The sequence below is a fragment of the Herbaspirillum camelliae genome (assembly GCF_001929405.1).
Taxonomy (GTDB): domain Bacteria; phylum Pseudomonadota; class Gammaproteobacteria; order Burkholderiales; family Burkholderiaceae_D; genus Herbaspirillum; species Herbaspirillum seropedicae.
The window spans coordinates 2,040,298-2,096,253 of sequence record NZ_KV880769.1 but is presented as its reverse complement, the minus strand read 5'-3'; the positions used below and the strand labels follow the sequence as shown (position 1 = coordinate 2,096,253).

General features: G+C 63.8%; 55 protein-coding genes (1 of these 55 only partly in view). 32 read left to right on the top strand and 23 right to left on the bottom strand.

Annotated features, from left to right (window positions below; genetic code table 11):
- Window positions 1-167: 167 nt before the first annotated feature.
- From BGK68_RS09355 to BGK68_RS09335, 5 genes are all read left to right on the top strand, one after another.
- Window positions 168-824, top strand: a complete 657-nt coding sequence (locus tag BGK68_RS09355) for a glutathione S-transferase family protein (RefSeq protein ID WP_013232675.1) — start codon at window positions 168-170, stop codon at window positions 822-824.
- Between the two features lie 75 nt (window positions 825-899).
- Complete coding sequence (locus tag BGK68_RS09350) at window positions 900-1,343, top strand: cupin domain-containing protein (protein WP_013232674.1); 444 nt, start codon at window positions 900-902, stop codon at window positions 1,341-1,343.
- Between the two features lie 257 nt (window positions 1,344-1,600).
- Window positions 1,601-3,028, top strand: a complete 1,428-nt coding sequence (locus BGK68_RS09345) for a circularly permuted type 2 ATP-grasp protein (protein WP_075256872.1) — start codon at window positions 1,601-1,603, stop codon at window positions 3,026-3,028.
- A gap of 1 nt (window position 3,029) precedes the next feature.
- Entirely contained in the window at window positions 3,030-4,031 is a 1,002-nt protein-coding gene (locus BGK68_RS09340; protein ID WP_075256871.1) for an alpha-E domain-containing protein, read from the top strand.
- A 171-nt stretch (window positions 4,032-4,202) separates the two neighbouring features.
- Window positions 4,203-5,081, top strand: coding sequence for a peptidase (locus tag BGK68_RS09335; RefSeq protein ID WP_075256870.1), 879 nt, complete (start codon window positions 4,203-4,205; stop codon window positions 5,079-5,081).
- Between the two features lie 156 nt (window positions 5,082-5,237).
- Here the strand turns inward: BGK68_RS09335 and purM are convergent, their stop codons facing one another.
- Window positions 5,238-6,281, bottom strand: a complete 1,044-nt coding sequence (purM, locus tag BGK68_RS09330) for a phosphoribosylformylglycinamidine cyclo-ligase (protein WP_013232670.1) — start codon at window positions 6,279-6,281, stop codon at window positions 5,238-5,240.
- Between the two features lie 103 nt (window positions 6,282-6,384).
- On the opposite strand from purM, the gene BGK68_RS09325 reads away from it, so the two are divergent.
- The 5 genes from BGK68_RS09325 (at window position 6,385) to folK (ending at window position 11,094) form a co-directional block, all read left to right on the top strand.
- Window positions 6,385-7,467 (top strand): AI-2E family transporter, encoded by a 1,083-nt coding sequence (locus BGK68_RS09325; protein WP_075256869.1) that lies wholly within the window; start codon window positions 6,385-6,387, stop codon window positions 7,465-7,467.
- A gap of 123 nt (window positions 7,468-7,590) precedes the next feature.
- On the top strand, window positions 7,591-8,307 hold the full coding sequence (hda, locus tag BGK68_RS09320; RefSeq protein ID WP_075256868.1) for a DnaA regulatory inactivator Hda: 717 nt from the start codon (window positions 7,591-7,593) through the stop codon (window positions 8,305-8,307).
- Window positions 8,304-8,987 (top strand): histidinol-phosphatase, encoded by a 684-nt coding sequence (locus tag BGK68_RS09315; RefSeq protein ID WP_075256867.1) that lies wholly within the window; start codon window positions 8,304-8,306, stop codon window positions 8,985-8,987. The genes hda and BGK68_RS09315 overlap by 4 nt, the downstream gene beginning before the upstream one ends.
- Window positions 8,984-10,591 (top strand): polynucleotide adenylyltransferase PcnB, encoded by a 1,608-nt coding sequence (gene pcnB / locus BGK68_RS09310; RefSeq protein WP_075256866.1) that lies wholly within the window; start codon window positions 8,984-8,986, stop codon window positions 10,589-10,591. The genes BGK68_RS09315 and pcnB overlap by 4 nt, the downstream gene beginning before the upstream one ends.
- A gap of 17 nt (window positions 10,592-10,608) precedes the next feature.
- Window positions 10,609-11,094, top strand: coding sequence for a 2-amino-4-hydroxy-6-hydroxymethyldihydropteridine diphosphokinase (gene folK, locus BGK68_RS09305; RefSeq protein ID WP_075259757.1), 486 nt, complete (start codon window positions 10,609-10,611; stop codon window positions 11,092-11,094).
- A 46-nt stretch (window positions 11,095-11,140) separates the two neighbouring features.
- Here folK and BGK68_RS09300 read toward each other — a convergent pair whose 3' ends face one another.
- From BGK68_RS09300 to BGK68_RS09260, 9 genes are all read right to left on the bottom strand, one after another.
- Complete coding sequence (locus tag BGK68_RS09300; RefSeq protein WP_075256865.1) at window positions 11,141-12,403, bottom strand: EAL domain-containing response regulator; 1,263 nt, start codon at window positions 12,401-12,403, stop codon at window positions 11,141-11,143.
- Window positions 12,390-13,535, bottom strand: coding sequence for a protein-glutamate methylesterase/protein-glutamine glutaminase (locus BGK68_RS09295; protein ID WP_075256864.1), 1,146 nt, complete (start codon window positions 13,533-13,535; stop codon window positions 12,390-12,392). The genes BGK68_RS09300 and BGK68_RS09295 overlap by 14 nt, the downstream gene beginning before the upstream one ends.
- Window positions 13,532-14,365 carry a CheR family methyltransferase gene (locus BGK68_RS09290; protein ID WP_075256863.1) on the bottom strand — a complete coding sequence of 278 codons (834 nt, stop codon included), beginning with the start codon at window positions 14,363-14,365 and terminating at the stop codon, window positions 13,532-13,534. The genes BGK68_RS09295 and BGK68_RS09290 overlap by 4 nt, the downstream gene beginning before the upstream one ends.
- Window positions 14,366-14,370: 5 nt before the next feature.
- Complete coding sequence (locus BGK68_RS09285; protein WP_075256862.1) at window positions 14,371-14,955, bottom strand: chemotaxis protein CheW; 585 nt, start codon at window positions 14,953-14,955, stop codon at window positions 14,371-14,373.
- Between the two features lie 50 nt (window positions 14,956-15,005).
- Entirely contained in the window at window positions 15,006-16,793 is a 1,788-nt protein-coding gene (locus BGK68_RS09280; protein ID WP_075256861.1) for a methyl-accepting chemotaxis protein, read from the bottom strand.
- A gap of 31 nt (window positions 16,794-16,824) precedes the next feature.
- A complete protein-coding gene (locus BGK68_RS09275; RefSeq protein WP_075256860.1) occupies window positions 16,825-19,002 on the bottom strand; it encodes a chemotaxis protein CheA in 2,178 nt (725 codons plus the stop codon).
- Entirely contained in the window at window positions 18,999-19,307 is a 309-nt protein-coding gene (locus BGK68_RS09270; RefSeq protein ID WP_075256859.1) for an STAS domain-containing protein, read from the bottom strand. The genes BGK68_RS09275 and BGK68_RS09270 overlap by 4 nt, the downstream gene beginning before the upstream one ends.
- A gap of 146 nt (window positions 19,308-19,453) precedes the next feature.
- The gene (locus tag BGK68_RS09265; RefSeq protein WP_075256858.1) at window positions 19,454-19,822 is read right to left on the bottom strand and encodes a response regulator; all 369 of its coding nucleotides are present in this window, start codon (window positions 19,820-19,822) and stop codon (window positions 19,454-19,456) included.
- A gap of 9 nt (window positions 19,823-19,831) precedes the next feature.
- Window positions 19,832-20,914, bottom strand: coding sequence for a chemotaxis protein (locus BGK68_RS09260; protein ID WP_075256857.1), 1,083 nt, complete (start codon window positions 20,912-20,914; stop codon window positions 19,832-19,834).
- Between the two features lie 468 nt (window positions 20,915-21,382).
- Here BGK68_RS09260 and BGK68_RS09255 point away from each other — a divergent pair, with 468 nt between their 5' ends.
- Together BGK68_RS09255 and panB are read left to right on the top strand one after the other, a co-directional pair.
- Entirely contained in the window at window positions 21,383-22,024 is a 642-nt protein-coding gene (locus tag BGK68_RS09255) for a deoxynucleoside kinase (RefSeq protein ID WP_075256856.1), read from the top strand.
- Between the two features lie 7 nt (window positions 22,025-22,031).
- The gene (gene panB, locus BGK68_RS09250; protein ID WP_075256855.1) at window positions 22,032-22,859 is read left to right on the top strand and encodes a 3-methyl-2-oxobutanoate hydroxymethyltransferase; all 828 of its coding nucleotides are present in this window, start codon (window positions 22,032-22,034) and stop codon (window positions 22,857-22,859) included.
- A gap of 88 nt (window positions 22,860-22,947) precedes the next feature.
- Here panB and dnaJ read toward each other — a convergent pair whose 3' ends face one another.
- From dnaJ to BGK68_RS09220, 6 genes are all read right to left on the bottom strand, one after another.
- Complete coding sequence (dnaJ, locus tag BGK68_RS09245) at window positions 22,948-24,075, bottom strand: molecular chaperone DnaJ (protein ID WP_013232653.1); 1,128 nt, start codon at window positions 24,073-24,075, stop codon at window positions 22,948-22,950.
- A 263-nt stretch (window positions 24,076-24,338) separates the two neighbouring features.
- Window positions 24,339-26,282: a molecular chaperone DnaK gene (gene dnaK / locus BGK68_RS09240; protein WP_075256854.1), complete on the bottom strand. Its 1,944-nt coding sequence runs from the start codon at window positions 26,280-26,282 to the stop codon at window positions 24,339-24,341.
- Between the two features lie 155 nt (window positions 26,283-26,437).
- Window positions 26,438-27,007, bottom strand: coding sequence for a nucleotide exchange factor GrpE (grpE, locus tag BGK68_RS09235; RefSeq protein ID WP_075256853.1), 570 nt, complete (start codon window positions 27,005-27,007; stop codon window positions 26,438-26,440).
- 553 nt (window positions 27,008-27,560) lie between these two features.
- Window positions 27,561-28,670, bottom strand: coding sequence for a ferrochelatase (gene hemH / locus BGK68_RS09230; protein ID WP_075256852.1), 1,110 nt, complete (start codon window positions 28,668-28,670; stop codon window positions 27,561-27,563).
- A 44-nt stretch (window positions 28,671-28,714) separates the two neighbouring features.
- On the bottom strand, window positions 28,715-30,361 hold the full coding sequence (gene recN / locus BGK68_RS09225; RefSeq protein WP_075256851.1) for a DNA repair protein RecN: 1,647 nt from the start codon (window positions 30,359-30,361) through the stop codon (window positions 28,715-28,717).
- 82 nt (window positions 30,362-30,443) lie between these two features.
- A complete protein-coding gene (locus BGK68_RS09220; protein ID WP_075256850.1) occupies window positions 30,444-31,361 on the bottom strand; it encodes an NAD kinase in 918 nt (305 codons plus the stop codon).
- Window positions 31,362-31,397: 36 nt separating this feature from the next.
- On the opposite strand from BGK68_RS09220, the gene BGK68_RS09215 reads away from it, so the two are divergent.
- The gene (locus BGK68_RS09215; protein WP_075256849.1) at window positions 31,398-32,132 is read left to right on the top strand and encodes an HAD family hydrolase; all 735 of its coding nucleotides are present in this window, start codon (window positions 31,398-31,400) and stop codon (window positions 32,130-32,132) included.
- 71 nt (window positions 32,133-32,203) lie between these two features.
- On the top strand, window positions 32,204-33,232 hold the full coding sequence (hrcA, locus tag BGK68_RS09210; protein WP_075256848.1) for a heat-inducible transcriptional repressor HrcA: 1,029 nt from the start codon (window positions 32,204-32,206) through the stop codon (window positions 33,230-33,232).
- Between the two features lie 88 nt (window positions 33,233-33,320).
- On the opposite strand, the gene fur is transcribed toward hrcA, so the two are convergent.
- The gene (gene fur, locus BGK68_RS09205; RefSeq protein WP_013232645.1) at window positions 33,321-33,746 is read right to left on the bottom strand and encodes a ferric iron uptake transcriptional regulator; all 426 of its coding nucleotides are present in this window, start codon (window positions 33,744-33,746) and stop codon (window positions 33,321-33,323) included.
- A gap of 192 nt (window positions 33,747-33,938) precedes the next feature.
- Between fur and BGK68_RS09200 the strand changes: the two genes are divergently transcribed.
- The 5 genes from BGK68_RS09200 (at window position 33,939) to BGK68_RS09180 (ending at window position 36,969) form a co-directional block, all read left to right on the top strand.
- Entirely contained in the window at window positions 33,939-34,484 is a 546-nt protein-coding gene (locus BGK68_RS09200) for an outer membrane protein assembly factor BamE (RefSeq protein ID WP_075256847.1), read from the top strand.
- 13 nt (window positions 34,485-34,497) lie between these two features.
- Complete coding sequence (dapB, locus tag BGK68_RS09195; protein ID WP_075256846.1) at window positions 34,498-35,304, top strand: 4-hydroxy-tetrahydrodipicolinate reductase; 807 nt, start codon at window positions 34,498-34,500, stop codon at window positions 35,302-35,304.
- Between the two features lie 159 nt (window positions 35,305-35,463).
- A complete protein-coding gene (locus BGK68_RS09190; protein ID WP_075256845.1) occupies window positions 35,464-36,162 on the top strand; it encodes a MotA/TolQ/ExbB proton channel family protein in 699 nt (232 codons plus the stop codon).
- Between the two features lie 16 nt (window positions 36,163-36,178).
- Window positions 36,179-36,625, top strand: a complete 447-nt coding sequence (locus tag BGK68_RS09185; RefSeq protein WP_075256844.1) for an ExbD/TolR family protein — start codon at window positions 36,179-36,181, stop codon at window positions 36,623-36,625.
- 17 nt (window positions 36,626-36,642) lie between these two features.
- Window positions 36,643-36,969 (top strand): barstar family protein, encoded by a 327-nt coding sequence (locus BGK68_RS09180; protein ID WP_013232640.1) that lies wholly within the window; start codon window positions 36,643-36,645, stop codon window positions 36,967-36,969.
- A 250-nt stretch (window positions 36,970-37,219) separates the two neighbouring features.
- Here BGK68_RS09180 and BGK68_RS09175 read toward each other — a convergent pair whose 3' ends face one another.
- From BGK68_RS09175 to BGK68_RS09150, 6 genes are read right to left on the bottom strand one after another with little or no spacing between them, the layout of a single operon-like run.
- Window positions 37,220-38,041, bottom strand: a complete 822-nt coding sequence (locus BGK68_RS09175) for a phosphodiesterase (RefSeq protein WP_075256843.1) — start codon at window positions 38,039-38,041, stop codon at window positions 37,220-37,222.
- On the bottom strand, window positions 38,038-39,123 hold the full coding sequence (locus tag BGK68_RS09170) for an ABC transporter ATP-binding protein (protein WP_075256842.1): 1,086 nt from the start codon (window positions 39,121-39,123) through the stop codon (window positions 38,038-38,040). The genes BGK68_RS09175 and BGK68_RS09170 overlap by 4 nt, the downstream gene beginning before the upstream one ends.
- Entirely contained in the window at window positions 39,120-39,923 is an 804-nt protein-coding gene (locus BGK68_RS09165) for an ABC transporter permease (protein WP_075256841.1), read from the bottom strand. Before BGK68_RS09165 ends, BGK68_RS09170 begins: the two co-directional genes overlap by 4 nt.
- Window positions 39,924-39,933: 10 nt before the next feature.
- Complete coding sequence (locus BGK68_RS09160; protein WP_075256840.1) at window positions 39,934-40,809, bottom strand: ABC transporter permease; 876 nt, start codon at window positions 40,807-40,809, stop codon at window positions 39,934-39,936.
- 21 nt (window positions 40,810-40,830) lie between these two features.
- Window positions 40,831-41,838, bottom strand: a complete 1,008-nt coding sequence (locus BGK68_RS09155; RefSeq protein ID WP_069373006.1) for an ABC transporter substrate-binding protein — start codon at window positions 41,836-41,838, stop codon at window positions 40,831-40,833.
- A 47-nt stretch (window positions 41,839-41,885) separates the two neighbouring features.
- The gene (locus tag BGK68_RS09150; RefSeq protein ID WP_075256839.1) at window positions 41,886-42,962 is read right to left on the bottom strand and encodes a LacI family DNA-binding transcriptional regulator; all 1,077 of its coding nucleotides are present in this window, start codon (window positions 42,960-42,962) and stop codon (window positions 41,886-41,888) included.
- 478 nt (window positions 42,963-43,440) lie between these two features.
- On the opposite strand from BGK68_RS09150, the gene leuS reads away from it, so the two are divergent.
- From leuS to BGK68_RS09085, 13 genes are all read left to right on the top strand, one after another.
- Window positions 43,441-46,089: a leucine--tRNA ligase gene (gene leuS, locus BGK68_RS09145; RefSeq protein ID WP_075259756.1), complete on the top strand. Its 2,649-nt coding sequence runs from the start codon at window positions 43,441-43,443 to the stop codon at window positions 46,087-46,089.
- A gap of 28 nt (window positions 46,090-46,117) precedes the next feature.
- Window positions 46,118-46,663 (top strand): LPS-assembly lipoprotein LptE, encoded by a 546-nt coding sequence (locus BGK68_RS09140; RefSeq protein WP_075256838.1) that lies wholly within the window; start codon window positions 46,118-46,120, stop codon window positions 46,661-46,663.
- Between the two features lie 16 nt (window positions 46,664-46,679).
- Window positions 46,680-47,699 (top strand): DNA polymerase III subunit delta, encoded by a 1,020-nt coding sequence (holA, locus tag BGK68_RS09135; protein WP_075256837.1) that lies wholly within the window; start codon window positions 46,680-46,682, stop codon window positions 47,697-47,699.
- A gap of 49 nt (window positions 47,700-47,748) precedes the next feature.
- Window positions 47,749-49,017: a glutamate-5-semialdehyde dehydrogenase gene (locus BGK68_RS09130; protein WP_075256836.1), complete on the top strand. Its 1,269-nt coding sequence runs from the start codon at window positions 47,749-47,751 to the stop codon at window positions 49,015-49,017.
- Between the two features lie 45 nt (window positions 49,018-49,062).
- The gene (locus tag BGK68_RS09125) at window positions 49,063-49,488 is read left to right on the top strand and encodes a CopD family protein (protein WP_075256835.1); all 426 of its coding nucleotides are present in this window, start codon (window positions 49,063-49,065) and stop codon (window positions 49,486-49,488) included.
- A 64-nt stretch (window positions 49,489-49,552) separates the two neighbouring features.
- The gene (locus tag BGK68_RS09120; protein WP_075256834.1) at window positions 49,553-50,158 is read left to right on the top strand and encodes a 2-hydroxychromene-2-carboxylate isomerase; all 606 of its coding nucleotides are present in this window, start codon (window positions 49,553-49,555) and stop codon (window positions 50,156-50,158) included.
- Window positions 50,159-50,260: 102 nt separating this feature from the next.
- Window positions 50,261-51,517, top strand: a complete 1,257-nt coding sequence (locus BGK68_RS09115; RefSeq protein WP_075256833.1) for a THUMP domain-containing class I SAM-dependent RNA methyltransferase — start codon at window positions 50,261-50,263, stop codon at window positions 51,515-51,517.
- A 176-nt stretch (window positions 51,518-51,693) separates the two neighbouring features.
- Complete coding sequence (locus BGK68_RS09110; protein WP_075256832.1) at window positions 51,694-52,110, top strand: DoxX family protein; 417 nt, start codon at window positions 51,694-51,696, stop codon at window positions 52,108-52,110.
- Window positions 52,111-52,214: 104 nt separating this feature from the next.
- Window positions 52,215-53,060 (top strand): dioxygenase family protein, encoded by an 846-nt coding sequence (locus BGK68_RS09105; protein WP_075256831.1) that lies wholly within the window; start codon window positions 52,215-52,217, stop codon window positions 53,058-53,060.
- Window positions 53,061-53,109: 49 nt separating this feature from the next.
- Window positions 53,110-54,009 carry a LysR family transcriptional regulator gene (locus tag BGK68_RS09100; RefSeq protein ID WP_075256830.1) on the top strand — a complete coding sequence of 300 codons (900 nt, stop codon included), beginning with the start codon at window positions 53,110-53,112 and terminating at the stop codon, window positions 54,007-54,009.
- Window positions 54,010-54,325: 316 nt separating this feature from the next.
- Entirely contained in the window at window positions 54,326-54,853 is a 528-nt protein-coding gene (locus BGK68_RS09095; RefSeq protein ID WP_075256829.1) for a 2,4'-dihydroxyacetophenone dioxygenase family protein, read from the top strand.
- Window positions 54,854-54,864: 11 nt separating this feature from the next.
- Window positions 54,865-55,599 (top strand): SDR family NAD(P)-dependent oxidoreductase, encoded by a 735-nt coding sequence (locus BGK68_RS09090; RefSeq protein ID WP_075256828.1) that lies wholly within the window; start codon window positions 54,865-54,867, stop codon window positions 55,597-55,599.
- A 246-nt stretch (window positions 55,600-55,845) separates the two neighbouring features.
- Window positions 55,846-55,956: the 5' portion of an MFS transporter gene (locus tag BGK68_RS09085; RefSeq protein WP_013232620.1), read on the top strand. 1,176 nt of this gene lie beyond the right edge of the window; 111 of the gene's 1,287 nt are visible here — the first part of the coding sequence; it begins with the start codon at window positions 55,846-55,848; the stop codon falls past the right edge of the window.

Below are 55,956 nucleotides of genomic sequence, written 5' to 3'. Positions count from 1 at the left end.
AGACCCGCTCTTCCCGCGAGCTGGCACAAGCTTTGCAAGCAAGCAGACAGAGGCCCGCAACGTGGCCTGGCCCGCACCGATGCGCAGACGGGGCGGGCAACGTGACACCGCCGCGCAAGCGGTAGCGCGCCCAAAGTCAACCTGCACAAAACAGATAAAGGACTGACATGCCTAAGACGACTTTGCGCATCACCAGCAAGAACTACTCTTCATGGTCCCTGCGCGGCTGGCTCATGGCCAGGTTCGCCGGGCTCTCCTTCGAGGAAGACATCGTGCCGCCGGACGATCCGTCGGCGCGGGCAGAGATCCTGCTGCTGTCTTCTTCCATCCTGGTGCCCAGCCTCCACCATGGCGACGTACTGGTATGGGATACGCTGGCCATTGCCGAATATCTCAATGAAATCCGCCCCGCCGCCAAGCTGCTGCCGGCCGACCTGGCCGCCCGCGCGCACTGCCGCTCGGTGTGCGGCGAAATGCATTCGGGTTTCTCGGCCCTGCGCGCGGCGCTGCCGATGAATCTCAAGGGCCACTTCCCCAACTTCAAGGTGTGGTCGCGCGCCGAGGCCGACATCGTGCGCATCACCACGATCTGGAAGGAATGCCTGGCCAAGTACGGCGGCCCCTTCCTGTTCGGCGAACAGCGCACCGTGGCCGATGCCATGTATGCCCCGGTGGTGACCCGATTCATGACCTATGACGTCAAGCTCGACCCGATCTGCACCGCCTACGCCAAGCGCATCATGGCCATGCCGGAGATGCAGGAGTGGATCACGGCGGCCAAGAAGGAACCGGAGGACATCGACGAACTGGACGTGGAATTCTAGGGCGCAGCACCAGGAAGGATCGCGCCCGTTTTTGTCGCAGGCCCATGGCGGGAGACCGCAGAAAGGACGGATGTGATGAATACCGTAGCGGAAGCAAGCGTATTGGCGCAGAACACCTTCTCGCATGTGAGCGAGGGCGACACGCCCTATGAAACGGGCGGTCTGCGCGATTTCTTCCTGTATCGCGACCTGGGCATTGCGGCCGCCACCGGTGGCCAGGTGGTGGCGCAACTGGTCAAGGCCAACACCGCGCCGCAGGCCGGCACCGGCTGGCATCGGCATGAGGCCAACTTCCACATCGTCATCATGTTAAAGGGCTGGGCCCGCTTCATGTACGAGACCGAGGTCACGCTAGTCAAGGCAGGCGATTGCGTCCACCAGCGGCCCGGCATCGTGCACTTCCTGTTCGACTATTCGCCCGACATGGAGTATCTCGAAATCGTTAGTCCGGCCGACTTCAAGACCATCGCCATGCCGGCCCCCTGCGAGGTTCCAGCACCCACGCCTTGGAATAACTGAAGCCGCAGCGGGTCTGCCTTTCATGGGGGCAGGCCTGCGTCGGCGAGGACAAAAGCATGCAATTTTCCTCTGTCAAAAATTTCAAGCCTCTGTTAGGCTTTCTTCATGCACGCTGGCTCTGGCGTGCAGCGGCAGTCCCTTAGCGCCATCGCATCACGCTGCAGTCACGCTGTAGTTTTGCCGTACCCATCGCCTCTGTTTTCGTTACAACCTACTTAGAAAGATTCCCGCTCCCCACGGGAACGCGAAGCAAACCTATGGCACATTTTTTCGATGAGATGTATTCAGGAGAGAGCCGCGGCAATGAGGCCCAGGTGCGCCAGCACTACGCCGAATTCGCCAACTGGCTGTCCGCGCAATCGGCGGAGACCATCGCCCGCAAACGTGCCGAGTCCGACCTGATCTTCCGCCGCGTCGGCATTACCTTCGCGGTCTATGGCAACGATGCCGGCACCGAGCGCCTGATCCCCTTCGACATCATTCCGCGCATCATCCACAAGGCCGAATGGGCCAGGCTGGAAGCCGGACTGGTCCAGCGCGTGCGGGCGCTGAACATGTTCATCCACGACATCTACCACGAGCAGAAGATCGTCAAGGCCGGCATCATCCCGCCCGAGCAGATCTTCCAGAACGCGCAATACCGGCGCGAGATGCAGGATGTGAACGTGGTCAACGACATCTACGCCCACATCGCCGGGGTCGATATCGTGCGCGCCGGCGAGGGTGAGTTCTACGTGCTGGAAGACAACCTGCGCGTGCCCTCCGGCGTCTCCTACATGCTGGAGAACCGCAAGATGATGATGCGGCTCTTTCCCGATCTCTTCACGCGCCACAAGATCGCTCCCGTCGATCATTACCCCGACCTGCTGCTGGACAACCTGCGCTCGGTGGCGCCGGCCGGCGTGACCGATCCGACCGTGGTGGTGATGACGCCGGGCATGTACAACTCGGCCTATTTCGAACATGCCTTCCTGGCCCAGCAGATGGGCGTGGAGCTGGTCGAGGGGCAGGACCTGTTCGTCAAGGACAACGTGGTCTACATGCGCACCACGCGCGGCCCCAAGCGGGTCGACGTGATCTATCGCCGCATCGATGACGACTTCCTCGATCCGCTGGCCTTCCGTCCCGATTCCGCCCTGGGTGTGCCGGGCCTGTTGCAGGCCTACCGCGCCGGCAAGGTGACGCTGACCAATGCGATCGGCACCGGTGTGGCCGACGACAAGTCGATCTATCCCTATGTGCCGGACATGGTGCGCTTCTACCTGTCCGAAGATCCTATCCTCAACAACGTGCCGACCTACCAGTGCCGCAAGAAGGAGGATCTCTCCTACACCCTGGCCAACCTGGAAAAGCTGGTGGTCAAGGAAGTGCACGGCGCCGGCGGCTACGGCATGCTAGTCGGCCCGGCCTCGACCAAACAGGAGATCGAGGACTTCCGCGCGCGCATCATCGCCAAGCCTGATGGCTACATTGCCCAGCCCACGCTGGCCCTGTCGGTCTGCCCGACCTATGTCGAATCGGGCATCGCGCCGCGCCACCTCGATCTGCGTCCCTTCGTCTTGTCGGGCAAGCAGATCACCATGGTCAAGGGCGGACTCACGCGCGTGGCCCTGAAGGAAGGCTCGCTGGTGGTGAACTCGTCGCAGGGCGGCGGCACCAAGGACACCTGGATTCTGGAGAAATAAGATGCTCAGCCGTACCGCCGATCACCTCTTCTGGATGGCCCGCTACACCGAGCGCGCCGAAAACACCGCCCGCATGCTCGACGTGCATGTGCAGACCGCCTTGCTGCCGCAATCCACCGACGACGCCGAGCAGGGCTGGCGCGCCGTGCTGGGCATTTCGGAACTGCTCTATGGCTACAACCAGAAATACGACAAGCTCACGCAGAAGGATGTCATCGACTTCATGGTGCGCGATCCCAACAACCCGTCGTCGATCGCCTCCTGCCTGCGCCAGGCCCGCGAGAATGCGCGCGCCGTGCGCGGTGCGCTGACCACCGAAGCCTGGGAAATCCAGAACGCCACCTGGATCAAGATGCAGTCCTACCTGCAGACCAATGCGCTGGAGCAGAATCCGAGCGACTTCTTCGAATGGGTCAAGCATCGTTCGCATCTCTCGCGGGGCGTGACCATCGGCACCATGCTGGAGGACGAGGCCTTCCACTTCATCCGCCTGGGGACCTTCCTGGAGCGGGCCGACAACACGGCGCGCATCATCGACGTCAAGTTCCACGGCGCCAAGGAGACGCAGTCGCACAAGCAGGGCCAGTCACAGTCACAGTCGCAATCGCAGAGCCAGGGCACTGCGCAAGAAGCCAGCCAGCTCGACTTCTATTACTGGGCCGCGATCCTGCGTTCGGTGTCGGGCTTCGAGATCTACCGCAAGGTCTATCGCGACGTCATCACCCCCGAACGCGTGGCCGAGCTGCTGATCCTGCGCGCGGACATGCCGCGCTCGCTGTTGGCCTGCATGGGCAATGTGATCTCCAACCTGCACCATGTGCGCAACGATGTCTCGGCCGACACCGAGCGCTTTGCCGGCAAGCTGCATGCGGACCTGAAATTCGCCCGCATCGAGGAAATCCTGGAAGCCGGCCTGCACGATACGCTCACCGAATTCCTGGAGCGCATCTTCGAGCTGGGCAATCGAATCAGCCGTGATTTTCTTGTTCCTTTGGCAGCATAGGCAGTCCCGGCTGTGCTTCCATGGAAATAAAGGAGCACAGCCGCTGTCATCTTTTCTGGAAACAGGCCGTTACTGTAGGTACGTCACGACAGATGCCCCCGGCGCGCACGCTTGTGCACCGGGCCTTACGGTAAAATCCGGCTTTCCGTTTCCAAGTATCAAGATTCCATCATGACCTACTGCGTAGCCATGCGCCTCAACAGCGGCCTGGTGTTTCTGTCCGATTCGCGCACCAATGCGGGTGTTGACCATATCGGCACCTTCCGCAAGATGAGTGTTTACGAGAATCCGGGCGACCGCGTGATGGTCATGATGACCGCCGGCAACCTGTCGATTTCGCAATCGATCCGCCAGATGCTGACCGAGCGCACCAATGCCGAGGGACGCAGCATCTGGACAGTCACGTCCATGTACGAAGCCGCGCAGATCCTGGGCGACGCCATCCGCGCCGTGCATGACCGTGAAGCGGCCGAGCTGAGCAAGTTCGGCATCGACTTCAACGTCAGCATCATCTTCGGCGGGCAGATCCGGGGCGAGCGCTGCCGCCTGTTCCAGATGTATTCGGCGGGCAACTTCATCGAATCGCACGACGAAAATACCTACTTCCAGATTGGCGAATCCAAGTACGGCAAGCCCATCATCGACCGCGTTGTCGCCCCGCAGACCTCGCTGGACGAGGCCGCCAAGTGCGCCCTGATCTCGATGGATTCGACGCTGAAGTCCAATATCTCGGTGGGCCTGCCGCTGGACCTGCTGGTCTACCAGAGCGAAGACCTGGCCGTGACCCGCTTCGTCACCATCGACGAGCAGAACCAGTATTTCCAGATGATCCGCCGCAGCTGGGGATCGCAGTTGAAGCGCGTCTTCGAAGCCATCGACGACCCGGTCTGGGATGCGCCGCCGGAAGATACGCAGAACGTCCTCTCCAGCGTCGGCGACATCAGCGAGCCGGTACGCGTGCCGCCGCCCAATGGCGTGGCGCGTGGCCTGCAGGCCGCGCCGCGACAGATCTTGGCTGAACAGGATGGGGATGTCGGGCAGGCAAGCTGAACTGTTAGATTTTTCCTTTTGGAAACTTAGTCTTTGTTTTAACAAAACTAAGTTTTCATTTGACAGGAAATTCCCTCCCAGAAATAAAAAAGGCTGCATTCCAGGGAATGCAGCCTTTTTACTTTATAAATCGTTAAAACGATTTACAGGGATCGATCAGCGCACGATGGTCTGTGCTTCGCCCTCGGCACGCGCGCGGATGGCGCCGATGCGGTAGACGGTCTCGCCAGCCGCCTTCAGATGCGCTTCGGCAGCGTCGGCGTTTTCCTTGGAGACGATCACGGTCATGCCGATGCCGCAGTTGAAGACGCGGTGCATCTCGGCGTCAGCCACGCCGCCGTGCTGCTGCAGCCAGGTGAACAGCGGTGGCATGGTCCAGGACTTGGCGTCCAGCTCGGCGGTCAGGTGATCCTGCAGCACGCGCGGGATGTTCTCGACCAGGCCGCCACCGGTGATGTGGACCATGCCCTTGACTTCCAGCTTTTCCATCAGCGACAGCAGCGGCTTGACGTAGATGCGGGTCGGAGCCATGAGCACATCGGCCAGCTTGCGGCCGTGGAAGTCGGCTTCCAGGTCGGGCTTGGCCACGTCCAGGATCTTGCGCACCAGCGAATAACCGTTGGAGTGCGCGCCCGAGGAGGCCAGGCCCAGCACCACGTCACCCGGGGCGATCTTGGTGCCGTCGATGATCTTGGACTTTTCCACTGCGCCGACGGCAAAACCGGCCAGGTCGTATTCACCGTCCGGGTACATGCTGGGCATTTCAGCGGTTTCACCGCCGATCAGGGCGCAGCCGGCCTGTTCGCAACCGGCGGCGATGCCCTTGATGACGTCGGTGGCCGAGGGCACGTCGAGCTTGCCGCAGGCAAAGTAATCGAGGAAGAACAGCGGCTCGGCGCCCTGCACCAGAATGTCGTTGACGCTCATGGCCACCAGGTCGATACCGACCGTATCGTGACGGTTGAGGTGGAAGGCCAGCTTCAGCTTGGTGCCCACGCCGTCGGTGCCGGACACCAGCACCGGCTCCTTGTACTTCTTGCTGATCTCGAACAAGGCGCCGAAACCGCCAATGCCGCCCAGCACGCCTTCGCGGGTGGTGCGCTTGGCGAAAGGCTTGATCGCTTCGACCAAGGCGTCACCGGCATCGATATCGACGCCAGCGTCACGGTAGGAGAGGGAGACATTGGAAGGTGAAGTCATGATGAAATTGCCAGTGAAGACGGTAAAATAGGGGGATTGCAGGGTGCGATCGCCCTGCCAAGCCGTGATTTTAACAAAACCGACACTCCCGAACTCCGATTCCATGCCTTTTTCTTTGTCCGAAGAGCAAAAACAGAACCTGGCTTGGCTCATTGTCGGTTTTTTGCTATTGGCGCTGCTGATCGCCCTGGGGCCCATGCTCTCCCCCTTCGTCGCCGCCGGCATCATCGGCTACGCCTTGAATCCGGGCGTGGACTGGATCGCCAGCCGCCGCCTGGGGCCGGTTCGGGTGCCGCGTTTCGTGGCTGTGACCATCATGGTGCTGCTGCTGATCCTGGCGGGCCTGGCGCTGGTGCTCATCGTGGTGCCGCTGGTGCTGCGCCAGATCCCGCTGCTGCAGGCCCAGGTGCCGCCGCTGCTGGACAAGTTGAACGCCTTCGTCTCGCCGCGCCTGCACCAGTTGGGCATCGACGTGCGCCTGGACCTGGCCGGCATCAAGTCCCTGCTCACGCAGCAGATCAGCACCAGCAGCGATGAAGTCTGGACCTCGGTGCTGGCCTCGGCCAAGGTGGGCGGCACGGCGCTGTTGACCTGGCTGGCCAATCTGCTGTTCGTGCCGATGGTGCTGTTCTACCTGTTGCAGGATTGGCATCAGTTCATCAAGCGCATGCAGATCCTGATCCCGCGCCGTTGGGCTGGCCGCATCAATACCATGGCTGCCGAGGTCGATGGCCTGCTGGGACAGTACCTGCGCGGCCAATTGCTGGTGATGCTGGTGCTGGCGGTCTATTATTCGGTTGCGCTGACCGCTGCCGGCTTCGACAGCGCGCTGCCGGTGGGTGTGCTCACCGGCCTGCTGGTCTTCATCCCCTATGTCGGTTTCGGCCTGGGGCTGGTGCTGGCGATCCTGGCGGCGATCCTGCAGTTCGATGGCGCCATCGGACTGTTGTGGGTGGCCCTGATTTATGGCGTGGGACAGGTGCTGGAAAGCTTCATCCTCACGCCCAAGCTGGTGGGCGAGCGGATCGGCTTGCACCCGCTGGTGGTGATATTCGCCCTGCTGGCCTTTGGCCAGCTGTTCGGCTTTGTCGGCGTGCTGCTGGCGCTGCCGGCCTCGGCCATCGTCTCGGTGATCGCGCTGCATGTGCGACGCGAATACCTGGCCAGCAATTTTTACAACCGTTGAACCATGTATGATCCAACCCAGCCTCCCTGCCATTGCAGGAAGCTGCGCAGGCTCGGGCGCTTGGCGCCGTCCTGCATTAACTGGCCGCAAGCTGCTTGCGGCCTTCGTAGCTGATACACGCCGATGAAACAGATTCCGCTCGACCTGAGCGCGGACCAGCCGCAGAGCTTTGACAGCTTCGTGACCGGCCGCAATGCAGAACTGCTGGAGCGCTTGAAGCTGCTGGCCACGGCCGGCGTGGACCAGTCCACCCAGACCGGCAGCGCCAGCACCGACCGCTTCCTCTACCTCTGGGCCGAAGCCGGCGCAGGCAAGACCCACCTGCTGCAAGCCCTGGCCAGCAGCGTCGCACAGGAAGGCCACCAGGCCCGCCTGATCCGCGCCGATTCGCCAGACTCAGCCTTCGACTACAGCCCGCAGATCACCCATTACCTGCTCGATGATGTCGATCAGTTGTTCGAGGAGCAACAGATAGCCGCCTTCAACCTGTTCAACCAGATCCGCGAACAGGGCGGCTGGATGGTCTGCTCCGGCACCCTGCCGCCGACCCGGCTGGAGCTGCGCGAAGACCTGCGCACCCGGCTGGGCTGGGGCCTGATCTACCAGGTGCATGATCTCTCGGACGACGAGAAGATTGCCGCCCTCTTGCAGATCACGCTGGACCGCGGCCTGGAGATCCCCCCCGCCGTAATGATGTACATGCTCACCCACTACCGCCGCGACATGCCCTCGCTGTCGCGCATGCTCGACGCGCTGGACCGCTACTCGCTGGCCACCAAGCGCGCCATCACCCTGCCTTTGCTGCGCGAACTGTTACAACAGGAATCCGGAGAACAATGAACCTCGCCCTTTTCGATCTCGACCACACCCTGCTGCCGCTCGACTCCGACCACGAGTGGGGTGAATTCATGGCGCGCATCGGCGCCGTGGATGCCGACAGCTTCCGCAAGGCCAATGACCAATGGTTCGCCCATTACCAGAATGGCACGCTGGACCCGGTGGCCTACCTGGAATTCGCGCTGGGCAACCTGGCGCGCTTTTCGCGCGAGCAGCTCGATGAGATGCACCTGCAATTCATGGACGAAGTGGTCAAGCCCGCCATCCTGCCGCAAGCCGTGGCGCTGGTGAAGCAGCACCTGGACGCCGGCAACCTGGTGGCCATCGTCACCGCCACCAACCACTTCGTGACCAAGCCCATCGCCTCGCACTTCGGCGTGGAACACCTGATCGCCGCCATGCCGGCGCTGGACGCCCAAGGCAACCTCACCGGCAAGCTCGACGGCACGCCGACCTTCGGCCCCGGCAAGATCGTCCATACCGAAGCCTGGCTGGACCGCCTGGGCCACGCCCTCGACAAGTTCGAACGCAGCTACTTCTACAGCGATTCGCAGAACGACATTCCGCTGTTGGAACGCGTGACCGATCCCATTGCCACCAACCCCAACGACAAGCTGCTGGCGCATGCCCAGGCGCGCGGCTGGCCGGTGCTGAACCTCTTTGCCGACGGCCACGCGCAATGATCAAGAAACTGATTCGCTCCATCCTGGGCCGAGGCAAGACGGCCGCAGCAGCAGCCAGCGCCGAGACCCCCGCGCCCGCCAGGAAGACCCGCGCCAAGGCCGGCGCAGACGGCAAGATCGAGCCCGATGTGCTGGGCCCCAAGGAACATGGCATCGATCCCAGCCTGGTCTCGCCCAATGCCGTGCGGGTCACGCAAACCCTGCAGGAAGCCGGCTACAAGGCCTTCATCGTCGGCGGCGCGGTGCGCGACCTGCTGCTGGGGATCAAGCCCAAGGACTTCGACGTGGCCACCAACGCCACGCCGGAACAGGTCAAGCAACTGTTCCGCCGCGCCTTCATCATCGGCCGCCGCTTCCAGATCGTGCATGTGATGTTCGGCCAGGAACTCATCGAGGTCACCACCTTCCGCGGCGCCTCCGCCGAAGCCGCGCCCAAGGATGAACATGGCCGCGTGCTGCGCGACAACACCTTCGGCGAGCAGCACGAAGACGCCACCCGGCGCGACTTCACCATCAACGCGATGTACTACGATCCGGCCAGCCAGGCCGTGCTGGACTACCACGGCGGCATCGCCGACATCCGCGACAAGAAGCTGCGCATCATCGGCGAACCCGAGGCGCGCTACCGCGAAGATCCGGTGCGCATGCTGCGCGTGGTGCGCTTTGCGGCCAAGCTCAAGTTCACCATCGACCCGGCCAGCAGCGCGCCCATCCGCGTGATGGCCCCGCTGATCGACAACGTGCCGGCCGCGCGCGTGTTCGATGAGATGTTGAAGCTGCTCATGAGCGGCCACGCCCTGGCCTGCCTGCAGCAGCTGCGCAAGGAAGGTCTGCATCATGGCCTCTTGCCGCTGCTGGACGTGGTGCTGGAACAGCCGCTGGGCGAGAAGTTCGTCACCCTGGCGCTGGCCGATACCGATGCCCGCGTCAAGCAGGGCAAGGGTGTCTCGCCGGGCTTCCTGTTCGCTTCGCTGCTGTGGCACCAGGTGCTGGAGAAGTGGCGCGCCTACCAGGCGGCCGGCGAATATCCCATTCCCGCGCTGCACCTGGCGGCCGACGATGTGCTGGACGCCCAGACCGAAAAGCTGGCCCTGCAGCGCAAGATCGCCTCCGACATGCGCGACATCTGGGCCATGCAACCGCGCTTCGAACGCCGCGTGGGCAAGGCGCCCTACAAGCTGCTGGAACACCTGCGCCTGCGCGCCGGCTTCGATTTCCTGCTGCTGCGCTGCCAGTCCGGCGAACTCGATGCGGAGCTGGGCGAATGGTGGGAAGCCTTCATCGCCGGCACCAGCGCGGAACGCGAAGAACTGATCGCCCGCAAGCCCGCCGATCCAGCTAGCGCCCCTGGCGGCCCGAAGAAACGCAAGCGTCGCGGCGGACGCACCCGCAGCCGTAGCGGCGGCGAAGCTGGCTTCAATGACAGCGCACCAGCCGGCGATGTGGCCCCTGCCCCAGCAGAGGCCCCGGCCCGTGCAGAAACCGCAGCGGCCGACGCCGATAGCGGCGCGGCGCCCGCACCCAAGCGCCGTCGCCGTCGCCGCAGCACCGGCGGTGCCGAGGGCGCAGGCGGTGATACGGGCGCTGCCAACGGCAGCGACTGAGGCTGAGGCTTAGGATGATGGAACCCGCTTCCACGCTGGCCTGGATCGGTATCGGCGGCAACCTGGGTGACGCCCGCGCCACCGTCGAAGCGGCCATTGCGCGGCTGGCGGCGCTGCCGCAGACGCAGCTGCTGCGCAGCTCCTCGCTGTATCGCACCGCGCCCATCGATTCCAGTGGTGACGATTACGTCAATGCCGTAGCGCTGCTGAGCACCACCCTGCCGGCGCTGGACTTGCTGCATGCCTTGCAGGCCATCGAATTGCAGCACGGGCGTGAGCGCCCCTATCGCAATGCGCCGCGTACGCTGGATCTGGATGTGCTGATGTATGGCGAGGCCCGCATCGCGGACGAGGAATTGACGGTGCCGCATCCGCGCATGGCGCAACGCGCCTTCGTGCTGGCCCCCTTGCTGGAAATCGACGAGAACGCAGTGATACCGGGCGTGGGCGCAGCGCGGCCCTTGCTGGATGCGATCACGGACCAGCCCATCAGCAGGATCTGATCCGTAAAAAACAAGGGCGGCAACGCCGCCCTCCTCCACCCGTCAATCACAGCGCGCTGCCGCTGGCCGTCCCCCGCGCCACTGGGCGCAATTCATGCAGCCGGCGATGATGGCCCTTGAGCCACAGCGGCAATTCATGGGCCGGCATGGGCTTGCCGATCAGGTAACCCTGGCCCAGGCTGCAACCGAAGTCTTGCAGCAGCCGCCAGTCTTCCATCGTTTCCACCCCTTCGGCCACGGTCACCAGCTCCAAACGCTGCGCCATATCCAGCGCGGATTGCAGGATCACGCGCAGGTTCTTGCGGTCATGCGCGCCATGCACGAAGGAACGGTCGATCTTCAGCTCCGTGAAGGGGATGCGCGCCAGTTGCTGCATCGAGGAAAAGCCGGTGCCGTAATCGTCAATGGACAGCCCGAATCCCTTCAGGCGCAAGCGCGCCAGCATGCCCAGCGAATTGCCCTTATGCGCCACCACCGAACTCTCGGTGATTTCCAGCACCACGTGCTCGGCCGGCAGCGCATGCTTGTCCACCAGTTCCAGGATGCGATGCAGGAAGTCAGGCTTCTCCAGCAACAGGGGCGACAGGTTCACCGCCACCTTGATGGCCAGCCCCCGGCTATGCCAGATGGCGGCCTGCCCCATGGCCTGGTCCATCATGGCCAGGGTGAGCGGATGGATCAGCCCGCATTGCTCGGCCAGCGGAATGAAACGGTCCGGCGACACCATCCCGCGCTGCGGATGAATCCAACGCGCCAGCGCCTCCACCCCCTTGAGGATACCGGTCTGCACATCCACCTTGGGCTGGAAGTAGGGCAGCACCTGGCCGCCTTCGATGGCTGCGCCCAGGTCATGCTCGCACATCGAAGGCTGGGGATCGAGATCGGCCTGTTGTGCATCCCCATGCGGACGGAACGACTCCAAGGCCGCAAGCAACTGGTTCTGGTTGAGCGGCTTTTGCAGTACGCCAATGAGATTCATGCCCAGCGCATGGATCATGGTCTCCACCGACAGCAGCAACGAGGTCTCGCGACTGGAGGCGACGATGAGGGGAACATCGATGCCCTTCTGCTGCAACTGCTGGATCAGCTCAATGCCATCCATGCCGGGCATTTCCAGGTCCACCACCATCAGGCTGGGCGGCAGCATCAGCAGCCCCAGCAGGTCCAGCGCTTCGTTGCCGTTGCCGGCCTCGTAGATCAGGTCCGCACCCAGCTGCTGCAGCAGCTGCACGCTGTGCTGGCGCTGCACGGCGCTGTCATCGACCACCAGCGCGGATTTGATCAGCTCGTTGAGGTTATCGGCAGGCATATTGTTCTATCACGGCAGAGATGTGTTCCAGTGTGATGACGTCACCGACGCCACCCTGTTGTATCGCTTCCTTGGGCATCCCGAAGACCACGCTGCTGGCTTCGTCCTGGGCATAGGTGGCGCCGCCGCAATCGGCCATCTCGCGCATGCCGCGCGCGCCGTCATCGCCCATGCCCGTCATGATGATGCCCACTGCATTGCTGCCAGCGGCCTTGGCCAGCGAGCGGAACAGCACATCCACCGAGGGCTTGTGCCGACTCACCAGCGGGCCGTCGAGTGTTTCCACATAGTACTGCAGGCCCTCCCGCCTGACCACCAGATGCCGTCCGCCGGGGGCGATCAGCACGCGTCCCGGCAGGATCCGGTCGAGATGCTCGGCTTCCTTGACCTCGGCCCCCGAGATCCGGTGCAAGCGCTCGGCAAAGCTGCGGGTAAAGCGCTGCGGCATGTGCTGCACCACCACGATGCCGGGACAACGCTGGCTTAGCTTGCCCAGCACCCGCTCCAGTGCCTGCGGTCCGCCGGTGGACGCGCCAATGGCCACTATCCTTGCGGTGGCCGGCCTGAGCCCATCTTCCGGGCCGGGCGGCTGCAGCACCGCATCGGCCGTATAGCGCTGCAAGACCGCTCCCCAAGCTGCATCATGCAGCATTTCGCGCGCGCCTGCCTTGACCAGGCTCAGTCCCAGGCGAGCCGGCCCCTGGGGCGCACGCCGCCCCTCCCCCGCTTGCATGGCGGCGCGGATCGCGCCGGCCAGTTCCTCCACGGCCTGCTGCAGGAAATCACGCACGCCCAGTTGCGGACGGGCAATCACGCTCACCGCCCCGGCGGCCAGCGCCTCGGCGGCAAGCGCATTGTCCGGCCCCACGTGCGCACTGCACATGATCACCGGAGTGGGCCGGGTCGCCATGATCTGGCGCAGAAAGCTCACGCCATCCATGCGGGGCATCTTGATATCGAGCACGATCACATCCGGCCATTGCTGCTGCATCTTGCGCAGCGCGAAGACCGGATCAGGCGCCGTGCCGATGACGCGGATATCGGGCGTCTGCGCCAGCACCTGCTGCATCAGCTGGCGCACCACCGAGGAGTCATCGACCACCATGACGCGGATCATCGCCGGCGTGCTCATGCGGGTTTCCGGTAGATCGACGGCGAATGCATGTCCAACCCCAGGTCCATGCCGTGCAGGGACTCGGAGTGTCCGACTACCAGATAGCCGCCCGGCCGCAGCCGCGCGATCACGTCGCGCAGCACCTGCAGCTTGGTCTCGCAATCGAAATAGATGATGACGTTGCGCAGGAAGATCAGGTCGTACTGACCATCGTCATGCTCGTCCAGCCGGGTGAGATTGCGCTGCGCGAACTGGACCTTGGCGCGCAGGTCGGCCTGCACCAGGAAATGCCCTTCGTACTCGCCTATGCCCATGAGGCAATAACGGCGCAGATACGCGCGCGGGATATTCTGCCCACGCACCATGGGATAGAGCGCACGCCGGGCGAAACGCAGCACCCGCGTACTGATGTCGGAAGCGAACACCGACCAGCTTGCGCCAGGCCGGTGATGGTCCAGCAGCATGGCCAGAGTATAGGCTTCTTCACCGGTGGCGCTGGCCGCGCTCCAGATGCGCAGTTGCGGCTGCTGGGCCAACTGCGGCAGCCATTGCCCGACCAGGAAATCGAAGTGACCTGGTTCACGGAAAAAATAGGTTTCGTTGGTGGTGATCAGATCGATGGCGCGCTGGCGCTCCTGCGCCCCCGCTTCGCTGCTGATCAGCGCGTGGTACTGGCCCAGGTGGCGCAAGCCCAGTTCGTTCAGGCGGCCCGCCAGGCGACTCTGCAGCAAGGCCTTCTTGGACAAGGGCAGGTGCAACCCGATCTGCTGCTTGAACAAGCGCTGGAACAGCAGCATGTCATGGTCGCTGACCTCTTCTTCCAGTGCGATGCCGTAGGGGCCGGTCATTACGGCTACTCCTGCGCCGCACCGCTGATGCTGCCGATGGCTTCGGGCCCGCCGCCGAGTGCATCCTCGGCGCTCATGCCCAAGAGACTGGCCAGTTCATCCACCGACAACACCCGTGGCACATCCAGCACCACCAGGAAGCGCTCGTTGACATTGATCATGCCATCGACGAAGTCAGCGCGGATGCCCGCCCCGAAGGAGGGACGCGGCTCGATCTGGTCCACGCCGATGCAGAGCACCGCGCTGACTGCATCCACCATCACACCCAGCAGCAATTGCTGCTCGTCCTGCTGCAGTTCCATGATGATGACGCAGGTCCGCTTTGCTACCACGGTGGGAGCGCGCCCCAGGCGCACCGACAAATCGATCACCGGCACCACCGAACCGCGCAGGTTGATCACCCCGCGCAGGAAGGCGGGCATCAGCGGCACTTCGGTCAGGCCGGAAAACTCGATGATCTCGCGGATGCTGGCAATGGGCATGGCAAAGCTCTCGGTTCCCACCAGGAAGGTGAGGAACTGGCGGCTCTCGACCACCTCTTCCTGCGCGCGGCGGCGCTTGCTCTGGCCGTTCAGGGACACGCTAGGCATGGCCTGCTCTCCTTGCTGGTCCGGTTGGGCTCTTCACTGGACGGTTCTCCTCAGAAGCGCTTGAAGGACGATTCATCGACACCGGGCTCATCCTCGGGCGCATCGAGCATGGACAGGCGCCGCACGCTCTCGGACTTGCCGCCCGAGCGCGGCAGCGGCACCGCCTTGCTGGCGCGCGGGGGGCTCTTGCGCGGCTCGCCGACCTGGAAGAAGCGCATCAGGTCTTGCAGATGGATAGCCTGGGCGCTCATCTCTTCCGAGGTGGCCGACAGCTCTTCCGAGGCCGAGGCCGTCATCTGGGTAGTCTGCGCCATCTGGTGCACGGCATTGTTGATCTGCTCCAGGCCGGTCGATTGTTCGTGCGAGGCCGCAGCGATCTCCTGCACCAGGTCAGCGGTCTTGCGGATCGACGGGACCATCTGGTTCAACAGGCCGCCGGCCTTCTCGGCCAGGCCCACGCTGTTCTCGGCCACCGCAATGATTTCCTGGGCGGCGCTCTGGGAGCGTTCGGCCAGCTTGCGCACTTCGGCGGCGACCACCGCAAAGCCCTTGCCGTGCTCACCGGCGCGCGCCGCTTCGATGGCCGCGTTCAGCGCCAGCAGATTGGTCTGGTAGGCGATGTCATCGATGATGCCGATCTTGCTGGCGATCTGCTTCATCGCCGCCACTGTCTCGCGCACTGCTTCCCCGCCTTCGGTAGCGGCAGTGGCCGAAAGACTGGCGATGCCATCGGTGGTGCGGGCGTTGTCGGCGTTCTGGGCGATGGTGGCCGTGATCTCTTCCACCGAGGCGCTGGTTTCCTCGACGTTGGCGGCCTGCTGCGCGGAGTTGTGCGACAGCGCCTGCGAGGAGGATGAGATCTGTTCCGAGGCCGAGGCAAGTGAGGTGGCGGTGCCGCTGACATCGCCGATGACATCGGTCCACTTGTTGATCATCTGCTGGGTGCTGTAGAGCACGCTGATCTTGTCGCCCTTGGGCAGCGGCACCACCACGGTGAGATCGCCCTCGGCCACGCGACGCAGCACGCTCATGGCGTCACGCGGCTCGCCGCCGATCTGCGAGCGGATGATGCGATAGGACAGCCACAGGCAGGCAAACAGCACCACCACCGAGGCGGCCAGCAGCCAGAAGATCTTCTGCTCCAGCTCGGCGTAGTCCTTGCCGGCCTGCCGCACGTTGGCCTGGGTGCGCTCGTCCACCAGGCGCAGGAAATCGTTGACCGGGCTCATCAGCTTGCCGAACAGTGCGCGGTAGGTCTGGTCGAACACCAGTTCCTGCGCCATGGCCTGGTTGGGCGCGCCGATGACGGTGTACTTGCCTTCGCCGTCATCGAACTCGCCCTTGACCGCATGAAAGGCCGTGATCTCGATCTTGGCCAGCTGGTCGCCCAGCTTCAGGGCTTCCTGCATCTTGGCCAGTTCTTCGTCGGTGAAGCCGGCGCGCTTCATCAGCTCGCTCAGCGGCACCGCCGGCGCGCCGGGGTCCAGGGCCAGCTTGCGGGCGTTGACCAGGTCCCAGTTGAAGCGGTCATAGTTGGAAGGCCGCGCGCGCTTGCCGTTGCGGATATCCATGATCATGTAGTAACGATCCTCGTCATTCGGATCGCCCGTGGTCACGTAGGCGCGCGCGAACTTGGTCATGTCCTCGGTGGTGCGACGCAGTTCATTGGCCAGCGCCGTGGAGTCGTAGCGCGACTGGTGCGCACGTTCCAGCTCCATGTTGGCGTCCTTGAGTGCGCCGGTCAGGCTGACCACCACCGCTACCAGGATGGACAGCACCAGGGCCAGCCAGATGAAGAGCTGCTTGATGCTCATCCTGTGGGTCATTGTTTCTCGCATGCTCGCGTCCCCTTGTTCTGGCTCGTGCCTGTCATGGTGCGGAGGCCACGCCGCGTTCGGCATAGGCCTGCGCACTGCCTTGTTCCTGCTGCTGGGTGTGATGGACCAGATGGGCGATGTCCAGGATCAGCGCCACCCGTCCATCGCCCAGGATGGTCGAACCCGACAATCCCTTGACCTTGCCGAACAGCCGCCCTAGCGGCTTGATCACCGCCTGGCACTCGCCCAGCAGGCCATCGACCAGCAGGCCCGCGCGCAGCGGTCCGTACTGGACGATGACCAGGCTGTTGCGCCCGCGCTCGCGCGCCGGCAGGTCGAACAGTTCGCGCAGTGGCACGAAGGGCAAGGGCTCATCGCGCACGTTCACGATATGGCTGCCCGGCTGCTGCGGCGGCATGTCGATGCATTCCACCACCATGTCCAGCGGAATGACGAAGACCGCATTGCCCACCACCACCTGGAAACCGGAAATGATGGCCAGCGTCAGCGGCAGCCGCAGACGCACCACGGTGCCGCGCCCGCGTCCGGTATCGATGCTCACCTCCCCGTGCAGCGCCTCGATATTGCGCCTGACCACATCCATGCCCACGCCACGGCCCGACAGTTCGGTCACCTGCCGGGCGGTGGAAAAACCGGGCTCGAAGACGAAGCGATAGATCTCGGCATCGCTCAGTTCTGCATCGGGACTGGCCAGCCCCTGCGCCACCGCCTTGGCCAGGATGGCCTCGCGGTCCATGCCGCGGCCATCGTCCATGACTTCGATGACCACGCTGCCCGATTCATGGATGGCGTTGAGCTGCAGGCTGGCCTTGGCCGGCTTGCCGGCGGCGATGCGCTCGGTCGCCGGTTCGATGCCATGGTCGATGGCGTTGCGCACGATGTGCATGAGCGGGTCGGCCAGACGTTCCACCATGGACTTGTCCAGCTCGGTGTCGGAGCCGGTCATGACCAGGTCGATGTCCTTGCCGAGGTCGCGCGCGATGTCGCGCACGATGCGCGGGAAACGCTGGAACACTTCGTTGATCTGCACCATCCGCAAGGTCAGCGCGGCGTCGCGGATCTGCTCCATCAGGGTATCGATGGCCTGGGTGGCTTCCTCGAACTGGCTGTCCTTGCGACGACGCGCGATCAGCCGCGCACTGGCGCCGGCGATGACCAGTTCGCCGACCAGGTCGATGAGCTGGTCGAGCTTGGAGACTTCGATCTTGATGAATTTCTGTTCCTGGGCGCGACGCTCGTCCAGCGCACGCGGCCGTTGCAGCACTCCCTCTGCCGCCATGGGTTCCACGGCTGCGACCACGGCGTCCGAGGGCGTGGCGCTGGCCGCTTCCAGGCTCTGCCACTGCGCCTGGTCGAACAGCGCCAGACCGCGCCAAGCGACGGCCAAGCGGACGGCATCCTGCGGGGCCAGGCGCGCCAGGCACTGGGCGTAGGCCGACAGCGGCGCGCGCGGCGGCAGGATGTCGATGCGACTGTCATCGCGCACGAACTCGAATACATTTTCCAGCGTCTGCAGCGTGGAGTCGGCGGCCAGGCAGACTTCCATGCCCAGGTAGCAACTCTCGGCATCCATCGCCGCCGCCTCGGGAATGGCCGATTCGACCGTGACCAACGCCACGATGCGGCCCAGCGAACGCAGGTAGTGCAGGAAGGACAAGGGATCGAGCCCATCGCGCAGCACGTTCTCGTTCAATTGCAGCGAGAGATGCCAATACGGGACACGGGTGGCGGCCTGATCGGCTGTCGCGCTCTCGCTGCCCGCTGCGCCGCGCAAAGCCGCCAGCGGTAAAGGCGCGGACACGGGCACGCTGTCCACCGACAAGGCGGCGACCGCATCGAGCTCGGCCAGCAAGGCGGCGCGCCGCTCGGCATTGGGTTCTTCGGCTTCCTGGCCGCGCTCGATGGCGTCGACCAGCTCGCCGATGTAATCGCTACACTGCAGCAGCAGCGACATCAGATGGCTATCCAGCGCCAGCCTCTCCTCGCGCACCCGTTCCAGCACGTGTTCGAGATGATGGGTGAACTGGACGATGCTGTCGAAGGCGAACAGGCCGGCCGAACCCTTGATGGTATGCGCGGCGCGAAAGATGGCGTGGATGCCATCGCGGCTGGGGCCTTCCATTTCGGTCTGCAACAGGGCCGCCTCCATGGCCACCAGCAGTTCGCGGGCTTCCTGCACCATGGCGTCGCGGGCGGAGTCCTTGCTCATGCGGCCTCCATGCCGAAACGATCATGCAACTGCAACAGGTCGAATGCGACCAGCAAGGCCGGGCTCGCACCGACGATTTCCAGGCTGCGTCCCTGTTCGAGCAGCTCGCGCCGCAGCAGCAACAGCAGTTGTATGCCGGCGGTGTCGATCTCATCCACTCCGGCCAGGTCCAGTTGCACCTGCGGCTGCGCCAGCGTGAGCACGTGCAGCAGCTCGGGCTTGCGCTCGGCGGCCTGGAAAATGGTCAGGCCGCCACTCACCTGGAGCAGCAGCTTGTCCTCTTGCACGGTGAGGGTCACTGGCATGTTGTGCTTCTCGGCTTTCTCTCGTTCTGTATTGCTCTGTATTGCTCAACTGTATTGCTCAACTGTATTGCTCAACTGTATTGCTCAACTGTATTGCTCTGTATTGCTGCACTGTATCGGACCGGCCTTGCGCCGCGCTGACGCGTTCAGGGCAAGATCAGCTTGGCCACCGCGTCGAGCAGCACCGGCGGCTGGAAGGGCTTGTGCACCCAGGCGCGGATGCCAGCGGCCTTGCCTTCCTGCTTGCGGGCCTCGCTGCTTTCGGTGGTGAGCATGATGACCGGCGTGAATTTGTAGGCCGGCATCTGCTTCATCTCGCGCACGAAGGACAGGCCGTCCAGATGGGGCATGTTCAGATCCGAAATGACCAGGTTGAACTTGCGGCCATCCAGGTGGGCCAGGGCCTGCTTGCCGTCGGCGGCTTCCTCGACGTGATAGCCGGCGCTCCTCAAGGCCGCCGAGATGGTCTGGCGCAGGCTGAAGGAGTCATCGACGATCAGTATGTTTTTTTCCATCGCCCGTCCTCAGAAGAAATCCACTTGCGAAGCCGTCACTGCGCCGCCTTGCTGGCCGGCGTGGACCTGGCGCTGTTCCTGGGTGGTATAGGTCTTTTCGAGATCGGCCAGCCATTGCTGTGCACTGGGCAATGCCCCCGGCGCATCCTCTGCCGCGGCTGCCCGCAGACGTGCGATGTCGTGCTGCACGTGGTCAAGTATCTGGCTGATACGATCCTGGAATTGCAGATGGACCAGGATGTCGCAGACTTCGCGGTCCACTTCACGGCTTTCGTCTTCCAGTTGTTCTACGGTACTGGACAGTTTCATGGCCGACTGGCGGAAATCAGCGATGACCTGGTCGATCACGGCGCGCGATTGTTCCACGATCTCGCCCTCGCCGGCGGGAGCCTCGCCGGACGCGCCCAGCACCGCCTGGATCTGCTGGCGCGCGCTCTTGGCGCGGGCGGCGATCTGGCGACTGTTTTCGGCAGAACGCTCGGCCAGTTCCTGCCAGCTCTGCTCGTTGTTCAGGAGATCGGTCACGCCGGTCTGCCCGGCCAGTTGCTCGTTCTGCTGGGCCAGGCGACGGATCTCGTCGTTGGCGGCCAAGAGCGTATCCAGGCGGCTGGCCAGCGCCTGGCGCGAACTGAGCATGCCCTCCAGCGCCGTGGCGATGCCACCCAACTGGTCGGCCGCATGCTGGACGGTCTGCAGGATTTCGCCGCCCGCACCATGACGGGCCGGGTCGAGCGTGCCCTCCAGCCGTTCGTGGATGCCCACGAAACGCGCGGTCAGGCTGTCGATGGCCGATTGCGTCTGCGCCCGCGCCAGTTGCACATTGCCCTGCCAGACCGGCAGCACCTCGCGCAGCAGGCCGTCGAGTTGCTGGCCGGCATCTTCCTGCGCGGCGCCAGCCGCCGGCGGCGCGGGCAGTGCTGGCGCGACCGCGCTGGCCTGGGCAGGCGGCGGGGCCGGCAGGCAGGTCAGGTAGAACGCGCCGCCGATGAGCAAGCCCACCAACGCACCCAGCCACCAGTGCTGCGCCAGCATCATGAACAACAACAGGTTCACCAGGCACAGCACCGGCAAGATATTGCGAAGCGATTTCACAGCCACTATCCCAAGGTCGTCATCATCAGTCATGGCCGGCGGGCGGATTGGCCTGCCCGTTGCCCGCCGTCGGCGTTTTTCATTGCGTCAGTCAATCTGTCAGGCCTTCGTCAGGGTATCAGGGTGTTTACGGCATCTCTGCGCTGATCTTTTGGCAACAGGAAAAATATTCACACTGATTTTCATCTGACCAGTCCGAATGGACTGGTTGGTGCAGGCTGCCCCTGGCACTAAAGGCGGGCGCTGCCGGTCTATCGTGCAAGCGCACCTGTGGACAGCTTATTGTGCGGCTAGCCCGCAGCAGTCCTTGCGAGGAATAGGGGCCGGTTTACGCCTGAGTTGTGGTTCATGGCGGCATCGATCATGGGTGCGTTATCAGGGAACAAACATCTCCCTGGGGCAGCGCAGCGCCGCAGAGGATGAAATCAACTACAATGCCGCACCCGGCGCGCCCGGGGGAAAGACACCATGGAACTGGAAAGCTACCGCTACATTGCAATCGACGGCCCCATCGGGGCGGGCAAGACCTCACTGGCCACGCGCCTGGCCACGCTCTGGGGAGCGCAGGCCTTGCTGGAACAGCCGGAGGGCAATCCCTTCCTGGCCGAGTTCTACCGGGATGCGGCGCGGCATGCCTTCCAGACCCAGACTTTCTTCCTGCTGCAACGCATGGGGCAGTTGCAGGCGCCACTGGATCCGGCGCTGGCCGAGGGCCGCTTCATCGCCGACTTCATGCTGGAAAAGAACATCCTGTTCGCCCAGCTGACCCTGGCCGGCGACGAACTGGCGCTCTACGACGCCCTGCATCGCCAGTTGCAGCCGCAGGTGCGCATTCCGGACCTGGTGATCCACCTGCAGGCGCCGCCGGAGGTCTTGCAGGCCCGCATCGGCGCACGCGGCATCGCCATGGAGCAGGCCATCTCGCTGGATTACCTGCAACGGCTGTCGGAATGCTACAGTCATTTTTTCTATCACTACGAAGACGCGCCGGTGCTGACCGTCAACACCGAGCATCTGGATCCTGCGCACAAGGACGCCGATCTGGCCATCCTGCTGCAGCACATCCAGGAGATGCACGGCAAGCGCGCCTTTCTCAATCACGGAGGTTGAATTCTTCATGGCAGGCTATCTTCAGGAATCGGGCGCCGCACGCGCCAAGCCGGTGACCACCCACACCCTGCAGGCGATGCGCGCCCAGGGCGACAAGATCAGCATGCTGACCTGTTATGACGCCAGCTTCGCTACGCTCATGGAGCGCGCCGGGCTGGAAACGGTCTTGATCGGCGACTCGCTGGGCATGGTCTGCCAGGGCCATGATTCGACCCTGCCGGTGACGATCCAGGATGTGGCCTACCACACGGCGGCAGTGGCGCGCGGCACGCGCACCATGCTGATCATCGCCGACCTGCCCTTCGGCACCTACCCGACCCGCAAAGAAGCCTTCCGCAATGCCGCCCTGCTGATGCAGGCGGGCGCGCAGATGATCAAGCTCGAAGGCGGCGTCTGGCTGGCCGATACCATCAAGTTCCTCACCGAGCGCGGCATCCCGGTGTGCGCCCACATCGGCTTGACGCCGCAATCGGTACACCAGTTGGGCGGCTTCAAGGTCCAGGGCAAGACCAGCGATGGCGCCACCCAATTGCATGCCGATGCACTGGCCGTGCAACAGGCGGGCGCCTCACTGGTGGTGATCGAAGCGGTGCCCGCCACGCTGGGCAAGGAAGTGACCGACCGCCTGAGCATTCCTACCATCGGCATTGGCGCCGGCCCTGATTGCTCGGGCCAGGTGCTGGTGATGCATGACATGCTGGGTGTCTTCCCCGGCCACAAGAGCCGCTTCGTGCGCAACTTCATGGACGGGGCCAGCGGTATCGAGGAGGCGGTGCGCCGCTATGTGGCTGCGGTCAAGGACGGCAGCTTCCCGGCGCAGGAGCATTGCTTCTGATTGCATGGCTCTTGCAGGGGCTGTGGACAAGAAAAAGGCCAGCGTGATGTGCGCTGGCCTTTTGCTTTGTTGCCGATGCTAGAGCGTCTTACTCGAAGAATTCCTTGACCTTGTCCTTCCAGGTCTTGGTCTGCGGGCTGTGCTTGGCGCCGCCTTCGGTGGTGAGCTGCTCGAACTCGCGCAGCAGTTCCTTCTGGCGTTCGGTCAGCTTGACCGGGGTTTCCACCACGACGTGGCAGAACAGGTCGCCCGGATAACCGGAACGCACACCCTTGATGCCCTTGCCGCGCAGACGGAAGGTCTTGCCGCTCTGGGTGCCTTCGGGAATCGAGAAGGACGCCTTGCCGTTGAGCGTGGGGGCTTCGATCTCGCCGCCCAGCGCCGCCTTGGCGAAGGAGATCGGCATCTCGCAATGCAGGTCGTCGCCATCGCGCTGGAAGACGTCGTGCGGCTTGATGTGGATTTCCACATACAGGTCGCCCGGAGGACCGCCGTTGACGCCCGGCTCACCGTTGCCGGAGGAGCGGATGCGCATGCCATCGTCGATGCCTTCGGGAATCTTCACCTCCAGCGTCTTGTTGCGCTTGATGCGGCCAGCGCCGGCGCAGGTGGGGCAAGGTTCCGGGATGATCTTGCCGCTGCCGTGGCACTTGGGGCAGGTCTGCTGGATGCTGAAGAAGCCCTGCTGCATGCGCACCTGGCCATGACCGCCGCAGGTGGTGCAAGTGACCGGCGAGGTGCCGGGCTTGGCGCCGCTGCCGTGGCAGGTATCGCACTGGTCCCAGGAGGGCACGCGGATGGTGGTGTCGAAGCCGTGGGCGGCCTGCTCCAGCGTAATTTCCAGGTTGTAGCGCAGGTCGGCGCCGCGATAGACCTGCGGACCGGCACTGCGACCGCGGCCACCGCCGCCGCCAAAGATGTCGCCGAAGATGTCGCCGAAGGCATCGGCAAAGCCGCCTGCACCCGCACCACCGCCTGCTCCCATGTTGGGATCGACGCCGGCATGGCCGTAGCGGTCGTAGGCCTCGCGCTTCTGCGGGTCCGACAGCATCTCGTAGGCTTCCTTGACCTCCTTGAACTTGTCTTCCGCGCCCTTGCTGTCGGGGTTGCGGTCAGGATGGTACTTCATCGCCAGCTTGCGATAAGCCTTCTTGATCTCGTCGTCGCTGGCGTTCTTCGCCAGTCCGAGCACTTCGTAAAAATCGCGTTTTGCCATGTTGTATAACCCACCTTGTTATTGTGTTCCGTCGCTGCTGCGATGGCCTGCATCTGCGGCCGCGCACGCACGACCGGAAACCAACAATGTGAAAAAGCCGAGTTCAGCTTTTGACTGCGGACTCGGCGTACCGGCCTGGCCGAAAAGACAACCCGGCCGGGTGGATGCTTCTGGAGCTCGTTCCTAAAAATCCGCCCGGGCTGCGGAAAATCCGCACCCGGGCGCGAGTGTAGACCTCAGATGAAACGAGGTTCAGACCCGGATTACTTCACTTCCTTGAAGTCTGCGTCGACCACGTTGTCGTCCTTCGGTGCGGCGCCACCGGCAGCACCGGCCTGTGCACCAGCGGCACCGGCTGCACCGCCGGCAGCGGCGGCTTGCGCCTGCTGGTCGGCATACATCTTCTCGCCCAGCTTCTGGGCGGCGGTCGACAGCGCCTCGGTCTTGGCGTCGATGGTGGCCTTGTCGTCACCCTTCAGGGCTTCTTCCAGGTTCTTGATGGCGGCTTCGATGACGTCCTTCTCACCGGCTTCCAGCTTGTCGCCGTATTCGCCCAGGGCCTTCTTGGTCGAGTGTACCAGCGCATCGCCCTGGTTACGGGTCTCGGCCAGTTCCTTGAGGCGCTTGTCTTCCTCGGCGTTGGCTTCGGCGTCGCGCACCATCTTTTCGATCTCTTCCTCATTCAGGCCGGAGTTGGCCTTGATGGTGATCTTGTTTTCCTTGCCGGTGGCCTTGTCCTTGGCGCCCACGTGCAGGATGCCGTTGGCGTCGATGTCGAAGGTCACTTCGATCTGCGGGGTGCCGCGCGGTGCCGGCGGGATGCCTTCCAGGTTGAATTCGCCCAGGGCCTTGTTGCCCACGGCCATTTCACGTTCGCCCTGGTAGACCTTGATGGTCACGGCCGGCTGGTTGTCGTCGGCCGTGGAGAACACCTGGCTGAACTTGGTCGGGATGGTGGTGTTCTTCTTGATCATCTTGGTCATGACGCCGCCCATGGTTTCGATACCCAGCGACAGCGGGGTCACGTCCAGCAGCAGCACGTCCTTGCGGTCGCCCGAGAGGACCGAACCCTGAATCGCAGCGCCCACGGCGACGGCTTCGTCGGGGTTGACGTCACGGCGCGGATCCTTGCCGAAGAATTCCTTGACCTTCTCGATGACCTTGGGCATGCGGGTCATGCCGCCGACCAGGATCACGTCGTCGATGTCGGAGACCTTCACGCCGGCATCCTTGATGGCGGTGCGGCAAGGTTCGATGGTCTTGGCGATCAGTTCCTCAACCAGGGACTCCAGCTTGGCGCGGGTGATCTTCAGGTTCAGGTGGACCGGCGCGCCATTGGCCATGGCGATGTAGGGCTCGTTGATCTCAGTCTGTTGCGAGGACGACAGCTCGATCTTGGCGCGCTCGGCCGAGGCCTTGATGCGCTGCAGGGCGATGGCGTCCTTGGACAGGTCCAGGCCGTTGATCTTCTTGAATTCCTCGATGATGTAGTCGATCAGGCGCTGGTCGAAGTCTTCGCCACCCAGGAAGGTGTCACCGTTGGTGGACAGCACTTCGAACTGCTTTTCGCCATCGACGTCGGCGATTTCGATGATGGACACGTCGAAGGTGCCGCCGCCCAGGTCATACACGGCGATCTTGCGGTCACCCTTTTCGGCCTTGTCCAGGCCGAAGGCCAGCGCGGCTGCGGTCGGCTCGTTGATGATGCGCTTGACGTCCAGACCGGCGATGCGGCCAGCGTCCTTGGTGGCCTGACGCTGGGCGTCGTTGAAGTAGGCCGGCACCGTGATGACGGCTTCGGTGACTTCTTCGCCCAGGTAGTCTTCGGCGGTCTTCTTCATCTTGCGCAGCACTTCTGCCGAGATCTGCGGCGGGGCCAGCTTCTTGTCGCGCACGCCGATCCAGGCGTCGCCGTTGTCGGCGGCCACGATCTGGTAGGGCATCAGATTGATGTCCTTCTGCACTTCCTTCTCGGTGAACTTGCGGCCGATCAGGCGCTTGGCGGCGTAGATGGTGTTCTTGGGGTTGGTGACGGCCTGGCGCTTGGCGGGAGCGCCGACCAGGATTTCGCCGTCTTCCTGATATGCAATGATGGAAGGCGTGGTACGTGCGCCTTCGGAGTTCTCGATCACCTTGGGCTGGTTGCCTTCCATGACGGCAACGCAAGAGTTGGTGGTGCCCAGGTCAATGCCAATGATTTTTCCCATGATTTTTCCTTCGATCTTTCAGCCCTGGATGCCGGGCTACAGTAGTTTTGAATGGTTTTAATATGTGGAGGAAAGATGGACTTTCAAGCGCCGGAACCACCGGAATAAGCAAAAATGATGCCTTTTCCTTTGTTCCCCTCCCGGCGCCAGTCCGCTTACTTTCCCTGGGCGACCGTCACCAGCGCCGGACGCAGCAGGCGCTCGGAAATCATATAGCCTTTTTGCAGCACGGCCACCACGGTATTGGCTTCCTGCTCGGCCGGCACGGCCGAGACGGCCTGGTGCTTCATGGGGTCCAGCTTGTCACCGGCTTGCGGGTTGACCTCTTGCAGCTTGTTCTTCTCGAAGGCCGAGGAGAGTTGCTTCAAGGTCATGTCCACGCCTTCCTTGAGCGATTCCAGGGAAGCGTTTTCGATCTTCAGGGCCATTTCCAGGCTGTCCTTGACGGCCAACAGCGACTCGGCAAACCCTTCGATGGCGAACTTGTGGGCCTTGGCGATGTCTTCCTGAGCACGGCGGCGGATGTTCTCGCCTTCGGCACGGGCGCGCAGGAAGGCGTCCTGCAGTTCGGCAGCCTTGGCTTCGGCGGCGGCCAGCTTCTCTTCCAGGGTCGGCTCGGCGGCAGCAGCCGGTGCAGCCTGCTCGGCTGCGGTGGCAGCGGCGGCGTCAGCAGCCTGGTTGTCTTGCTGGACGGATTGGGCTTCCTGTTTTTCCATGTCTTGCATTCCTGAATTACCTCCAACAAATCAATAGGTTACGTACGTGCGGCAGGCGCTTGCAGCACGCCACCCGACCACGGGATGCGGCTCAGGTAAGGCATGTCCCTAGTTTTTCAAGGGCTTTTTGCCTATTCCTGCCGATGCGAGAATAAAAATGTCACGCGCGCTTACAGAAATTACCGAGCTGAGCTACAAGTTAATGCAAGCTCAACCTAATATGAATTCAAGCCTGGTCGTGGGCTGGCTCCCCCGTTTGCCCCTTTTTCTTCACTCTTGTCGCGCCAACAAGGTGTCATCATGAAACTGCCCCTGCTTGCAGCCACCCTCCTGGTCGCCCTCTACAGCCTGCTGGCCACAGCCTGGATCAGCTATACCCATCTGGTCGGCGAGTTCACGCTCTGACCAGCGGGGCTGCTTGTTGTGTCAAGGCAAGAATAGTTGCCACTGGGATCGGCAACGTTGCCAAAAAGCCAAGTAAAAGGAACTAGCCTGCTATTTTAGCAGGCCAGTAGGAGCGGGCCGGCAATTCCGGCCGCGCCCTTCATTTCCATCGGGAAAATTATTGAGGCGCACCCAGCGCCTTGGCGCGCTCCGCCGAAATGGCGGCGTCTTGCGCCATCTGCTCGCGGGCGGCGGCATTGCTCATGGTCGGCCAGCCGGCCAGGTGCTGTTCGACGATCTCGACCATGCCGGCAATCCAGGCCGGGGACTCGTTCAGGCAGGGGATGAAGTGGAATTCCTTGCCGCCGGCATGCAAGAACTCATCCTTGACCTCCATCGCAATCTCTTCCAGGGTTTCCAGGCAGTCGCTGGTAAAGCCCGGACACATCACGTCGATGCGGCGCACGCCTTGCTGGCCAAGCGCCTGTACAGTGGGCGCGGTGTAGGGCTGCAGCCATTCGGCCTTGCCGAAGCGGGACTGGAAGGTGACCAGATATTGCTCATCGTTCAGGCCCAGCGATTGCGCCAGCAGCCGCGCCGTCTTGTAGCACTCGCAATGATAGGGATCGCCCAGTTGCAGGGTGCGCTTGGGCACGCCGTGGAAACTCATGACCAGCTTGTCGGGCCGCCCGTTGACTTCCCAGTGATCCAGCACCGACTGGCGCAGCGCCTGGATGTAGCCCTCCTGGTCATGGTAATTGCGGATCAGGCGCAGCTCGGGAATGTTGCGCACCTTGCGGTAATGGTCGAAGACCGCGTCGAAGATCGATGCCGTGGTCGTCCCGGAATACTGGGGATAGGCGGGCAGCACCAGGATGCGGGTGCAACCCTGCTGCTTGAGCTGGTCCAGCACCTGCGGCAGCGAGGGCGATCCATAACGCATCGCATGCACCACCTGCAGCTGGTGATGGCCACGTGCGGCCAGTTGCGCACCGAGGGCAGCGGCCTGGCGCTCGGTATGCACACGCAACGGCGAGCCTTGCTCGGTCCAGATGCTGGCGTACTTCTCGGCGGACTTGGAGGAACGGAACGGCAGGATGACGCCATTGAGGATGAACCACCAGACGGCGCGCGGTATCTCGACCACGCGCGGGTCCGACAGGAACTGCCCGAGGTAGCGCCGCAGGGCAGGCGCATTGGGCGCGTCGGGAGTGCCCAGGTTGACCAGCACGATGGCGGTGGAGGCGGAACTGCCGTGGGTATGCTTCGGTTCGGTGCGAAAGGCCATGGTCGATTCTGTTGGTGTTCTTGTGAGGGAGGCCGACGTTCAGCTCAGGAGGCCAGCAGCTCGCGGGCGTGCTTGCGCGTGGTGGCGGTGATTTCCAGGCCGCCCAGCATGCGGGCGATTTCTTCCACGCGCGCCTTGGCGTCGAGTCCGTCGATGTCGGAAAGGGTCTTGCCGCCCTCACTGCGCTTCTTGACCTGGTAATGTTGGTTGGCCTGGCTGGCCACCTGCGGCAGGTGGGTCACGCACAGCACCTGGCGATCCTGGCCCAGGCGCTTCAACAAGCGTCCGACCACCTCGGCCACGGCGCCGCCGATGCCGCTGTCGACTTCGTCGAAGATCAGGGTAGGAATGCTGGTGGCGGCCGAGGCGATCACCGAAATGGCCAGCGAGATACGCGCCAGTTCGCCGCCGGACGCCACCTTGGCCAGCGCCCGGGGGGCCACGCCGGCGTGGCCGGCGACCAGGAATTCCACCTGTTCCAGCCCGTAGGCGGCCGGTTCGACTTCATTCAGGGCGATCTCAAAGCGCCCACCCGCCATCGACAGGTCCTGCATCGCCGCCGTCACCGCCTCACCCAGCGCGGCAGCGGCCTTGGCGCGCGCCTTGGAAAGTTTCTGCGCCAGGACGAGATAGGCTTGCCTGAGCTTGTCTTCCTGCGCGCGCAGGGCGTCGAGGTCGCTGGCGTCGGCCAGTTGCTTCAATTGTTCGGAGAGCTTGCGGTATTCCTCCGGCAGCTCATCAGGCTGCACGTGGAACTTGCGGGCGGTGGAGTGGATGGCTTCCAGGCGCTCTTCCACTTCCTGCAAGCGCGCCGGATCGAGTTCGACCCGGCCCAGGTAATCGTTCAAGGCATAGACCGCTTCCTGCAGCTGGATCTGCGCTGGCTCGAGGGCATCGAGTACAGGCTTCAGGGCAGTATCGACATCGACCAGCTTGGTGAGCTTCTGCGTGATCGAGGACAGCTGCGAGAGGATGGGCGATTCCGATTCCGAGATCACGCCCAGCGCTTCCTGCGCCCCGCCGATCAGGGCGGCGGCATGCGAGAGGCGGCTGTGCTCAGTGCTGATCTCGGCCCATTCGCCGGGCTTGACCGCCAGCTTGTGCAGCTCGGCCACCTGCCACTCCAGGCGCTCGCGCTCCAGCAGCACATTGCGTGCATCCTGCTCGAACTGTTCGCGCTGGCGCGCCAGCGCACGCCAGGTCTTGTAGGACGCAGCTACCTCGCGCGCCTGCTCCAGGAGGCCGGCCTGGCTGTCCAGCAACTGCCGCTGGGCATCGGCCTTCATCAGCGACTGGTGCGCATGCTGGCCGTGGATATCGACCAGCATCTCGCCGACTTCGCGCAACTGCGCGGCGGTGGCAGCGCTGCCATTGATGTAGGCCTTGCTGCGCCCGGCATTGTCGATCACCCGGCGCAGCAGCACGCCACCGTGCTCGTCGGCGAATTCGTGTTCTTCCAGCCAGGCCTGGACCTCAGGGGTGGCGCTGAAATCGGCGCTCACGTCCGCCTTGGCCGCGCCCTCGCGCACCACGCTGGGATCGCCCCGTCCACCCAGGGCCAGCGCCAGGGCATCGATGAGGATGGATTTGCCGGCGCCAGTCTCGCCGGTGAAGACGGAAAATCCGCGCGCGAATTCGAGCTCGATGGCATCGACAATCACGAAGTCGCGGATCGTTAAGGTACGCAGCATGGTGGTCTCGCAGCGGGTTGGACGGACGGGCCGGTGTTCTCGGGCGAGCCGGCACGGGCTGGCCGGGCTCGGTATTGCGGGCTTATTGTAATCGGCCTTCTATGGACGGGTATTCATTCCAGTGCAGCTTCTCGCGCAGGGTGTCGAAATAGCTCCAGCCCTGGGGATGCAGGAAGGTGATCTTGTGCGCCGAGCGGCGGATCACGATGCGGTCGCCGTGCAGCACGCTGGTCAAGGACTGCATGTCGAAGTTGGCGCTGACCTCGCGTCCGGAGACGACCTGGATGACGATCTCGCAGGAATCCGACAGCGTGATCGGCCGATTGGACAGCGAGTGCGGCGAAATCGGCACCATCACGATGCCATGCAGGCTGGGATGCAGGATCGGCCCGCCCGCCGAGAGCGCGTAGGCGGTCGAGCCGGTGGGCGTGGCCACGATGAGGCCATCGGAGCGCTGGTTGTACATGAACCGTCCATCGACTTCCACCCGCAGCTCGACCATGCCGGAGGTGGCACCCCGCGCCACCACCACGTCGTTCAAGGCCAGGGCGCGGAAGATCTCGCCGCCCTCGCGGTAGACCCGCGCTTCCAGCAGCGAACGCGACTCGGCCTCGACCTTGCCTTCCAGCATATCGGCCAGAGCCGGTATCATGCGGTCTTGCGCGATATCGGTAATGAAGCCCAGGCGACCCTGGTTGATGCCGATGAGCGGGACATTGTAGGGCGCCAGCTGGCGCGCGATGCCCAGCATGGTGCCGTCGCCGCCGACCACGATGGCCACGTCGGCATGCTGGCCGATCTGCTCGGGGGTCAGGCTGTCATAGCCTTGCAGCGCGACGTTCTCGGCGGTTTCCGCCTCGAACACCACGGTATGGCCATGCGACTCGAGGAACACGGCAATGTCCGACAATATCTGCGCAATGCCGACGGCCTGGAACTTGCCGACGATGGCGACGGTTTTGGGTACGGCTGCCTGAACGGGTAATTTGATGGGCCACATGCTGCGGATTAGACCATAATTTGAGCTGACATTGTAATGAAACCAAGCGCCCCCACCCTGCCCGCCTCGCCGGCCGCCTCCCCCATCCAGGCGGTCCTGTTCGACCTCGACGATACCCTGTGGGCCATCGAACCCGTGCTGGTGCGCGCCGAAACCCTGCTCTACGACTGGCTGCGCCAGCATGCACCCGCCGTGGCGGCGGCCCACACCATCGCCAGCCTGCGCGAGCGCCGCATGGCGCTGATGCAGACCGATCCCGCCTACCGCATCAATCTCTGGAAACTGCGCCATACGGCGCTCTCGGAGGTCTTCCGTGAACACGACGTGGACCTGGCGCTGGTCGACCCGGCCATGACCCTGTTCTCTGAAGCGCGTAGCACCGTCGCGCTGTTCGACGACGTGGAGCCGGCCCTGCTGCGCCTGAAGGGCAAGCTCACCCTGGGCTCGGTCTCCAACGGCTTTGCCGACCTGGAGCGCATCGGGCTGGCCGGCCACTTTGAGGTCTCCATTGCCGCGCATCGCTTCGGACGCGCCAAGCCCGACCCGGCCATCTTCCACGCCGCCTGCGAAGCGCTGCAGGTGGCGCCGGGCGCGACCGTCTATGTCGGCGACGATCCCTTGCTGGACGTACAAGGCGCCCAGCAAGCGGGCCTCAAGGCAGTCTGGATGAACCGCTTCGGGCGCGTGCTGCTAGACGGCATCCGGCCCGACGCCGTCTGCCGCGACCTGCATGAGCTGCATGACTGGCTGGAGGCGCAGTCCAAGGCATGAAGAAGGGGCAAATCAGGCCATCGGCGCCGGTGGCGTCACTTTTTGCAGAATAAGCCGCTAGAATATGCACCATGCAACTCGATAACCGCGCCCGCACACTGCTCAAGGCCCTGGTCGAACGGTATATCGCCGACGGCCAGCCGGTCGGTTCGCGCGCCCTGTCGAAACTGTCGGGCCTGGAACTGTCACCGGCCACCATCCGCAACATCATGGCCGATCTCGAAGAGATGGGCTTCGTCGCCAGCCCGCACACCTCGGCTGGCCGCGTACCCACGCCGCGCGGCTATCGCATGTTCGTCGATACCCTGCTCACCGTCGAGGCCATCGACGAAAGCGCGCTGGAAGGCCGCCTGCAGGCGCGCCTGCAGCACAGCGCCTCGCCGCAGAAGATCATCACCAATGCAGCCCAGGTGCTGTCTTCGCTGTCGCAGTTTGCCGGCGTGGTGATGACGCCCAAGCGCGAGTCGGTATTCCAGCAGATCGAGTTCCTGCGGCTGTCCGAAAAGCGCATCTTGCTGGTGATCGTCGACCAGGGCGGCGACGTGCAGAATCGCATGCTGCTCACCGAGGTCGATTACACCCCCAGCCAGCTGACCCAGGCCGCCAACTACATCAACCAGCACTACGCCGGCCAGTCCTTCGACCAGGTGCGCATGCACCTGCAGGGTGAGCTGCGCCAGTTGCGCGACGACATGACCACGCTCATGCACGCTGCCGTCGAAGCCGGCAGCGACGCCATGAGCGAGGAAGCCGATAACAACGTAGTCATCTCCGGCGAGCGCAACCTGCTGTCGGTGACCGACCTGTCGTCCAACATGAATTCGCTGCGCCGTCTCTTCGACATGTTCGAGCAGAAGACCGGGCTCTTGCAGTTGCTGGATGTCTCCAGCAAGGCCACCGGCGTGCAGATCTTCATCGGCGGCGAGTCCCAGCTGATGCCCATGGATGACATGAGCATCGTCACCGCGCCCTATGAAGTCAATGGCCGCATCGTCGGCACGCTGGGCGTGATCGGACCGACCCGCATGGCCTATGAGCGCGTCATCCCTATCGTCGATATCACGGCCAAGCTGCTCTCCAGCGCCTTGAGCCAGCATTGAATCCGCAGCGCGGGCCGGAATGCAAAAAAGCCACGTGAGGTCCACGTGGCTTTTTTGCATCCGACAGCGCGGGGAGCTTACGTCGCGCTTATTTCTTCAGTTTCTTGCAGTTCTTGCAATGACCGTAGAGGGCCAGCGCGTGATCGGCGATCTCGAAACCGTGCTCCTGGGCAATCTTCAGCTGGCGCTTCTCGATCTCGGCGTCGAAGAATTCCTCGACCTTGCCGCAGTCCAGGCAGACCAGGTGGTCGTGGTGCGAGCCCTCGTTGAGTTCGAAGACGGCCTTGCCGGTCTCGAAGTGATTGCGCTGGAGCAAGCCGGCCTGCTCGAACTGGGTCAGCACCCGGTAGACGGTGGCCAGACCGACATCGAGATTGTCGGAAAGCAATTGTTTATAGACATCTTCGGCGCTCAGGTGGCGCACCGAGGTGTTCTGGAAGATCTCCAGGATCTTCAGGCGAGGTAGCGTAGCCTTCAGGCCGCTGGCCTTCAGTTCGGATGGATTGTTCGGCATGGTAGAGTGGGTTCCCGGGTTTTGACTGGTCTCAAACAGGCGCGCGGGTCCGCGGGGAAGGCCTGGGGACGGTTCCGGCTGGCTGTGGAGAAAGCCTTTTGCTGACGGAACGCACTCATGCCTATTTAAGAAGTAAGTTCTAGCTTATCATATAGCGCTTTAGGCTCATGGCTCAACCCGGTTGAAAACTTTATGCACATGCTTTCCCGTCTGAAGTCCCGTCATCATTCCGTCGCAATCGGCCTGGCCGCCTTGCTGGCGCTGTCGCTGGCCGGCTGTTCCTCGACCAAGGCTCCGGACCAGGCTGCGGCCGATGCCCAGGGCGTGAAAGTGAGCGGCAAGAGCAACAGCCTGTTCGGTTTCCTGCGCCCCTACCGCATCGACATCCAGCAGGGCAACTTCGTCTCCCGCGAGATGGTGGCGCAACTGCGTCCGGGCCTCACGCGCGACCAGGTGCGCTTCGTGCTGGGTACGCCGCTGCTGACCGACATGTTCCACACCAACCGCTGGGACTACGATTTCCGCCTGGCCAAGGGCAATGGCGAAATCATGACCAGCCGCGTGACCGTGTTCTTCAAGGATGACCTGCTGGACCATGTGCAAGGCGGCCAGGACCTGCCCACCGAGAGCGAATACCTGACCCTGATCACCGACGCCAAGGTCGGCTCCAAGGCGAAACTGACCGACGACGACGTCAAACCGGCCTCGCCCGTCGCCCCGTCTTCCGCCAACAAGTAATCCCGAGATTGTCATGACCGTATTGAATATCGCCGTAGCCGGCGCCTCCGGGCGCATGGGCCGCATGCTCATCGAAGCCATCCTCAACGCCGACGACCTCCAGCTGGCCGGCGCGCTCAACACCCCGACCTCCCCCAGCATCGGTACCGATGCCGGCCTGTTCCTGGGCAAGGCCACGGGCGTACTGATCGAGTCCGACCTGGCGCGCGGATTGGCGAAGGCGGACGTGCTGATCGACTTTACCCGTCCCGAAGGCACCCTCAAGCATCTGGAATACTGCGCCGCGCATGGCGTGAAGGTCGTCATCGGCACCACCGGCTTCGAGCCCGAAGGCAAGGCCGCCATCGCGGCCTACGCCGAGAAGACCGCCATCATGGCCGCACCCAACATGAGCGTGGGCGTGAACGTGACCATGAAGCTGCTGGAGATGGCCGCCAAGAACTTCTCGCACGGCTACGACATCGAGATCATCGAAGCCCATCACCGCTTCAAGGTCGATGCGCCCTCCGGCACCGCGCTGAAGATGGGCGAAGTCATCGCCGACGCGCTGGGCAAGAAGCTCGACGACGTCGCCGTCTATGCCCGCGAAGGCGTGACCGGCGAACGCGATCCCTCTTCCATCGGTTTTGCCACCGTGCGCGGCGGCGACATCATCGGCGACCACACGGTCCTGTTTGCCGGCATCGGCGAGCGCATCGAGATTTCGCACAAGTCCTCCAGCCGCGTCTCGTACGCCATGGGCAGCCTGCGCGCCGCACGCTACCTGGCCGACAAGCAAACCGGCCTGTACGACATGCAGGATGTGCTGGGCTTCAAGTAAGCCGAGCCCGGAACCACAGGAAATGCCCGACGCTGCCGCGCCCCACCAGGTCCGGCAGCGAATTTTTTTGGGGTCGGCCGCTCCAAGCGACTGCTCCGCACTTCACTGTCATTGACTCCCTGCCGCGTCCGCGCGGCGTCTTTCCCGAAAGCACGCACCATGGAACAGAACATTGGATTTGCCCATTACTGGGCGCAAGGCGACGCCGTTTCCCACTCGGTGGCCTATCTGCTGCTGATCATGTCCATCGCCAGCTGGTACTACATTCTCTCCAAGGCCTGGGCGGCCTGGCGCATCCGCCGCGGCAGCAACGCCCTGGAGCGCTTCTGGCAGGCCCCGACGCTGGCCGACGCCACCGCCGCTATGCAGCGCCTGGACAGCGAACAGATCTACACCCCCATGGCCGAGCGCGCTGCCGAAGCCGCCGACATCGGCACACGCCAGCAAGGCACGCCATCGCTGAACGCCGCCACCGATCCGGGCGAACTGATCACGCGCACCCTGCGCCGTGAAATCAACCGCGTCTCGGCGCGTCTGGAACGCGGCCTGACGCTGCTGGCCTCGGTCGGCTCGACCGCCCCCTTCGTGGGCCTGTTCGGCACCGTCTGGGGCATCTACCACGCACTGGTGGCGGTCTCGGCCAGTGGCACGGTGCAGATCGACAAGGTTGCCGGTCCGGTGGGCGAAGCGCTGATCATGACCGCGCTGGGCCTGCTGGTGGCTATTCCTGCGGTGCTGGCCTATAACGCCTTCACCCGTATCAACCGCGTGGTACTGGCCGAACTGGACGGCTTCGCCCATGACCTGCATGCCTATCTGACCACCGGCGAGCGCGTGGGCGGCGTGCGCCGTCAATGAACCAGAGGAGAGCATCATGAGTTTCGGAGGATTCAACGACAACCAGAACTCGGCCCCGATGGCCGACATCAACGTCACCCCCATGGTGGACGTGATGCTGGTGCTGCTGGTGATCTTCATCATCACCGCGCCCATGTTCACCCACGCGCTCAAGCTGGACCTGCCCACCGCGCAGTCCGCGCCCGCGCCGGAAAAGCCGGAGACCATCACCCTAGGCATCGACGCGGCCGGCAAGCTGTACTGGAACGACCAGCCGGTCTCCAGCGCAGAACTCGATGCGCGCCTGGCTGCCGCGGCGGGTAAGCAACCGCAACCGGAACTGCAGCTGCGCGCCGACAAGTCCACCCGCTATCAGACCATTGCCGAAGTGATGTCGGCCGCGCAGGGAGCGGGCCTGAGCAAGCTGGGCTTCGTCACCGATCCCAAAACACCGGCGCACGTGCAAGAAAAGAAAGAGAACTGAGGAAGGAAACCTGATCCATGGCCACCGTACAACTGGCGGGCGACCGCATCACCGACTGGGACAGCTTTCATACCGAAAGCGCGCAAGCCTTCGGCTTCCCCGATTTCTATGGCCGCAACATGGATGCCTGGGTCGATTGCCTGTCCTACCTGCGCGACGATGAAGGCATGTGCCGCTTCAAGCTCAAGCCCAAGGAAGTGCTGACCATCGAGATCAGCCACAGCGCCGACCTGCACAAGCGCCTGCCGGACCTGGTGGAAGATGTGGAATTCTGCTGCACGGCCATCAATGACCGTTGCGAGGATTACGGCGAACCGCCGGTGATTGAACTGGTGTGGAAGTAAGGACCTTCTTCCAGCCCTTGATGCTTGAGGCTTGAGGCTTGAGGCTTGATGCTTGATGCTTGATGCGATGACGACCGTTCGGCCTGAGTAGCGGCATAGCCGCGTATCGAAGGTTCGCCGACGGCGCGCCCCTTCGACAGGTTCAGGACTGGCTTCGACACGGCCCCAGCGGGGGCCTGCTCAGGTCGAACGGTGCCTGATACATCGCGACCATTGATCTGCTTGACTGCTCAACCAATCAACCAATCGATCAATCAATCAACTCATCCCCGTCATAGAACGGATAAGGCCCCTCGAACTCCCCGATGAAGGCCGTATGGCTGACCAGGCTCCTGCCCGCCTCATCCCACCAATGCAACTGGAATCCCGGCGGCTCCATCACGAAACAGGAAGGCGCCTGCGCATCCAGATCCAGCTGGACCTGGTGCGATACGCCCGGACAAGTCGTCGCCAGCGTGCCGCCGAAGCGACGCTGGATGGATCGGTGCAGATGCCCGCACAGGATGCGCTCCACCTGCGGGTGCTTGCGCACCACCGCCTCCAGCGCATGCGGATCGGCCAGCCCCATGTCATCCATGTGGCCGATGCCGGTGGTAAAGGGCGGATGATGCATGGCGATCACGGTGGGCCGCTGCGCTTGCTGCGCCAGCACCTCATCGAGCCATTGCAGGCTGTGCGGTGACAGCGCACCGCCGCTCTGGCGCGGAATCACGGTATCAAGCGCGATGATGCGGATCGGGTGATCTTCGATCACGTATTCGATGCGCTCTCCCCCCTGCTGCAGATAGGCATGTTCCGGAAAAGCCGCGCGCAGCGCATTGCGCTCATCGTGATTGCCCGGCAGCAGGTAGTAAGGCATGGCCAGCGGGGCCAGCAGTTCGCGCAGGCAGGCATATTCCGAGGGCTTGCCGAAATCGACCAGGTCGCCCGTGATGACCAGCGCATCGGGACGCTGCTTCAGGCCGTTGACCTGGGCCACGCAACGGCGCAGGCTCTCGGCGGTATCGACCACGCGATAGGATTTCTTGCCGTCGGTCTTGATGTGCAGGTCGGAAATCTGTCCCAGTATCATGCGGTCTCCTTCGCGGCGCGCGGCGCCATGCTCACCAGCGCCGTGGCCGGTACGCGGATGGCGATCTGCTGCCCGGCTTCCCACCAGCCGCGGCGGCTGGTTTCGGCGATCACCGGGCGCTCTGCGCCGATCTCGATTTCAAAGCGGGTGCGGTCACCCAGGAAAAACGTGTTGATCAGCTTACCGCGCAGGCAATGCGCATCGGCGTCGGTGATATCGATCACCTCCACATCTTCAGGCCGGAACAGCGCCTGCGCCGGCTGTCCCGCCACCGCATCCGGCGGCAGCGGCAAGGTGCCGGTAGGCAACTGCAGGCGGTCTCCCGCCACGATACCATCGACCCGGTTCATCGCGCCGATGAACTCGGCCACGAAGTCATTGGCGGGATGATAGTAGATCTCCTGGGGCGTACCGATCTGCGAAATCTTGCCGCGCTCCATGACCACGATGCGGTCGCCCAGGGCCATCGCCTCGCCCTGGTCATGGGTCACGTAGATGGCGGTAATGCCCAAGCTGCGCAAGAGCTTGTTGAGATCGCTGCGCACCGCTTCGCGCAGCTTGGCGTCCAGCGCCGTGAGCGGTTCATCCAGCAACAGCACGCGCGGCTCCATGGCCAGCGCGCGCGCCAGCGCCACACGCTGCTTCTGGCCGCCCGAGAGCTGGTCCACGCGGCGGTGCGACAGACCTTGCAGATGCACCATCTCCAGCAGGCGCTCGACCCGCTCGGCGCGCTCGCCGGCGGCGATCTTGCGGATCTTCATGCCGTAGGCGATGTTCTCGCCCACGCTCATGTTGGGAAACAGCGCGTAGTTCTGGAACACCATGCCCACCCCGCGTTTCTCGATGGGCAGCATGGTCACATCTTCCTCGCCGAACAGCACGCGGCCGCCCTCGTCAGGAAACTCCAGGCCGGCAATCATGCGCAGCGTGGTGGTCTTGCCGCAGCCGGAAGGCCCCAACAGGACCAGGGTTTCGCCCGGATGGATCTGCAGGTCCAGCGGCTGCAGCGCGCGCGTGCCATTGGCAAAGGACTTGGCGCACTGGGAGAGACGGATAGAGACGGCTTCTTGATTGGACTTCATAGACTGACTTTCTTGCGCGTTGCCTGGGTCGCCCACTGCATGCCGATCAGGAGCGGAATGATCATGAAAAAGAAGATCAGCGTATAGGCCGATCCCACCTCCAGCCGCATCGATGCATAGGCATCGGCCAGGCCCACCGGCAGGGTCTGGGTCAGCGGCGTGTGCAGCATCCAGGTGATGTTGAATTCACCGATGGACAGCGTCACCACCATCAGCGCCCCGGCCAGGATGCCCGAGGCGGCATTGGGAATGACGATGCCGAAGAAGCGGCGCAGGCGTCCTGCGCCCAGACTCGCAGCGGCTTCTTCCAGCTGGGCCAGTTGCGAGGATTGCATCACCGCCAGCACCGGACGCACCATGAAGGGCAGCGTGAAGATCACGTGACCTACCAGGATGAACCACAGGCTGGCGCGGAACTCGCGGTACTGGCCATAGGCCATGATCAGCGCCAGCGCCGTGGCCAGGCCGGGCACGGCCACCGGCATCATCAGCAGTTCCTCGATCACGCGCGCCAGGCGGCTGTTGCCACCGCGATAGCGCGCCAGCATGTAGGCCAGCGGCACACCGGCGGCCAGCGTCACCACCAGGCAAGCCAGTGCGATGAAGAGCGAACGCCAGATGGTGGGCTGGTACATCTCCCACACCTGGGCCACCCAGCGCAGCGTCAGGCCGCTGGACAGGCCGACGAAGAAATTCTCGGTCACGCCGGCCAGCATCGACAGCACCACCGGCACCACCAGGAAGGCGCACACCAGGAGCGTAAAGCCCAGTTGAAGATAGAAACGGAAACGATTCTGCATGTGCTGCTCCTTATGCCGCCGCCGCGACGCCGCTGCCGGTGAGCGAGCGCGCCAGCGCCAGCACGGCCCAGGTGATCACGCCCAGCACGATGGACAGGGAGGCCGCCGTAGCAAAGTTGGCATAGCCGGTAAACTCGTTATAGATCGTCATGGGCAGTACATCGATGTTGGCCGCCAGCGTGAAGGCCGTCCCGAAGGCGCCCACACTGGTAGCAAAGCAGATCGCACCCGACGAGACCAGCGCGGGCAGCAGCGCCGGTAGCACCACATGCAGCAACACCTGCCAGGGCCGCGCGCCGAGCGAACGGGCCGCTTCTTCCAGCGAAGGATCGAGCTTCTCGGCGGCCGCCACGACGGTAAGGATCACGCGCGGAATCGAGAAATACAGGTAACCCAGAAACAGGCCCGCCAGTGAATACGCAAACACCAGCGATTCCCCGAAGAGCCAGTTGGTCAATGCACCAATGAGACCCTGACGCCCCGCCAGCATGATGACCATGAAGCCGACCACCACGCCGGGGAAAGCCAGCGGGAAGGTCAGCATGGCCAGCAGCAGCGACTGGCCAGCAAAGCGATGACGTTGCAGGAACAAGCCAACGAAGACCGAGATGGCCAGGGTCGCTGCGGTGACCGCCGCCGAGAGCGCCAGCGTGGACATCAGGCTGGCAAAGTAGTGGCGGTTGGTCAGCACCGACAGGTAGGCCATGGCCCCATCGGGGCCGGAGGCGCCCACGCCCACCAGCCGCGCCATGGGCAGCAGCCAGAAGGCGCAGAACAGCGTCAGGCCCGGTACGGCGAAGCACAGCCACACCTGGTTGCCCGCCACGCGTGGACGGCTGACTGGCGGGCGGGCTGGACTGGCCGAGGTGGGAAGAACGGTTTTCATGCTTGCTCCTGCGCCCTGCATTTATCGCACTTCAGCCAGGTAGCGCTCGCCGAACTTGCGCTGGGCTTCGGCCATCTTGCCGTAGTCCACCGACTTGGCGCGGGCATATTCGGCAGCCGGCAGGAAGCGCGATTCGGCTTCCTTGGACATGGCCGAGGCACGCACCGGACGCAGGTAGGCATTGGCCCAGATGGCCTGGCCCTGGTCGGACAGCAGGAAGTCCAGCACCTTCTTGGCCTCCGCCTGGTGCGGGGCATTCTTCACCAGCGAGACCACGTAGGGCACGGTCACGGTGCCTTCGCTGGGGATCACGAAGGCCACGTTGGCGTGGTCCTTGTACTTGGCGCGGTAGGCGTCGAAGTCATAGCCCAGCAGGATGGGGATCTCACCCGAGATCAGGCGTGCATAGGAGGTCTGCTTGGGAACGATGGGCTGGTTCTTCTGCAGGTTCTTGAAGTAGCCGATGGCCGGCGAGAAATCGTCCAGCGTGCCGCCCAGCGCCTGGTTGATCGCCACCGCACCGACATAGCCGACGAAAGCCGAGGCCGGGTCGAGGTAGCCGATCAGGCCCTTGTATTCCGGCTTTTGCAGGTCAGCCCAGGACTTGGGGACCGGCTTGCCCTTCAGGGCGTCGACATTGACCATGATGCCCATGGTGCCGGAGTGGATGGTGAACCAGTAACCGTCCGGGTCCTTCAGACCATTGGGAATGTCGTTCCAGTGCGCCGGCTTGTAGGCGGCGACCAGGTCCTTGTTCTTGGCCTCGATGCCGAAGGACACGCCCAGGTAGGCGAAGTCCGCCACCGGGCTGGCCTTTTCAGCCGTCAGCTGGGCCAGCGCCTGGCCGCTGTTCTTGTTGTCCGGCGGCACGGTCACGCCGGTCTTTTCCTTGATGGCCTTGATCTGGGCGGCCCAGTCAGCCCATTCGGGCGGACAGTTGTAGCAGATCGCGGTCTGGGCCTGGGCGGCCAGGGAAGCCGACAGCAACAGCGCGCCGGCAGCGGTTTGAATAACACGTTTGAGGAACATGTCAGGTCCTTTCCTATAGGTTGAACAACGAAAGTACGACAAAGAAATCAGCAATCCACGCCCGTGGCGGGAAGCGCGACCGAGCCCCCGCTGCGCACGGCGTGGGGCAGGATGTGGCGCAGCCAGGACGCGCTCAGTGCGGGGTCGGGCGCAGCAGCGGCTGCGGCGGTCGCATTGCGTTCGATGGCCTCCACCAACACGCGCAGGGCGACTTCGCCGATCTGTTCGGAGGGCTGCACCACGCTGGCCAGCACCGGCTCCATGAGCGCCCCCACGGGGATGCCGTCGAAGCCCATCACCGAGATATCGTCCGGCACCTTCATCCCCAGCGCGCGCAAGTCGCGCATGGCGCTCATGGCCAGCAGGTCGTTGGAACAGAACAGGGCGGTGGGGCGCTGACGCGGATCGGCCATCATCTGCTGGTAATCCGCAGCGGCGGTGAGGGTGTGGCGCTCGACCTCGATGGCCGCCATGGGCGTGAGCCCGGCGGCGCGCATGGCGTCCAGGTAGCCGTAGTAGCGCTGCATGGCGCGGTCGGAAGCATTGAAGCGGCCCGACAGCATCTGGATGCGGCGATGGCCCAGCCCGATCAGGTGCGCCACCGCATCGCAGGCCGCCGCGCGGTTGTCCACCGACACCGAGGCGCGCGCCGGCGCGGCCGTCTGGTCCGTTCCGAGCTGGTTGTAGGCCAGCACGAAGGGAATGCGCTCGCGCTCCAGCAAGTCCAGCGTGGCATTGGCGCTGGCGTCGGCGACGGTGAGGATCATGCCGTCCACCCGATGGCTCAGCAGCAGTTCGACTGCCGCCGTCTCTTCCTCCGGCAGGTATTCAGTGGTGGTGAACATGACCGAATAATCCAGCGCCCGGGCGGCCAGTTCGATGCCCTGCAGGCACTGCGCAAAGACTGTGTTGGACAGCGTGGGCACCACCACCCCCACCGTACGGGAATTGCCTGCACGCAAGTTGCGCCCCGTGAAATTGGGCCGGAAGCCCAGTTCGGCGATGCTGCGATGGATCTTTTCGGCTGTTTCCGCGCTCACGGAGCCTGGCTTGTTGAGCAGGCGCGACACGGTGGCGATGGACACGCCCGCCAGATGGGCGACTTGTTTGATCGATGGACGCACGGCAGACCCAGGGCAATGAAAACGATTTCATGATGCCCATCGTTTGTTACCCCTTCATGACCACAAGCAAGCACCTGGGCCTGCCAATTTCGGGCAAAAGGCCCAAAAAAATTGTCGAATCGAAATTATTCGATATTGAATAGAAAATATTTCGACTTCCGACAAGAAGGATTTCGATGGTGGTTTCATAGGGGCTCGAGGGGACAACCCTGAAGCGCCCCCTCGACGGAGCCGCGCCCCACAAGGCGCAGGCTCCGGTTGCTTCGCTGCTCACCCCTGTTGCCGCCCTGCACTGGCGCAGGGGTTTTTGCCCGCCCCCTTTCCGGGGGGCGGGTTTTTTTCAGGCAGGGCAACACGACGATGGCTGGCGCCCGGCGCCCCTGCGCCCGGGACTGCCGCGCCCGGGTGGCGAGCCGGTATAATGCAGGGTTTCGAATCGCAATCCCTTCCCAACCGCATTCCATCGTATCAGCCCGTCATGCAAGATAAATACAGCCCAGCCGAAGTCGAACAGTCCGCACAGCAGCACTGGAACGCCATCGACGCCTACAAGACCGTCGAAAACGCCCGCGACAAAGAGGGCCGCGACAAGAAGAAGTTCTACGCCTGCTCGATGCTGCCCTATCCCTCCGGCAAGCTGCACATGGGCCACGTGCGCAACTACACCATCAACGATGTGATGTACCGCTACCTGCGCATGAACGGCTACAACGTCTTGATGCCCATGGGCTGGGACGCCTTCGGCATGCCCGCCGAGAACGCCGCCATGGCCAATGGCGTGCCGCCGGCGCAATGGACCTATTCCAACATCGACTACATGAAGTCGCAGATGCAGTCCATGGGCCTGGCCATCGACTGGTCGCGCGAGATGACCGCCTGCCGTCCCGAGTACTACAAGTGGAACCAGTGGATGTTCCTGAAGATGCTGGAGAAGGGCATCATCTACAAGAAGACCGGCACCGTGAACTGGGACCCGATCGACCAGACCGTGCTGGCCAACGAGCAGGTCATCGACGGCCGTGGCTGGCGCTCGGGCGCCGTGATCGAGAAGCGCGAGATCCCGATGTACTACGCCAAGATCACCGACTACGCCGACGAACTGCTGGAACACGTCGAGACCAAGCTGCCCGGCTGGCCCGAGCGCGTGCGCCTGATGCAGGCCAACTGGATCGGCAAGTCCACCGGCGTGCGCTTCGCCTTCCCGCACCAGATCAAGGGCGCTGACGGCCAGTTGATCAACGACGGCAAGCTCTTCGTCTTCACCACCCGCGCCGACACCATCATGGGCGTGACCTTCTGCGCCGTGGCCCCGGAACACCCGCTGGCCACGCTCGCCGCAGCCAACAACCCGGCCCTGCAAGCCTTTGTCGCCGAATGCAAGCAAGGCAGCGTGATCGAGGCCGACATGGCGACGATGGAAAAGAAGGGCATGCCCACCGGCCTCTACGTCACCCATCCGCTCACCGGTGAGCAGGTCGAAGTCTGGGTCGGCAACTATGTGCTCATCACCTACGGCGACGGCGCCGTGATGGGCGTGCCGGCGCATGACGAGCGCGACTTCGCCTTCGCCCGCAAATACAACCTGCCGATCAAGCAGGTCATCGCCGTGGAAGGCAAGACCTACTCCACCGAAGCCTGGCAAGAATGGTACGGCGACAAGGAAGCCGGCAAGACCATCGCTTCCGGCAAGTACGATGGCCTGGGCTATCAGGCGGCCGTCGATGCGGTCGCAGCCGATCTGGCCGCACAGGGCCTGGGCGAGAAGAAGGTGACCTTCCGCCTTCGCGACTGGGGCATCTCGCGCCAGCGTTACTGGGGCACCCCCATCCCCATCATCCACTGCCCGGATTGCGGCGACGTGCCCGTGCCCGAAAAGGACCTGCCGGTGGTGCTGCCGGAAGACTGCGTGCCCGACGGCAGCGGCAATCCGCTCAACAAGCACGAGCAATTCCTCAAGGTCGACTGCCCCTGCTGCGGCAAGCCGGCCCGCCGCGAAACCGACACCATGGACACCTTCGTGGATTCGTCCTGGTACTACATGCGCTATACCTCGCCGGGCAGCAACGAGGCCATGGTGGACGCCCGCAACGATTACTGGATGCCCATGGACCAGTACATCGGCGGCATCGAACACGCCGTGCTGCACCTGCTGTACGCGCGCTTCTGGACCAAGGTCATGCGCGACTTCGGCCTGGTCAAGTTCGACGAGCCCTTCACCAACCTGTTGACCCAAGGCATGGTCTTGAACGAGACCTACTATCGCGAAGACGCCGCCGGCAAGAAGACCTGGTACAACCCGGCTGATGTGGACCTGTCCTTCGACGACAAAGGCCGTCCGGTCTCGGCCGTGTTGAAGGAAGACGGCCAGCCGGTCATGATCGGCGGCACCGAGAAGATGTCCAAGTCCAAGAACAACGGCATCGACCCGCAAGCGCAGATCGACCAGTACGGCGCCGACACGGCCCGCCTGTTCACCATGTTCGCGTCCCCCCCGGAACAGACCCTGGAATGGTCCGGCGCCGGTGTCGAAGGCGCCAACCGCTTCCTGCGCCGCGTCTGGGCGTTCGGCTACAACAATGCCGCGCGCATCACCGCCGCAGGCAGTGTCGATGCGGCCCAGCTCGACGATGGCCTCAAGACCCTGCGCCGCGAAGTGCACAAGGTCCTGCAGCAGGCCGACAACGACTTCAAGCGCATCCAGTACAACACCGTGGTCTCGGCCTGCATGAAGATGCTCAACACGCTGGAGGCGGCCAAGCCGGCTGCTGGCGCGGCTGGTGACGCGGTGATCGCGGAGTGCTTCTCGATCTTCCTGCGCGTCCTGAACCCGGTGGCCCCGCACATCACCCATGTGCTGTGGCAGGAACTGGGCTATGCCAAGGCGCAGGGCGACATCCTCGACGCCGACTGGCCGCAGGTCGACGCCGCTGCGCTGGAACAAAGCGAGATCAAGCTGGTGGTGCAGGTCAACGGCAAGCTGCGTGGCGAAGTGACGGTGTCCAAGGATGCCGACAAGGCCGCCATCGAAGCTGCTGCCCTGGCCAACGAGGACGTCAGGAAATTCCTCACCGGCGCGCCCAAGAAGGTGATCGTGGTGCCCGGCAAGCTGGTCAACATCGTCGCCTGATCCGGGCCAACCCAACCGACCGATATCCATGCACGCTCAAGTCCAAATCAAGCGTTTCCCGCAATGGCTGCTGATGGTGGCCGCCGCCGTATTGCTCTCGGCCTGCGGCTTCCACCTGCGCGGGGCAGCCGATCTGCCCTTCAAGACCATCTACCTGGGCTTCCCGCCCAATTCGCAGGTAGGCGTGCAACTGAAGCGCAACATCGAAGCCAGCGGCGCCACCGTCGTCGATGACGCCAAAGAAGCCGAGGCCAACCTCAAGGTCCTGGCCGACTCGCGCGACCGCCAGGTGCTGACCTTGAACACCAATGGCCGCGTGCGTGAATACGCGCTGTTCCAGAACTTCAGCTTCTCGGTCACCGATGCCAAGGGCGTGATCATCATCCCGCCCACGGCCATCACCCTGCGCCGCGTCATTACCTATGACGAAAACCAGGAACTGGCCAAGCAGGCGGAAGAAACCCTGCTCTATCGCGACATGCAGTCCGACCTGGTACAGCAGATCCTGCGCCGCCTGTCGGCGTCCAAGACGGCCATCAAGAACGAGAAGGCTGCGGCCGACTCGGATTCCTGACCCGGCCCGATCCGCCATGCAACTGCGCCACGACTCCCTGGACGCCCATCTCGGCAAATCGCTGGCGCCGCTCTACGTGATCGCCAGCGACGAACATCTGCTGGCGCTGGAGGCGGCCGACAAGATCCGCCGCAGCGCCCGCGCCAACGGTTATACCGAGCGCGAAGTCCTGGTGGTGGAACGCAGCTTCAAGTGGGGCGAACTGCTGGCGGCCAACCAGTCGCAATCGCTGTTCGGCGACAAGAAGCTCATCGAACTGCGCATCCCCACCGGCAAGCCCGGCAAGGATGGCGGCCAGGCGCTGCAGGATTACGCCGCCAATCTCTCGCCCGACAACCTCACCATCATCAGCCTGCCCAAGCTGGACTGGGCCACGCAGAAGGCGGCCTGGGTCGGCGCGCTGCAGCAGGCGGCGGTCTATATCGACATCCCGCTGGTGGAGCGCGCCCAGTTGCCCGGCTGGATCGGCAACCGGCTGGCGGCCCAGCAGCAGAGCGCCGACCGGCCCTGCCTGGACTTCATCGCCGACCGCGTGGAAGGCAACCTGCTGGCCGCGCACCAGGAAATCCAGAAGCTGGCCCTGCTCTACCCGGCCGGCCAGCTCAGTTTCGAACAGGTGCAGGACGCCGTGCTCAACGTGGCGCGCTACGACGTCTTCAAGCTCAACGAAGCCATGCTCTCGGGCGACATCGCGCGGCTGACGCGCATGATGGAAGGCTTGAAGGGCGAAGGCGAGGCCCTGCCGCTGGTGCTGTGGGCCGTCACCGAAGAAATCCGCACACTGCTCAAGCTCAAGTCCGGCATGGCCCAGGGCAAACCCGTGGGTGCGCTGTTGAAGGAATACCGCATCTGGGGCCCGCGCGAACGCCTGATGGAACCGGCCCTGCGCCGCATCAGCCTGGCCGCGCTGGAACAGGCCCTGCAGGAAGCCGCCCTGGTGGACCGCATGGTCAAGGGCCTGCGCGCCCGCAGCTTTGCCGGCGACCCGTGGGACGCCCTGTTGCAGTTGGGCCTGAAGCTGGCCCGCGGACGCTGATTCAACCACATCGAACCCGACGCGCCCAGCGCGCCCCGGAGAAAACCGCATGGAAAACATCGACCTCTACATGAACCGCATCGGCCAGCAGGCCCGTGCCGCCTCGCGCGCCATGGCGCGCGCCGATACCGCTGCCAAGAACCAGGCGCTGCTGCTCATTGCCGCCGCCATCCGGCGCGACGCCGACGCCCTGCGCGCCGCCAATGCGCTGGACCTGGAAGCAGCCCGCGCCAACGGCCTGGCCGACGCCATGCTGGACCGCCTGACGCTGTCGGACAAGGCCATCGCCACCATGGCCGAAGGCCTGGAACAGATCGCCTCCCTGCCCGACCCCATCGGCGAGATCAGCAACATGAAGTACCGCCCCACCGGCATCCAGGTCGGCCAGATGCGCGTGCCACTGGGCGTGATCGGCATCATCTACGAAGCCCGTCCCAACGTGACCGTGGACGCCGCCGGCCTGTGCATCAAGAGCGGCAACGCCACCATCCTGCGCGGCGGTTCCGAAGCGATCCATTGCAACCAGGCCCTGGCCAAGCTGGTCAAGGAAGGCCTGGCCGGCGCCGGCCTGCCGGAACAAGCGGTGCAAGTGGTCGAGACCACCGACCGCGCCGCCGTGGGTGCGCTCATCACCATGCAGGAGTACGTGGACGTGATCGTCCCGCGCGGCGGCAAGGGCCTGATCGAGCGCCTGATGAAGGAAGCCAAGGTGCCCATGATCAAGCACCTGGACGGCATCTGCCATGTGTACATCGATGACAAGGCCGACACCCGCAAGGCGCTGGACGTAGCCTTCAACGCCAAGTGCCATCGCTATGGCACCTGCAACACCATGGAAACCCTGCTGGTCGCGCGCAACATCGCCGCGGCCATCCTGCCGCCGCTGTCGGAACTGTATCGCGTCAAGGAAGTGGAACTGCGCTGCGACGCCGAAGCCGCCGAGATCCTGGCCGGCTACCCGCTGCTCAAAGCCGCCACCGAAGAAGACTGGGACACCGAATACCTGGCCCCCATCCTCGCCGTGAAGGTGGTGGCCGACATGGACGAGGCCATCGAACACATCAACCGCCATTCGTCCCAGCACACCGAGAGCATCATCACCGAGGACTACACCCGCGCCATGCGTTTCCTGCGCGAAGTGGATTCGGCCTCGGTCATGGTCAATGCCTCCACGCGCTTTGCCGACGGCTTCGAATACGGCCTGGGCGCCGAGATCGGCATCTCCAACGACAAGCTGCACGCACGCGGCCCGGTCGGACTGGAAGGCCTGACCTCGCTGAAGTACATAGTGCTGGGCAATGGCCAGGTACGCCAGTAAGCCCTTATCCCCTCCTCAACGCCTACGCCATCGACAAGGACAGCCATGCTCTGGATCAAAGCCCTGCACATCGTCTTCATCGCCTCCTGGTTCGCCGGGCTGTTCTACCTGCCGCGCATCTTCGTGAACCTGGCCCAGGAAACCGAGGTGGCGACCCGCGAACGCCTGCTGGGCATGGCGCGCCGGCTGTACCGCTTCACCGGCATGATCTCGCTGGTGGCGCTGGCGCTGGGCGTGTGGCTGCTGGCCATCACCTGGCAATTCTGGAAGGGACCGGGCAATGGCTGGCTGCATGCCAAGCTGTTCCTGGTGGTGCTGGTGATCGGCTACCAGCATGCCTGCGGTTCGCTGCTCAAGAAATTCGAAAACGGCAAGAACGTGCGCAGCCACGTCTGGTACCGCTGGTTCAACGAAGTGCCGGTGCTGCTGATGCTGGCCATCGTGATCCTGGTCGTCGTCAAGCCGTTCTGACCGTTCTGCATCGTCCCAGTCCACGTACGCTTCATTCCACACCCACATCCTTCCGGAGCCGGTCATGAGCAAAGTCTGTGAGTACTTCTTCGCGCCGCATTCGCCCTTCGCCTATCTGGGCCACGATCGTTTCGTCGCCCTGGCCGACAAATACCAGGTCCAGATCCTGCCCAAGCCCTTCGACCTGTCCAAGATCTTCGGCGTCTCCGGTGGCCTGCCGCTGGCCAAGCGCGCGCCGCAGCGCCAGGCCTATCGCTTGAAGGAACTGGCGCGCTGGAGCGAATTCCTGGGCAAGCCCATGATCCTGCAGCCGGCCCATTTCCCGGTCAACAGCGACAATGCCGCGCGCCTGATCATCGCCACCCAGCTGGCCCACGGCACCGCCGCCGCACTACGCCTGGCCGGCGCGGTCATGCGCGCAGTCTGGGAAGAACAGAAGAACATCGCCGATCCCGACACCCTGGTGACCATCGCCAATGTCCTGGAACACGATGGCGCAGCCTTGCTGAAGTCGGCCGAAACGGCCAGCGTGCAAGCCGAATTCGACCGATTCACCGACGAAGCCAATGCCGCCAGCGTCTTTGGCGCACCCTGGTTCATCTATGAAGGCGAAGGCTACTGGGGCCAGGATCGCCTGGACTTCCTCGAGCGGGCTTTCGCGAAAGCCTGAGCGGCCAGCGTACAATGACGCCGGACTGCGCAATGACTTCCAGCGCAGTCCGGCGTTTTCATTTCTGAAACCCCTGTTTTCCAACGGATAAAAGGTACTCCCATGCAATCCCCCGACACCAACTACTCTTACTTCTGCCCCTGCCCGCGCGGCCTGGAAGCCGCCCTGGCCGAAGAACTCAACGAGATCGCCCAGCACGCCGGCCCCGCCGCCAACCTCAAGGTGCACAACCAGGTGCCCGGCGGCGTGCACTGCTCGGGCACGCTCCTGGCGGCCTACCAGATGAACCTGCACTCGCGCATCGCCAGCCGCGTGCTGTTGCGCATGGGCCATGGTTCCTACAAGAACGAAAACGACATCTACGACCTGACGCTCGCGCAAGCCTGGGAAGACTGGTTCAAGGTCTCGCACACCATCCGCGTGGATCTGACCGCAGTGAAGTCGCCCCTGCGCAGCCTGGAATTCAGCACGCTCAAGATCAAGGACGCCATCTGCGACCGCTTCCTCGACCAGTTCAAGCTGCGCCCCTCGGTCAACACCCGCACGCCTGACATGCGCATTGCCGGCTTCGTCGACGCCCACAACTTCACGGTCTACCTGGATACCTCGGGCGAGGCGCTGTTCAAGCGCGGCTGGCGCGAAGAGACCGGCGACGCGCCGCTGCGCGAGAACCTGGCCGCCGGCCTCCTGCGCACCGCCGGCTGGAAGCCGGGCGTGCCGCTGTTCGATCCCATGTGCGGTTCCGGCACCATCCTGGCCGAAGCGGCGCAGATCATCGCCGGCGTACCGCCGGGCGCGCGCCGCCGCTTCGCCTTCGAGAAGTTCAGCAACTTCGATGCCGATGCCTGGTTCGCCATCAAGGGCGATTTCAAACCCAATCCGATTCCAACCACGCCCACGCTCTTCGGCAGCGACATCTCCGGCGACATGGTGGAACTGACCCGCAAGAACCTGGTGCGCGCCGGCGTGCACTTCGAAGTGCCGCTGAAGCAGATCGAAGCCCAGGAAATCAAACCGCCGGTGGACGCCGAGGGCAAGCCGCTGGTCGGCATCATCCTCACCAACCCGCCCTACGGCGAGCGGATCGGGGTGCGCGGCGACCGTGCCCTGCCCACCGAGGAATTGTTTGCGCAGTTCTTCAGCGCCTTCTCCAGCACCCTGAAGCAGCGCTTTGCCGGCTGGAGCGTGTTCCTGTTCTCGGCTGACCTGGGCCTGCCCAAGCTGATGCGCCTGAAGGAAGCCCGCAAGACACCTTTCTTCAACGGCGCCCTGGAATGCCGCCTGTTCCGCTTCGACATGGTGGCCGGCTACAACCGCCGCGAAGAAGCCAAGCCGGTCTCGCGCGACAGCGAAGACTGATCTTCGCGGGCACGGATGGATTGTCAACCTCACCAAGACAATCCATCCCGCCCCAGCCGGTTTATCCGGCCCGCCTTCTCCCCTACAGTGTGGACATGGCCATTGCCGATTGCGCCGCAAGAAAAACGCGCAACGCAGGCCATCCTTCATCCACTCCACACTTTCCCGGGATCATCATGAGCACCGTCACCGTCAACACCCGCGCCGACTACGCCGCCTTCCTGCTGCGCGTTACCATGGGCATCTTCTTCCTGGTCCACGCCGGCCTGAAGATCTTCGTCTTCACCCCGGCCGGCACCGTCGGCTTCTTTGCTTCGCTGGGCGTACCGGGCTGGTTCGCCTATCCGGTCATCGCACTGGAAGTGGTCGGCGGCATTGCGCTGGTACTGGGCTACTATGGCCGCTGGCTGGCCCTGCCGCTGGCAGCCGACCTGCTGGGCGCGATCGTGCTGGTGCATGGCAAGGCCGGCTTCTTCTTCACCAACCCCAAGGGCGGCTGGGAATACCTGGCGCTGTGGATCGTCGGCCTGATCGCGGTGTTCCTGCTGGGCGACGGCGCCTTTGCCTTGAAGCGTGAAGAGCCGCGCAGATAACAGCACAGCTCATCCCAAGTCATCACAGGTCATACAAACCGCCGGGCCGCGCGCCCGGCGCAAATGTTTTATATCATTTAGTGCAATATCCGAGGAACCCCATCATGTCCACCACCACTGCCGCCGATAGCCTCCCCCTGCCCTCGCTGTTCGTCTCGCACGGCTCGCCCATGCTGGCGGTGGAGCCAGGCCGCACCGGTCCGCTGCTGGCCGGCATCGGCGCGACGCTGCCGCGTCCGCGTGGCATCGTGGTGGTGTCGCCGCACTGGGAAACCTTCACCCCGCGAGTGGGCAACCAGGCCAAGCCGCGGGTGATCCACGACTTCGGCGGTTTCCCGCAAGCACTCTACGAACTGGACTACCCCGCCCCCGGCGCCCCGGCCCTGGCCGAGCACGTGGCGCAACGCCTGCGCGACGGCGGCCTGCCGGCCCATACCGATGGCGGCTGGGGCCTGGACCATGGTGCCTGGGTGCCGCTGCGCTACCTGTATCCCCAGGCCGATGTGCCGGTGATCCAGCTGTCGCTACAATCGCAGCAGCCGCCGGCCTATCACTTCCAGGTGGGCCAGTTGCTGGCGCCCCTGGCCCGGGAAGGCATCCTGCTGGTGGGCTCGGGCAGCTTCACGCACAACCTGCGCGAACTGCGCCGCAATGACGCAGACAGCGGCGATGCCCCGCATACGCTGCAATTCCTGCAATGGTTCCTGGACCGCATGCAGGCCGGCGACCGCGACGCCCTGTTCGGCTACCGGACCACCGCCCCGCACGCCGTGCGCAATCATCCCAGCGACGAGCACCTGCTGACCCTCTTCTTTGCCATGGGTGCGGCCGATGACTGGACCCAACTGGTACACCTGGACAGTGGTTCGACGTATCATAGCCTGCGCATGGACGCCTTTGCCTTCGGCACCGGCTCCCGCCTGCTGGCGAAACAACCAGTCGCCGCCTGAGTCGCCCCATCCTCGAGGGCGCACGCGGCGCCTTCAGGGGATAGATGATTTGAACAAACTGCGCGAAATCGAATGCTTCATCGCCGTGGCCGACCTGGGCAGCTTCGTCAAGGCAGCCGAGGCCCTCAGCATTTCCAAGGCGGCGGTCTCGCGCACGGTGCTGGAACTGGAAGCCCGCCTGGGCTCGCGGCTGATGCAGCGGACCACGCGCCGGCTCTCGCTCACCGAAGCCGGCGCCCTCTATCTGGAACGCTGCAAGCAGATCGTCGCCGCCCTCGAAGAGGCCGATGACCTGCTCTCCTCCGGCAACGCCAAACCCACCGGCCTGTTGCGCATCAATGCCCCGCTCACCTTCGGCGTCTTGCACCTGGCCCCGCTGTGGCCAATGTTCCTGGAGCGCCATCCCGAGATCTCGCTGGACATTACCTTGTCGGACCGCATCGTCGATATCATCGACGAGGGTTACGACATGGCCATCCGCATCGCCCGCCTGTCCGACTCCACCCTGGTCCATCGCAAGCTGACCAGCACCAGCCTGCATGTCTGCGCCTCGCCCGCCTATCTCGACGCCCACGGCACGCCCGCCCATCCGCACGAACTGGCGCAGCACCAAACCATCAGCTACAGCTACAACCAGAGCAAGGACGAATGGCAGTTCAGCGGCCCGGAAGGTCCGGTGAGCGTGCGCGTGAGTTCGCGCCTGCACGTCAACAATGGCGACAGCTGCGTCCAGGCGGCGCTGGGCGGCATCGGCATCACCCGCCAGCCCACCTTCATGATCGACCAGCACCTGCGCAGCGGCCAGCTGGTCTCCATCCTGGAGGACTATGGCTCGCCCGAACTGGGCATCTACGCGGTCTATCCCAGCCGCACCCACCTGCCGGCCAAGATGCGGGCCATGCTGGATTTCCTCACCGAGGCCTTCGCCCAGGTCCACTGGAACGACTGAGGCGGCATCCCGCCGCGTTCTCATTCTCCGCCTGTGGCTTCCCGCAGGACGGAGATGAAACGCCTGCTGCAAATTTTTTCATGCGGACCCGCCTGCCGGCTGACTCGCCTTGTAGGGTACACGCTCCTTCCTTCCGATCTGCGGCCTTATAGCCCGATTCAGGCTCCTGACTCGCTTTCGCTTCCAATCTGCAAGGCCTCGGCGGCATTGACACTACGTTTTGCTTGAAGCACAGTGACCACATAGCAGACGCAACGTCCACAATGCGGACAAATAAAACATCAAGCGTCGATGAACCACTCAACAGGAGACACCCATGAGCAGCCCCATGCCCGCCGATTCGCGCATGCAGCCCTATCAATTCCCCAACCCCAAGGAAGCGCCGCTGGAGATCGTCGTCAACCCGGCCATTCCCGAGGATGAGCGCATCTGGGTGCCGCAGGCCGATAACGTCTGGTTCCGCCCGCTCTGCCTGAATGTCTCGCAGGGCTACTGGACCAACCTGCTGCGCGTACGCAAGTCCGGCGTGCTGTCGCGCCACCGCCATCCGGCGCCGGTGCATGGCATGGTGCTCAAGGGAAAATGGCGTTATCTGGAACACGACTGGATCGCCGAACAAGGCAGCTACGTCTTCGAACCGCCCGGCGAGACCCACACCCTCTACGTGCCCGAAGACGTGGAAGAGATGATCACCTACTTCCACATCACCGGCGTCATGTTCTATTGCGATCCCTGGGGCAAGTTCGAAGGCTACGAGGATGTCTTCACCAAGCTCGACATGTGCCGCAAGCACTATGAAGCGGTGGGACTGGGCAGTGATTACGTCGATCGCTTCGTACGCTGAGGATGAATGAAATGACTTATTCCCGCGCATCCTATGACTTTGGCGACTGCGTGGCCGTGGTCACCGGTGGCCATGGCGGCATCGGCGCAGCCATCAGCGCGCGCCTGGCCGCAGGCGGCGCGCAGGTCGTGGTCTGGGACCAGCAGCACGACGCTACCTCGCCCTATCGGCAACAAAGCATCGACATCACCGACGCCCCTGCGGTCATGCAGGCCGCCCAGCAATTGCTGGCCGACACTGGCCGCATCGATTTCCTCATCAACAACGCTGGTTACGCTGGCGCCACCGTGCCGCTGGACGAGTATGACGTGGATGAGTGGCATCGCATCGTGCAGGTCAACCTGCTGGGCGTCTTCCATGCCTGCCGCAGCGTGACGCCGGCCATGCGCGCGGCCGGACGCGGACGCATCGTCAACATCGCCTCGCTGGCCGGCAAGGAAGGCACGCCCAATGCCTCGGCCTACAGCGCCGCCAAGGCGGGCGTGCTGGCGCTGACCAAGTCGCTGGGCAAGGAGCTGGCCGAGAGCGGCGTGCTGGTCAACGCCATTGCACCCGCCGCCGTGAAGACCGCGCTGCTGGAACAGATGTCGCCAGCGCATGTGCAGACCATGATCGCCAAGAGCCCCATGCACAGACTTGGCACGGTCGAGGAAGTGGCCGAGCTGAGCGCATGGCTGTGCTCCGGCTCATGCAGCTTCAACACCGGCGCAGTGTTCGATCTCTCGGGCGGACGCGCCACGTATTGAGCGGCTTGCCGCTCGAGCACAGGAATCATCCGGGCAAGCAAGGATCGCCGCCAGAGTGAGGCAGGCAACATCGACGCCTCACTCTGGCGGCGCCGGAGCAGTAGCAGGGACGGCATCCACAACGTCCTCAAGACAGCATCCTTGCACGACGCTTCGGCCATGTCATCGACAGCGAGCACCGCAACAGACGGAGCCGGCACGAAGCAAGCCAATGGCATTGACTCATTCACACTGGAGACGTAACCCATGGAAGTCCAAAAGGAAAAGAGCCCCCGGCTCAAACGCATACAGGTGGTCGCACTGAGCTTCCTGATGCTGGCAGGCATCGTCAACTACCTCGACCGCAGCACCCTGTCC

What these genes read in the sequence shown, in the direction of transcription:
- dnaK (WP_075256854.1), bottom strand. Translation starts at nt 26,282, where the DNA reads ATGGGAAAAATCATTGGCATTGACCTGGGCACCACCAACTCTTGCGTT.
- leuS (WP_075259756.1), top strand. Translation starts at nt 43,441, where the DNA reads ATGCAAGATAAATACAGCCCAGCCGAAGTCGAACAGTCCGCACAGCAG.
- BGK68_RS09175 (WP_075256843.1), bottom strand. Translation starts at nt 38,041, where the DNA reads ATGATACTGGGACAGATTTCCGACCTGCACATCAAGACCGACGGCAAG.
- BGK68_RS09290 (WP_075256863.1), bottom strand. Translation starts at nt 14,365, where the DNA reads ATGACCGGCCCCTACGGCATCGCACTGGAAGAAGAGGTCAGCGACCAT.
- folK (WP_075259757.1), top strand. Translation starts at nt 10,609, where the DNA reads ATGGAACCCGCTTCCACGCTGGCCTGGATCGGTATCGGCGGCAACCTG.
- BGK68_RS09270 (WP_075256859.1), bottom strand. Translation starts at nt 19,307, where the DNA reads ATGCCAGTGACCCTCACCGTGCAAGAGGACAAGCTGCTGCTCCAGGTG.
- BGK68_RS09220 (WP_075256850.1), bottom strand. Translation starts at nt 31,361, where the DNA reads ATGTGGCCCATCAAATTACCCGTTCAGGCAGCCGTACCCAAAACCGTC.
- BGK68_RS09280 (WP_075256861.1), bottom strand. Translation starts at nt 16,793, where the DNA reads ATGCGAGAAACAATGACCCACAGGATGAGCATCAAGCAGCTCTTCATC.
- BGK68_RS09160 (WP_075256840.1), bottom strand. Translation starts at nt 40,809, where the DNA reads ATGAAAACCGTTCTTCCCACCTCGGCCAGTCCAGCCCGCCCGCCAGTC.
- BGK68_RS09090 (WP_075256828.1), top strand. Translation starts at nt 54,865, where the DNA reads ATGACTTATTCCCGCGCATCCTATGACTTTGGCGACTGCGTGGCCGTG.
- BGK68_RS09300 (WP_075256865.1), bottom strand. Translation starts at nt 12,403, where the DNA reads ATGCCTGCCGATAACCTCAACGAGCTGATCAAATCCGCGCTGGTGGTC.
- BGK68_RS09355 (WP_013232675.1), top strand. Translation starts at nt 168, where the DNA reads ATGCCTAAGACGACTTTGCGCATCACCAGCAAGAACTACTCTTCATGG.
- BGK68_RS09110 (WP_075256832.1), top strand. Translation starts at nt 51,694, where the DNA reads ATGAGCACCGTCACCGTCAACACCCGCGCCGACTACGCCGCCTTCCTG.
- BGK68_RS09275 (WP_075256860.1), bottom strand. Translation starts at nt 19,002, where the DNA reads ATGAGCAAGGACTCCGCCCGCGACGCCATGGTGCAGGAAGCCCGCGAA.
- dapB (WP_075256846.1), top strand. Translation starts at nt 34,498, where the DNA reads ATGACCGTATTGAATATCGCCGTAGCCGGCGCCTCCGGGCGCATGGGC.
- panB (WP_075256855.1), top strand. Translation starts at nt 22,032, where the DNA reads ATGGCAGGCTATCTTCAGGAATCGGGCGCCGCACGCGCCAAGCCGGTG.
- BGK68_RS09095 (WP_075256829.1), top strand. Translation starts at nt 54,326, where the DNA reads ATGAGCAGCCCCATGCCCGCCGATTCGCGCATGCAGCCCTATCAATTC.
- BGK68_RS09140 (WP_075256838.1), top strand. Translation starts at nt 46,118, where the DNA reads ATGCACGCTCAAGTCCAAATCAAGCGTTTCCCGCAATGGCTGCTGATG.
- holA (WP_075256837.1), top strand. Translation starts at nt 46,680, where the DNA reads ATGCAACTGCGCCACGACTCCCTGGACGCCCATCTCGGCAAATCGCTG.
- BGK68_RS09285 (WP_075256862.1), bottom strand. Translation starts at nt 14,955, where the DNA reads ATGCCTAGCGTGTCCCTGAACGGCCAGAGCAAGCGCCGCCGCGCGCAG.
- hda (WP_075256868.1), top strand. Translation starts at nt 7,591, where the DNA reads ATGAAACAGATTCCGCTCGACCTGAGCGCGGACCAGCCGCAGAGCTTT.
- BGK68_RS09185 (WP_075256844.1), top strand. Translation starts at nt 36,179, where the DNA reads ATGAGTTTCGGAGGATTCAACGACAACCAGAACTCGGCCCCGATGGCC.
- BGK68_RS09265 (WP_075256858.1), bottom strand. Translation starts at nt 19,822, where the DNA reads ATGGAAAAAAACATACTGATCGTCGATGACTCCTTCAGCCTGCGCCAG.
- BGK68_RS09115 (WP_075256833.1), top strand. Translation starts at nt 50,261, where the DNA reads ATGCAATCCCCCGACACCAACTACTCTTACTTCTGCCCCTGCCCGCGC.
- BGK68_RS09215 (WP_075256849.1), top strand. Translation starts at nt 31,398, where the DNA reads ATGAAACCAAGCGCCCCCACCCTGCCCGCCTCGCCGGCCGCCTCCCCC.
- BGK68_RS09315 (WP_075256867.1), top strand. Translation starts at nt 8,304, where the DNA reads ATGAACCTCGCCCTTTTCGATCTCGACCACACCCTGCTGCCGCTCGAC.
- recN (WP_075256851.1), bottom strand. Translation starts at nt 30,361, where the DNA reads ATGCTGCGTACCTTAACGATCCGCGACTTCGTGATTGTCGATGCCATC.
- hrcA (WP_075256848.1), top strand. Translation starts at nt 32,204, where the DNA reads ATGCAACTCGATAACCGCGCCCGCACACTGCTCAAGGCCCTGGTCGAA.
- BGK68_RS09120 (WP_075256834.1), top strand. Translation starts at nt 49,553, where the DNA reads ATGAGCAAAGTCTGTGAGTACTTCTTCGCGCCGCATTCGCCCTTCGCC.
- BGK68_RS09155 (WP_069373006.1), bottom strand. Translation starts at nt 41,838, where the DNA reads ATGTTCCTCAAACGTGTTATTCAAACCGCTGCCGGCGCGCTGTTGCTG.
- BGK68_RS09200 (WP_075256847.1), top strand. Translation starts at nt 33,939, where the DNA reads ATGCACATGCTTTCCCGTCTGAAGTCCCGTCATCATTCCGTCGCAATC.
- BGK68_RS09170 (WP_075256842.1), bottom strand. Translation starts at nt 39,123, where the DNA reads ATGAAGTCCAATCAAGAAGCCGTCTCTATCCGTCTCTCCCAGTGCGCC.
- BGK68_RS09165 (WP_075256841.1), bottom strand. Translation starts at nt 39,923, where the DNA reads ATGCAGAATCGTTTCCGTTTCTATCTTCAACTGGGCTTTACGCTCCTG.
- BGK68_RS09190 (WP_075256845.1), top strand. Translation starts at nt 35,464, where the DNA reads ATGGAACAGAACATTGGATTTGCCCATTACTGGGCGCAAGGCGACGCC.
- BGK68_RS09105 (WP_075256831.1), top strand. Translation starts at nt 52,215, where the DNA reads ATGTCCACCACCACTGCCGCCGATAGCCTCCCCCTGCCCTCGCTGTTC.
- BGK68_RS09345 (WP_075256872.1), top strand. Translation starts at nt 1,601, where the DNA reads ATGGCACATTTTTTCGATGAGATGTATTCAGGAGAGAGCCGCGGCAAT.
- BGK68_RS09295 (WP_075256864.1), bottom strand. Translation starts at nt 13,535, where the DNA reads ATGAGCACGCCGGCGATGATCCGCGTCATGGTGGTCGATGACTCCTCG.
- BGK68_RS09180 (WP_013232640.1), top strand. Translation starts at nt 36,643, where the DNA reads ATGGCCACCGTACAACTGGCGGGCGACCGCATCACCGACTGGGACAGC.
- BGK68_RS09125 (WP_075256835.1), top strand. Translation starts at nt 49,063, where the DNA reads ATGCTCTGGATCAAAGCCCTGCACATCGTCTTCATCGCCTCCTGGTTC.
- BGK68_RS09340 (WP_075256871.1), top strand. Translation starts at nt 3,030, where the DNA reads ATGCTCAGCCGTACCGCCGATCACCTCTTCTGGATGGCCCGCTACACC.
- dnaJ (WP_013232653.1), bottom strand. Translation starts at nt 24,075, where the DNA reads ATGGCAAAACGCGATTTTTACGAAGTGCTCGGACTGGCGAAGAACGCC.
- BGK68_RS09350 (WP_013232674.1), top strand. Translation starts at nt 900, where the DNA reads ATGAATACCGTAGCGGAAGCAAGCGTATTGGCGCAGAACACCTTCTCG.
- fur (WP_013232645.1), bottom strand. Translation starts at nt 33,746, where the DNA reads ATGCCGAACAATCCATCCGAACTGAAGGCCAGCGGCCTGAAGGCTACG.
- BGK68_RS09325 (WP_075256869.1), top strand. Translation starts at nt 6,385, where the DNA reads ATGCCTTTTTCTTTGTCCGAAGAGCAAAAACAGAACCTGGCTTGGCTC.
- BGK68_RS09130 (WP_075256836.1), top strand. Translation starts at nt 47,749, where the DNA reads ATGGAAAACATCGACCTCTACATGAACCGCATCGGCCAGCAGGCCCGT.
- pcnB (WP_075256866.1), top strand. Translation starts at nt 8,984, where the DNA reads ATGATCAAGAAACTGATTCGCTCCATCCTGGGCCGAGGCAAGACGGCC.
- BGK68_RS09335 (WP_075256870.1), top strand. Translation starts at nt 4,203, where the DNA reads ATGACCTACTGCGTAGCCATGCGCCTCAACAGCGGCCTGGTGTTTCTG.
- grpE (WP_075256853.1), bottom strand. Translation starts at nt 27,007, where the DNA reads ATGCAAGACATGGAAAAACAGGAAGCCCAATCCGTCCAGCAAGACAAC.
- BGK68_RS09255 (WP_075256856.1), top strand. Translation starts at nt 21,383, where the DNA reads ATGGAACTGGAAAGCTACCGCTACATTGCAATCGACGGCCCCATCGGG.
- hemH (WP_075256852.1), bottom strand. Translation starts at nt 28,670, where the DNA reads ATGGCCTTTCGCACCGAACCGAAGCATACCCACGGCAGTTCCGCCTCC.
- purM (WP_013232670.1), bottom strand. Translation starts at nt 6,281, where the DNA reads ATGACTTCACCTTCCAATGTCTCCCTCTCCTACCGTGACGCTGGCGTC.